This window comes from Rugamonas fusca (assembly GCF_014042365.1).
GTDB lineage: Bacteria > Pseudomonadota > Gammaproteobacteria > Burkholderiales > Burkholderiaceae_D > Rugamonas > Rugamonas fusca.
The window spans coordinates 1-57,671 of sequence record NZ_JACEZS010000015.1 but is presented as its reverse complement, the minus strand read 5'-3'; the positions used below and the strand labels follow the sequence as shown (position 1 = coordinate 57,671).

Sequence of the window (57,671 nt, the reverse complement as noted above, 5' to 3'; positions counted from 1 at the left end):
GCGGGCGTGGTCAGCGCCGACGGCGTGTTCGACCGCGAACAGATCAAGCGTGAAGGCCGCCCCGTCTTCTTCAACAACAACGGCATCCACCCGGGCGAACCGGAAGGCGTGGACGGCTGCATGGCCATGGTGCGCGACCTGTGCTTCGAGCCGGCCAGGCTGGCCGCGCTGGGCAAGACGGTGCTGCTGTTTGTCCCCGTCTACAACGTGGACGGTTGCCTGAACCGCGCCAACACCTCGCGCGTGAACCAGGACGGCCCGGAACAATTCGGCTTTCGTGGCAACAGCCGCCACCTGGACCTGAACCGCGACTTCATCAAGTGCGACACGCTCAACGCGCGCCTGTTCAACGAGCTGCTCACGGCCTGGGACCCGGACGTGATGGTCGATACCCACACCTCCAACGGCGCCGACTATCCGTACACGATGACGCTGATCCACACCCAGGCCGACAAGCTGGGCGGCGAGCTGGGCGCCTTCCTGCGCCACACCATGCTGCCCCACATCTACGCGCAGATGGACGCGCGCGGCTGGCCCACCTGCCCCTATGTCAACCCCGTCAAGGACAGCCCGGACGACGGCATCGCCGAATTCCTGGAAGTGCCGCGCTTCTCGACCGGCTTCGCGGCCCTGCACCACGTGATCGGCTTCATGCCCGAGACGCACATGCTCAAGCCCTACGCCGACCGCTACGAATCGATGCGCGCGCTGGTGGACGTGACGCTGGCCTTCACCGTCGCCCACGGCGAGCAGATCCGCGCACTGCGCGCTGCCGCCCGCGCCAACGACCGCCGCCGCAGCCACTGGCCCGTAAGCTGGAAGATGGACCAGCAAAACCCGTCCACCTTCCGCTTCAAGGGTTACGCGGCCAAGCGCAGCCCCAGCCTGCTGGGCAACTACCAGCGCCTGTGGTACGACCGTGGCCAGCCATGGGAAAAGGACATCGCCTACTTCAACCACTTCCCGGCCGACGTCACCGTGCGCGCGCCCAAGGCCTACATCGTGCCGCAGGCGTGGCGCGAAGCGATCGAGCGCTTGCAGTGGAACGGCGTGCAGATGCGCCGCCTGGAAGCGGCCACCACGTTCGAAGCCCAGTACTATCACATCGTCTCCGTGAGCTCGCGCCCGCATGCCTACGAAGGCCACATGTTCCACGACGAGGTGCAGGTGGAGGCGCGCACGGGCAGCTTCACCGCGCAACCGGGCGACTACTACATTGCGCTCGACCAGGACAACGCCCGCTACGCCGTCGAAACGCTGGAGCCGCAGGCCCACGACAGCTTCTTCCGCTGGGGTTTCTTCAACAGCGTGCTGGAAAAGAAGGAAGCCTATTCCGACTACGTGTTCGAAGACCTGGCCCTGCAGATGCTGGAAACGGAGCCGGCACTGAAGGCCCGATTCGAGACGTGGAAGAGCGCCAATCCGGCGCTGCAGACCGACCAGGCCAAGGTGCTGGACTTCATCTTCGAAAACGGCCAGCGCCACGCGGAGCCGGAATGGCGCCGCTATCCTGTGCTGTCGGTGTTCTGATCCCCAGCCGGCGGCCACGGGTCGCCACCCCAACCAGGTAAGACCCCACACCCGTCCCGCCCGCGCGGGACGCCGCCGCGCCGTCAGCACTGACGACGCGGCATACCACGCCAGCGCCGGCGATCCCGGCGCGCGCGTGACACGTGCGGCGCGCCCACCGGCGCGGCCGCGTAGTTCAACTAGTATCGAATCCAGAGCACTGGACCGCCGTTGCCCACAAGGTCACCGACATGCATTACGCACTGAACCTGCGCACATTTTTCTACAGCCATTACTTCCACCTGGGGCTGCGCTTCGCCGCCGGGCTGGTGGGCGTCACCCTGGTCACGCTGCAATTCGCCGGCATGGCCACCGCCATGACCGTCTGCATCGGCGCCCTGTGCACGGCCCTGATGGACATGCCCAGCCCCCTGCGCCACAAGTTCAACGAGATGTCGGCCTCGGTGCTGCTGTGCAGCGCCGTCACCCTGCTCATCAGCCTGTGCGGCCCCGTGCGCTGGCTGTTGATGACGATGCTGGTCCTGGTCAGCTTCATGGCCTGCATGATGGTGGTGTACGGGAAGAAGTCGATGCCGCTGCAACTGGCCACGCTGTTCATCATGACACTGTCGATGGAACACGACATGACGGCGCGCGAGTCCTTCATCCACACCGGCCTGTTCACGCTGGGCGCCGTGGCTTACCTGGCTTACTCGATGGCCGTGTCCTGGCTGCTGCGCCACCGCATCAAGCAGCAAGTGCTGGCCGAAGCCCTGTTCGAGCTGGCCGCCTACATCGACATCAAGGCCGACTTCTACGACACGCGCTACAACCTCACGGAGCAGTTCAACAAGCTGGTACGCCACCAAAGCCTGCTGGCCGACCGCCAGCAAGCGTCGCGCGACCTGATCCTGCGCAGCCACCAGGACCGCAAGGACGCCATCGTGGTCCAGGTCCACGTCTGCATGCTGGACCTGTATGAGCTGATCCTGTCCACCCACACCGACTATGCCCAGCTGCGCGCCCACCTGGCCGATTCGCCCGTGCTCAAGACCCTGCACGACCTGGCGTGGAAGGCCGCGCGCGACATCGAATCGGCCGCCTACGCCATCACCCGCAAGCGCGCCTCGTACCAGCAGGTGAACTACGACACCGAACTGGCCGCCGTGGAGGACGCGCTGCGCGCCCTGCAGCGCAAGGTGGACGAGGGCAAGCCGGCGCAGGAAGCGCTGGCCGTGCTGCGCGCCCAGCGCAACAAGATCCGCGCCATCCTGCACATGATAGGCCAGCTGCACCTGGCCAGCCAGAAGGCCTACGACAGCACGCCGTTCTGGATCGACGCCGACATGGGCCCGTTCCTGTCGCAGCAGAAGTACGAATTCAAAATGATCCTGTCGCACCTGCGCTGGGACTCGCCCATCTTGCGCTTTTCGCTGCGGGTGGCGATGGCGATCTCGGTGGGCCTCCTGGTGGGCGCGCACCTGCCCTACGCGGCCCACAGCTACTGGATCGTGCTCACCATCGTCATCATCCTCAAGCCCAGCTTTTCCATGACGCGCCAGCGCCGCAGCGACCGCATCGTGGGCACCGTGATCGGCTGCGTGATCACGGCCTTCATCATCCGCTACCTGAACTACCCGGCCGCCATCCTGGCGTTCCTGATCCTGTCCACGGTGGCCACGCCCACCTTCATCTACCTGCGCTACCGCTACGCGGCCATCACCGTCAGCGTGATGATCCTGCTGCAGATGCATTTGCTCGCGCCGGGCAACCACAACCTGATCATGGAACGGCTGGTGGACACCATCATCGGCGCGGCCGTGGCCACCGCGTTCAGTTTCGTGCTGGCCAACTGGGAATACCAAAGCCTGCCGCGCCTGATTCGCCAGGTGCTGGACGCCAACCTGCGCTACATGCAGGCCGCGTTCGACCTGTTGCAGGGCAAGGGCCGGGACGATTTCGCCTACCGCATCGAGCGCAAGCGGCTGATGGACAGCCTGGCCGCGCTCAGCGCCGCGCTGGTGCGCATGCTCGACGAGCCGGCCAGCAAGCAGCGCGCCGTGGAGGACATCAACCTGTTCATCGTGCAGAACTACCTGTTGGTGGCGCACGTGGCGGCGCTACGCGCCATTCTGCGCCGCCACGGCGCGGAACTGCCGGCGGCCGCCGTCAACGTGAAACTGCGCGACAGCCACCGCGAAGTGGTGGCCATCCTGGCCGCCGCGCTGGCCCAGCACGGGCAAGCGGTCGCCGGCGCCAGCATCGACGCGATGCCGGCACCCGGCGGGAGCGGCGACACCGCGCCAGCCGTGCCGTGGTCCGGCTGGCCGCTGGTGCAGCGGCGCATCCGCCTGCTGCAGGCCGATGCCGCCAAGATCATCGTCCACAGCGAGGCGATCGTGCGCGACGTGGCGTGACCAGCGGAACGCCTGGCACCGCAGATCAGCCCAATGGGACTCTGGGGTGATCGAATAGACAATACTATCCGCGTGCACGTGCAGGGCGCCGGCTTCGGCCACCAGCAAGTGATCGGCAACATCAAGCTCGAATTCACCTCCGCGCCGCCGGTGCCGCTGCCCGAACCGGAAACGTATGCGATGTTGCTGGCCGGCCTGGGGCTGGTCGGCTGCGCCCGGCGCCGCAAGGCCAGAGTCCGGGCCTGAAGCGTCTGCTGCCCGGCCAGCGCGGGCCGGGCATGGCGCCGCACGCTTGAATCGAACGCGCGACACCACTATCATGACGGACAGTCTTCATTCAACTGCACTTTGCGATGTCTGAGTCCTGCCAACATTGCGGCGCATGCTGCGCCACGTTTCGCGTGTCGTTCTACTGGGCCGAAACGGATGCCCATCCGGAGGGCACCGTGCCACACGGGCTGACCACCGCCGTGTCCCCCCATCACGCGGCCATGCGCGGCACCGAGCGCATGCCCCCGCGCTGCGTGGCGCTGGAAGGTGAAGTGGGCTGCTCCGTGGCCTGCTCGATCTACGCCCAGCGCTCCTCCACCTGCCGCGAGTTCGACGCCGGCACGTCGCGCTGCAACGACGCGCGCGCCCGGCACGGCCTGCCACCGCTGTAGCGGCCGCGCGCCGCACCAGCGGGCCGGTTGCGGCGCCCTGCCCTGCACGGCGCGCCGATCGCTGCTACCATGGCCCGATGAGTTCATCCAACCATCTTCCCCTGAGCGGCCGCGATCTGCTGGCCGCACTGTGCGTGGTACTGATCTGGGGCACCAACTTCATCGCCATGAAAGTGGGACTGCGCTTCCTCACGCCGTTCCAGCTCGGTGCTGGCCGCTACCTGTTCGCCGTGCTGCCGCTGATCCTGTTCGTCCGCCCGCCCCGCTTGCCGGCACGCTGGGTGGTGCTGTATGGGCTGTGCCAGGGGGTGGGCCAGTTCGGCCTGCTGTTCCTGTCACTCAAGGTCGGCATGTCGGCCGCGCTGGCGTCCGTGCTGCTGCAAACCCAGGTCTTCTTCACCGCCTTCTTCGGCTTCGTGCTGCTGGGCGAGCACGCCAGCCGCGCCCTGCGGGGCGGACTGCTGCTGGCCGCCTTGGGCCTGGCCTGCTTCGGCGCCAACTACCTGGCGCCGGGCCAGGCCGGCGCCACCACGGCCGGCGGCTTCGCCCTGTGCCTGGCGGCGGCGGCCATGTGGGCCGCCTCCAATATCGTCGTGCGGCGCGCCCAGCAAGCCACGCCGCAGTTCGACGTGGTGGCGTTCATGGTGTGGAGCAGCACGGTGCCGGTGCTGCCTTTCGTGGCCCTGTCGCTGGCCTTCGACGATCCGGCCACGCGCTGGCAATGGCAGGCCGCGCCGGCGCAAGTGTGGGCATCGCTGGCCTACCTGGGCTGGATGGCCACCGTGCTGGCCTACGCCATGTGGACCGGCCTGCTCAAGCGCCATCCCGTCAACCGGGTGGCGCCGTTCAGCCTGGGCGTGCCCGTGGTGGGCATCAGCGCCGGCATGCTGGTGCTGGGCGACCGGATCAATGGCTGGCAATGGGCCGGCACGGCCCTGATCGTGGCGGCGCTGGGGTGCGTGATGTTCGGCGGACGCTGGCTGAACCGCGCCGCGCGCGCGTAGGAACGGCCCGCTGGCTCAGGCGAAGCACACCTGATTGCGCCCCGATTCCTTGGCGCGGTACAGCAGCGCATCTGCCTGTTGCAGCATCGCTTCGGCCGTGCCGGCCGCCAGATCGGCGTACACGCCCATGCTCATTGTCACCTTGAGGCCGGGCTGCACCTCGTGCCACGGGAAGCCTTCGATCAGGTGGCGCAGCTTGTCGCACAGGGCCGCCGCTTGCGGCAGCGCCGTCTCCGGCAGCGCGATCACGAATTCCTCGCCGCCGTAGCGCGCCACCAGGTCCGACAGCCGCATGTGGCCGCGCAGGATTTCACCCACCTGGCGCAGCACGGCGTCGCCCGTCGCGTGCGAATACTGGTCGTTGATGCGCTTGAAGAAATCGATGTCGCCGATCACCAGGCTCAATGGCCGCTTGTGGCGCACGGCCTGGTTGAACAGGGTGGTGGCCTGCTCATCGAAGTGGCGCCGGTTGTACAGCTTGGTGAGCGCGTCGCGCACGCTCAGTTCGCGCAACTGGTCGGCCTGCTCCAGGATGGTCTGGTGCGACGCGCTCAGCTCCTTGTGGCTGCGCGCCAGCTGCTCGCTCATGGCATTGAACGCGTTGGCCAGCGCCGCCACCTCATCCTTCCCATGCACGGGCACCCGTTGCAACAGCGAGCCCCCGTGCATGGCGCGCACGGCGTCCGTCAGGCTGCTCAGCGTGCGGCTCAGGCGTTTGCTCAGCAACACGCCGAGTACCAGCGCCAGCACGGCCGCTCCCGTTACGCCGGCCAGCAGCGCTTCGCGCATGGCCGCCAGGTACTGCAATTCTTCCTTGCTGGGGGTGAACACGCCTTCCGGTGAAATATAGGCCGCCACCTGGCCCGCCACCATGACGGGGCGGGCATCCTTGCGGGCGGCCGCCGGCAACGCTTCGCCGGGCCGGTACACGCCCGCACCCAGCAACACCTTGTAATCCTGGTCGGCGACGATGAAATGGAACGGCGGCTCGTTGCCCGGGCGGGGGCCCGGCGGCGGTGGCGGACGCTCGCCCGGCCGCTGGCCGCCCGGCTCCCTGCCGCCGGCATCGGCCGGGCCCGCACCGGGCGGTGGCGGCGGCGGACCGCCCTCCTCGCCCGGCATGGGACGGGGGCGACCACCGGGGCCATCGAAGTCCGGCCTGAACCGGGGCCGGCCATCCGGTTGCGGCGGCATGCCCGGCCCGCCATCGTCGGGTGGCGACAGGCGTCCGCCCGGCGCCGGTCCCGGCTCGCCATCCGCAGCGCGAGGCGCGTCCGACGACGCCGCTTGCGCCCCATTCTGCTGCATCGCAACATCCAGGCGCTCCGCCGCCTGCGTGCGGTGCATGAAACGCTCGAACGGTTCGGCCGCGTTGGCGGCCTGCCAGCCGCCATATTGCGTCAGATATGCGCTCAGGTACTTGTAAAAGTGGTCGGCCACCTGCTGGCGCCGTATCAGGTCCACCTTCTTGTTGATCCCCACGTACGCCAGCCCGCCCACCATTGCCACGGCGGCCAGCCCGCTGAGCAGCAGCGCAAGCATAAATCGTATACGCAAGGACATATATCACCCCGTCTTCGTCATATTGCAAATTGGACAGTAATCATACCCCAGCGCAGTCCCGTTCCCAGAGGGGAAACGCGGTATTTCCCCCACTTTTTCGTTGCTCATGGGAATGAAAGAATTACATTACTAAATCAAAGTTATGCAGTTTCTGTATGGATACCATCACGAATCAAAAGTTTGTTTATTACTGAATCAGTCCTATACTGCACTGCAACAACGGACGAAAAAGGAGCTTCAAATGAGCACTGCACACACCCACCTGAGCTACAACGACTATGCCGCTGGCGGTTACGCCAGCAACGTTGCCCACGCAGCACGCGGCCTGCTGGCCGCCCTGTTCGCGGTCAAGCCGCGCGCGGAAGAACAGGCTTTGGAAGCGCAGCGCTACGAAGAAGCGACCTATCTGTCCCGCATGGCCGACGACTACGAGCACATCGCGCCGAACCTGTCGGCCGAACTGCGCTTCATGGCCTCGCGGGGCTGATCATGCAAGTCCTGACGCCGCTTCCCGCCATCCTGGCAACCGTGGGCCTGGTTCTGCGCCTGTATCTTGGTTCTCAATCGGAGTAAAACTATGCTGACCATCATCGAAAATCTGCCTGCCGCCATCGCCCTGTCGGGCCTCGTACTGCGCCTCTACCTGGGCGCCCAGCCCGAGCAGGACGCGCAATAAGCATCCCTCGAATGAAAAAAGACCCGGCCGCTCACGCTGCCGGGTCTTTTTTTCGTGCGGACGCATCAGCTGCGCGGGGCGCCGTTCAGGTGCGAGTTACGCATGCCGTACAGGAAATAGGTCAGGATCGCGGCCGTCATCCAGATCGTGAAGATGGTGAAGGTGGTGCGCGACAGGTCGCGCATGATGTACAGGCAGGCCAGGATGCTCAGCCCCGGCACCACGTAGGGGCCGAACGGCACGCGGAAGCCGTCCACGCCATTGCCGTTTTCACGGCGCCGCATCACCGGCACGGCCATCGAGACGACGATGAAGGCCGTCAGCGTGCCCATGCTGACCATGTCCCACAGGAAGGTGGCGTCGACGAAGCCCGACACCAGCCCCACCACGCTACACACGATCAGCGTGTTGCTGACCGGCGCGGCCGTGCGCGGGTTGACGGTCTGGAACGCTTTCGAGATCAGACCGTCGCGCGAGATGGCGAACAGGATGCGGGTCTGGCCATAAATCGTCACCAGCGTCACGCTGAACACGGAAATGACGGCGCCGGCCGCCAGCACCAGCGCCGGCCAGGTCTTGCCCGTCACGTTCTGCAGGATCACCGCCAGGCCCGCTTCCTGGCCTTCGAACTTGGCCGCCGGCTGCGCGCCCAGCGCCGCCACTGCCACCAGCATATAAAACACGGTGACGATGGCCAGCGCGGCCAGGATGCCGATCGGCACGTTGCGGCGCGGATCACGCACTTCCTCGCCGGCCGTGGCCACCGTATCGAGGCCGATGAAGGAGAAGAACACGGTGCCGGCGGCCGCCGTCACGCCCTTCATGCCGGCGAAGCCCTTGCTGTTGTCGGTGTTAAAGAACGGGAAGAAGTTGTGCGAATCGAAACCGGCGAACGCGATCACGACGAAGAACACGAGGATGGCCAGCTTGATCATCACCATGATGGCGTTGGTGGTAGCCGATTCCTTGGTGCCGCGCAGCAGCAGGAAGCAGCATAAACACACCAGCATGATGGGCGGCAGGTTGATATGGCCCGGATGGAACTCGATGCCCGCCGGCCCCGACACGATCATGGGCGAGCGCAGCAGCGACGGTATGTGCCAGCCGAACGCGTTGACGAGGAAGTTGTTCAAATAGTCGGACCAGCCGATGGCCGTGGCGCTGGCCGCCAGCCCGTATTCGAGCAGCAGGCAAGCCGCCATGATGAAGGCCAAGAATTCGCCCACGGTGGCATAGGCGAAGGAATACGAGGAACCGGAGGCGGGAATGCGGAACGACAGTTCGGCATAGCACAGCGCCGTCAGGCCGGCCGTGATGGCGGCGATCAGGAATGACAGGATAACGGACGGCCCGGCCTTGGGCACGGCTTCCACCATGGTGAAGAAAATACCGGTGCCGATGGTGGCGCCGACGCCGATCATGGTCAGCGGGAACAGGCCGATCGAGCGGTTCAAGCCGCTGCCGGAGTTGCCTTGCGTATGCTCAGGGGTGACATCGACCGGCTTGGTACGGGTCAGTTTTTGGCCCAGTGTCTGGTTCACAGGCTATCCTTGTATCGGTTGCAACGGCAGCGCGGGTAACGCTCCGGCGAGGGTCGGTCAAAAAAACTAAGCGCGATTATAGGGCTTCTTGCCGCCGGCCCCTACAGTAATTTGTGTGCATGAATTGCAACAGATAGTCTCCGCGCGGCCCGGCTTTTTCCGGCCGCCGTTACACATGCTTACTTTTGATACAGCGCAATGTATAGATTGCAGCGGGCCGGGCCGTTAATCTGGCGTCATGCATTACCCGATGACAACCAGGAGCCCAGACATGGAAAAGATCCCAACCGTAACCCGCCGCATTCACCCCCTGATCGCAGGTGCTGCGATTTCGGTCACCGTTCTGAGCCTGGTGGGCACCGCCGCCATCGCCGGCTGGCTGCCTTCGTCCAAGGCCAAGGGCGACATCAATCCCGCCCCGAACAACGGGCTGACCTCGGACCTGGCGCCCGGCCAGGCCCAGCCGCCACTGCCGCCGGCTGCCGTGCAGCAGGCGCAATATGAGCAGCCTCAGCAAGTGCAACAGCAGCAGCCCGCCGTGCACCACACGCCCCGCGTGCACCACAGCACGCAACTGGCCCAGGCGGACGACTATGACCGCCGCGCCCAGTCCGCGCCACAGCCCGCGCCTGCTCCGGCGCCGGCCAACAGCTCGCCCAACTACGTGGGCATCGGCGCCGGCGCCGTGATCGGCGGCCTGCTGGGTAACCAGGTGGGCGGCGGCCGTGGCCGTACCGCAGCCACCATCGCCGGCGCCATCGGCGGCGGCCTGCTGGGCAACCAGATCCAGGAACAGCAGAAGCAGCAGCAACGCTGATGCGCCGCTGATAGCACAATCAGCACAAGCGCTCACACCAGGGCCGCCGCGCTACATGCCGGCGGCCTTGTTGTTTTCCGGGATCAGGCAGCGCGCACCACCATCAGGCCCGCGCGCAGCCCCACCCGCACATCCGGGTTGGGGAACACGACGTATTCCTGTGCGTGCCGCACGGTGTACACAGTGTCGCCGTCGCGCGCGATTTCCGCGCCCTGCGGCAGCGCCGTAAAGTTCTGGGTGTCGCGCCCGAACGCCATCTTGAACTGGTCACTCAGCTTGATGATCTGTTGGGCCGTGTTGAAGATGTGCGGCGCCCGCCCCGCCGCTGCCGGCGCCACGCCGCGCAGCAGCGCGTCCAGCGCCTGCGCCGCCTCGGCGAACTGGCCGATGTCGTTCTGGCCCAGCGTGCCGATGCGGCCCAGCTCCACCGTGGTGCCGGCCGCGCCGTGGTGCTCGGACGCGTAGTAGCTGTACGTTCCCGCCGACTGCGGGTTCATGATGATGGCGCCGATGCCGGCCGCGCCCAGCCAGTCGATCAACTTGCCGCGCGCACCGGCCTCGATCAGCTCGGGCACGATGGCAAACGTCGGATAGACGGACGGCCGGATCGCCGTGTGCAGGTCCAGGTGCCAGCGCACGGGGCCGGCGCCGTCGAAGAAGGCCGTGGTGGCAGCCATCATCACGTCGGCCCGCGCTGCCTCGGCGGTGCCGGCCAGCGTGCCCCGCTCGGCGCGGAACATGCGGTTCAGGTCCGCGTCGATGAAGCGCTTGCCTTCGCGGATGGCGCCGATATTGCCCACGCACAGCATCAAGTCCACCGCCAGCTTGGTCGCGTCATGCGACAGCGCCTCGAGCAGGTGGGCCACCACTTCGATCGGCCCCGTCTCGTCGCCATGCACGCCGACCGACACCAGCACGCTGGCGCGGTCCGGCGCGCCGGCACGCTTGATGGTCAAGATGCCGTCCGCCGGCTGCGCCACGGTGAAACCGGCGTGGGTAAAGCGCCCGGCCACGGCGCTGAAATCCGCCTCGGCCAGGGCCCGCACGGCCTCTGGCAGCGCGCCAGAGGAAGTCGTTTGCGTCATGCTCATCCGATCAAGCCGCCACGGTTGCGTTGCTGGCCTCGGACAAGGCCCACACGTCCAGCATGGCCTGTTCCAGGTCCGCCGCCGGTGCGTAGCCGGACAGGCCCAGCGTGCACGTGACCAGCTCCACCGCCTCGTTGGCGTCGTGGCCATCCGTGGCACGCTGCAGCACCTGGGTCAGCAAACGATGCTGGGTGCGGCGCAGCGCGTGCTGGGCGTAGCTGCGCAACTGTTCCTGCGACTTGCTGCGGGCCGGCAGTTTCAAGCCTTTCTCCAGCGTGGCGATGCCGGCCTGGGCGCGCAGGTTCAGGCCCACTTGCAGGAAGGCTGGCAAGTCCATGCCGGCCGGCCGGTTGACGGACAGCGCGGCGAATACAAAAGCCGCTACCGTTTCGATCGCGTCCACCGCCTTCCACGCTTGCGCGAACTCGGGGCGCAGGCCGGGCACGGCGTCCGCGTCGGCGCTGCCGTCGGCCGACGTCAGTTGCTTGAGCAGGTCGGGCGTGGCGAACAAGCGGGTCAGCTCGGCCAGGCCGCCGGCCGCGCGCAACTGCTCGGCCGGTACCGACAGCACGCCTTCGATCACGGCCTTCTGCAGGCTGCGGGTGCGGCCATCGACCTTGATCGAGACGGCGCGCGGAATCTGCAGCGCGTCGGCATCGAGCGTGTCGAACACGGACGCCAGGCTCAGGGCCGACCATGCCTGGCCCCAGGCCTGGATCACGTCCGCCTCGTCCACGTTATGCGCGGCCGCCAGGTCGCGCAGCATCAGGGGGCCGCAACGGTTGACGGCTTCGTTGGCCAGCACGGTGGCCAGGATGGCGTTGGCCAGCGGGTGCGCCAGCGCGCTGCGGGTGGACACCAGCAGGGCCGGGAAGTAAGGCTTCAGCACCGACTCGGCCCAGCTGTGATCCGTCAGCGGCAGCGCCGACAGGATGCGCTTGTAGCGGTTCTTGACGTTGGCGATCACCACCGCCAGTTCCGGCGTCGTCAGGCCACGGCCGTCAGCCTTGCGGCGCGCCAGTTCGGCCACCGTGGGCAGTTGTTCGAGATCGCGCGACAGCGCCCCCTCTTCCTCCAGGCTGGCGATCAGGGCCGCGTAGCCGTCCTGCACCGACGCTTCCGACTGCGCCTGCGCCTCGCGCACCAGCAAATGGGTTTGCAGCGTGTTGTCGCGCAGGACCAGGCGTTCGATGTCGGCCGTCATGTCGTTGAGCAGGCGGTTGCGGTCCGCCTCGGCCAGCTGGCCGGCGTTCATCTCCACGTCCAGCCACATCTTGGCGTTCACTTCATGGTCGGAGCAATCCACGCCGGCCGAGTTGTCGATCGCATCGGTGAAGATGCGGCCGCCGGCCAGCGCGAATTCGATACGGCCGGCCTGGGTCGCGCCCAGGTTGCCGCCTTCGGCCACCACCTTGCAGCGCAACTGGTTGCCGTCCACGCGGATATGGTCGTTGGCGCGGTCCTTCACTTGCGCATGGCTCTCGGCCGAGGACTTGATGTAGGTGCCGATGCCGCCGTTGTAGAACAGGTCCACCGGCGCCTGCAGGATGCGGTGCATCAGCTCCTCAGGCGACAGCGCCGTTTCCTCGATGGCCAGCGCGGCGCGGATCTGCGGCGACAGCTCGATGCTGCGCTGCGTGCGCGGATAGACGCCGCCGCCGGCCGAAATCAGTTCCTTGTTGTAGTCATCCCACGACGAGCGTGGCAGCGCGAACATGCGGGCGCGCTCGTTGAACGATGCTTCCATGTCCGGGTTCGGATCGAGGAAGATGTGGCGGTGGTCGAACGCGGCCAGCAGCTTGAGTTTGCGCGACAGCAGCGCGCCGTTGCCGAACACGTCGCCGGACATGTCGCCTACGCCCACCATGGTGGTGGCGGTGGCGTGGATGTCGTGGTCCAGTTCATAGAAGTGGCGCTTGACGGCTTCGAACGCGCCCTTGGCCGTGATGCCCATCTTCTTGTGGTCGTAGCCGTTCGAGCCGCCCGAGGCGAACGCGTCGCCCAGCCAGAAGCCGCGCTGCACGGCGATCGAGTTGGCGATATCGGAGAAGGTGGCCGTACCCTTGTCGGCCGCCACGACCAGGTAGGGGTCGGCGCTGTCGTAGCACACGGTGTCGGCCGGCTGCACGATGTTGCCCAGCACGCGGTTGTCCGTCATCTCCAGCAGGCTGGCGATGAACAGGCGGTACACGGCTTCGCCTTCGGCCGCGATGGTTTCACGCACGGCGTCCTTCGGCATCTGCTTGCACACGAAGCCGCCCTTGGCGCCAGCCGGCACGATCACGGCGTTCTTCACCATCTGCGCCTTGACCAGGCCCAGCACCTCGGTGCGGTAGTCTTCCATGCGGTCGGACCAGCGCAGGCCGCCGCGCGCCACCGGGCCGCCGCGCAGGTGCACACCCTCGAAGCGGCGCGAGAACACGAAGATCTCGCGGAACGGACGCGGCTCCGGCACCAGCGCCAGGTTGGACGTGTCGAACTTGAAGATGATCTTGTCACCCTTCTGCGCGTTCTGGAAGTAGTTGGTGCGCAGCGTGGCCAGCATCAGGTCGATGATGGCGCCCAGGATTTCCTCGCTGTCGGCGTGGTTGACGGCGGGCAGGCCACGCTTGATGTCGTGCATGGCCTGCTGGGCGGCCATGCGGCGCGCCTCGTCCAGCGCCGGGTCGAAGCGCTGCAGGAACGCTTGCACCAGCTCGCGCACCACGGCCGGCTGCTTGCGCAGGCATTCGGCCACGTAGCGCACGGAGAAGCGGCTGCCGGCCTGGCGCCAGTAGCTCATGTAGGCGCGCACCAGCTGCACTTCGCGCATGCTGAGGCCACCTTCGATCACCAGGCCATTCAGGCGGCCATCTTCGGCGTCGTTATTGAACAGGGCCGTGAACAGTTCCTGCGCCACGTTCACCACGTTGGGCTGCGCCAGCTTGGCGGCACTGGCCGCGTCCACCGACAGGCTGCTGACGAAATGGCGCTGGCCACCCACGTTGATCGAGTGGGCGCGTTCGCGATCGATCGCCACGCCCGCATTGTGCAGGGCCGGCAGGATGGTCGACAGGGCCGGCACCTTGTCCACGGAGTACAGGCGGATGGTGGTCGCTTCGTCGGCCGTCTCGATGCGCACGGCCACGCGCGACGGATCTTCCATGCGCAGCAGCGAACCGAGGTCGCGGAAGGCCACGGCCGGCGCGGTCGATGCCACGTACTCGGCCGGCAAGGTGGCGCACAGCTTGCGCAGGCTGGTGCGCATCGGCACGTCGAACACGGCGTCAGCCAGGGCGGCGAACTGGTCGTGCCAGCCATCGAGCACGGCCAGCAGCGGTTGTTGAATATCCGTTTCCAGGTCCAGCGGGTAGCGGGCCGCGTGGGCGATCAGGTACACGCGGGCCAGCGGACCGTCGGCCACCAGCGTCTGGGAGCTGATGTGGGTGGCGCCGGAACTACCCTGCAGCGCCTTGGCCAGGGCCGACGCCACGCTGGCGCTGTAGCGTTCACGCGGCAGGTAGACCAGCACGTTCAGGTGGCGGGCATACACGTCGCGGCGGGCGAACACCTTGGTGCGCGGCTGCTTGTACAGCGAGACGACGGCGCCGCACACTTCGGCCAGCCATTCCGGTTCCGCTTCCAGCGCCTCCGTGCGCGGCAGCGATTCCAGGATCTCCACGAATTTCTCGGCGCGGAAACCTTCCTGGCGCACGCCGGCGATGCTCAGCACCTTGGCGATGCGCCCGCGCGCGAACGGCAGGCGCGCCAGCGGGGTGGCCGTGGCGGCGCGGGTGAACAGGCCCACGAAGCAGTATTCGCCAAGGATGGCGCCCTGCGCGTTCACGTGGCGAACGCCGATGAAGTCGAGCTGCTGGTCGCGGTGCAGCGTGCCTTCCACGTCGGCCTTGACGATGGACAGGGTGTGATTGCGCTTGGACAGTGTGTCGAAGTCGCCGGGGATATTGGCCAGGCAAGTGCCGTAGACAGGGTGGCTGGTGTCCTGCAGCACGCCGATGCGGCTGGGGATGTCGCGTTCCAGTTCACGCTCGCCCGGTTTCACCTGGTAGTAGGCGTAGCCAAACGGCTCGAAGCCTTCCGTGCGGGCCCAGTCCAGGAACGCCGCCACTTCCTGGCCCTCCTCGCCGTTGACGGCGGCCGCTTCGGCCGCCACGGCCTTGAAATGCTCCAGCATGGCGCCATGGTCGCGGTGCACCACGGCCGCGTCGCGCGCCACCATCTCGATGCGGGCCAGCAGCGCGTCCAGTTCCGCCTGCGGCAGTTCCTCGGCCAGCAAGCACATGACGTAGGACTCGGCCTTGTCGCCGGGCTGGCCGACGGCCGTCACCACGCCGTCGGCGCCGCGGCGCACGGACAGCACGGCGTTCAGCACGCCGTTGGCGGCCACGCGCTGGTGGCGCATGGCCATCACGATGGAGTCGACCAGGTAGGGCATGTCGTCGTTCAGGATCAACAGCGCGGTGGCCATGCCGCCGCGGCCGTCCGCGTAGCGCAGCGCGGCGATCTGGCAGCCGGCGGCGGCGCGCCTGGACGCCCGCGTGAAACCATCCCACAACGCCGGCGCCAGGCTGTCGGGCGCGATGCCCGCGAAATCCTCGACGTCCAGGGAACCGAGCCAGGCGCTGATCAGGGCCGCAACCTGGCTGCTGTCGGTAGCAGGCTTGCTGGCGTTGACCAGGTCGAGCGTCTGCTTGCGCAGGTCTTGTGGCATTTGTTTCATCTGTTTTCTCCGTTAGTGTTTTGAGTCCGGCCGCGCGCTCAAACTTGTGGCCTGGCGCCGCAGCCGGATACCGCTAAAAGAACGGGGTTGGCCCGTTCCAATTCTTTTCTAACCTATGCAACGTATTTAACCGCTTTCGCCCGGGGCCGTCCACTTAAACCGGGGACAGACCCTGCGCGCCATGCACCCTGGCCTTGGCCGGCGGCGCTGGTCGCGGGGTCAGTCCCCTCGCTGGCGGCGCTGGTGCATCTGTCCCCTTGCTGGCGGCGCGGGTTCATCGCTTTACAAATCGTACAGGCCGGGCAGGCCCAGGATGCGGGTCAGCTCCTCGAGCGCCGTGTGCACTTCGATGGCCAGCGCCGGATCGGCCAGGTCGGCCGGCTCCAGCCGGTCGCGGTAGTGCTTCTCGACCCAGGCCACCAGCGTGTGGTACAGCTGCTCCGTCATCACCACGCCCTGGTGCATGGCGCGCGCCTCGGCGTCCGTCAGCGCCACGCGCAGGCGCAGGCAGGCGGGCCCGCCGCCGTTGCGCATGCTCTGGCGCAGGTCGAAGTGAATCAGTTCGTCGATCGGACCGCCGCTGGCCACCAGCTCCTGCAGGTAGCTGGCCACGGCCGCGTTCTCCTGGCATTCGTGCGGGATCACCAGCGCCATCTTGCCGCCATCCTTGGACAGCAGCTGGCTGTTGAACAGGTAGCTGGCCACGGCGTCCGCCACTGATACCTTTTTGGTATCAACACGGATGGCGTTCAGCTCCGCGCCCACGCCCTCCATGGCGCGGCGCAGCTGCGCCAGGCCGCCCGCCTCGTCCGCGAACGCCTGCTCGTGGTAGAACAGCACGTTGCCGTTACCGACCGCGATCACGTCGTTGTGGAACACACCCTGGTCGATCACGTCCGGGTTCTGCTGCAGATAGACGGTGCGTTCACTGCTCAAGCCATGCAGGCGGGCCACGGCCTGCGACGCTTCCAGCGTCTGGCGGGCCGGATAGCGCTTGGGCGCGGGGGCCGAAGCGTCGAACTCCACGCGGCCATACACGAACAGCTCCACGCCCTGCTGGCCGTGGCTGGCGCACAAACGCGTGTGGTTGGCCGCGCCCTCGTCGCCGAAGGCCGGGGTGCCGGGCAGCGCGTCATGCACGGCGAAGTGCTTCTCGTCCTTGAAGATGGCGCGCAGGCTGCGGGCCGACTGCGCGTGCTCGAACGCGCGGTGCAGCTTGTTGTTCAAATTGGCGGCCGTGAAATGGGCGCGGCCATCCGCGCTGTCGGCCGACGGGCTGACGGTGGCGGCGTTGGCGGTCCACATGGGCGAGGCCGAATAGGCGCACGCCAGGATCACGGGCGACTCCTTGTAGGCCTTGGCCAGCACTTGCGCGTCCGTACCGGTAAAGCCGATGCTGCGCAGCAGGCGGAAGTTGGGCCGGTCCTGCGGCGGCAGCAGCGCCTGGCCGAAGCCGCGCGCGGCCAGCGCCCGCATCTTGGCCAGGCCCTGCAAGGCCGCCTGCCTGGGATTGGAGGCGCTCTTGACGTTGCTGAACGAAGCCACGTTGCCGAACGAAAGGCCGGCGTAGTTGTGCGATGGCCCGACCAGGCCGTCGAAGTTGAATTCGCGTGCGGAGTTGCCCATGATGGTCCTTAGAAGTGCATGCCCGGCGACAGCTTGGCCGGCATTTCAAGCGCGCTGTTCTCGATCGAAGCGACCGGGTAGGCGCAGTAGTCGGCCGCGTAGTAGGCGCTCGGGCGGTGGTTGCCGGACTGGCCCACGCCGCCGAACGGCGCGCTGCTGGCAGCGCCCGTGGTGGGGCGGTTCCAGTTGACGATGCCGGCGCGGGCGCGCACCTGGTAGGTCTTCCACAGCGCTTCGTCGTTCGAGATCAGGGCCGAGGCCAGGCCGAAGGCGGTGGCGTTGGCGGTCTTGATGGCGGTGTCGAAATCGGCCACGCGGATCACCTGCAGCAATGGGCCGAACCATTCCTCGTCGGGGATGCCCTTGGCGTCGGTGACGTCCACGATGCCGGCCGTGACGAAGCCGGTGTTCTCGTCCAGCTGGCGCATCTGCAGCAGCGTCTTGCCGCCCTTGGCCACCATGTCGGCCTGGGCCTGCACCAGCCGGCGCGCCACGGCGGCCGATACCACGGGGCCCATGAACGGCGCCGGTTCCGCGTCCGGCGCGCCCACGGTCAGTCGGCTGGCCACGTCCACCAGGCGCGCGATGATGGCCTGGCCTTGCGCATTGTCGGGCACGATCAGGCGGCGCGCGCAGGTGCAGCGCTGGCCGGCCGAGATGAAGGCCGACGAAATGGCCATGAACACGGCCGCGTCGATATCCTTCACGTCCCAGATCACGAGCGGGTTGTTGCCGCCCATTTCCAGCGCCAGCATCTTGCCCGGCTGGCCGCCGAACTGCTTGTGCAGCGCGGTGCCGGTCTGGCAGCTGCCCGTGAACAGCACGCCGTCCAGCTGCGCATCCTGGCCCAGCGCGATGCCCGTGTCGCGGCCGCCGTTGACCAGGTTGACCACGCCGGCCGGCAGGCCGGCCTGCTGCCACAGCTGCACCGTGCGCACGGCCGTGCGCGGCGCGAACTCGCTGGGCTTGAAGACGATGGTGTTACCGGCGATCAGGGCCGGCACGATATGGCCGTTGGGCAGGTGGCCGGGGAAGTTGTACGGGCCGAACACGCCGAACACGCCGTGCGGACGGTGGCGCAGCACGGCTTCGCCGTCGGCCACCTTGTTGTGGGTCTCGCCGGTGCGCGCTTCATAGGCCTGCACCGAGATGTCGACCTTGTTGGCCATGGTGGTCACTTCCGTGCGCGACTCCCACAGCGGCTTGCCCACTTCCTCGGAGATCAGTTGCGCCAGTTCCTCGGCGTTGGCCTTGAGCAGGTCGCGGAAACGGGTGCAGACGGCGATCCGTTCCGCCAGCGGGGTCTGCGCCCAGCCTTCGAACGCGGCGCGCGCGGCGGCGCTGGCGCGCGCCACGTCCCGCGCCGTGGACTCGCGGCTGGCCCAGGTCTGGCGGCCGGTGGCCGGATTGACGGTGACCAGTTCGGCGCCGCTGCCGGCCAGCCATTCACCGGCGATGAAGTTGCTTAATGCGTTGCTCAATGGGGTGTTCGCTTCAGACATTTGGGTTCTTCCTCACGTTGAGAGACAGGGTGCGCACGGTGTCGCCGGTATGGCAGTGCAGCAGCTTTTGTTCAGCTTCGGGCAGCGCGATGGCGCCGTTGACGGGGGCCGCATGCGACAGCAGCATGCGGAAGTCGCGCATATTGGTGTTCGAGACCAGCACCGGCTCGGCCGGCGCCGTCTCCGGCGCGCAGGCCGTGTCCCAGTCGCCGGCCGGACCGATCTGGGCCAGCGTGCTGTCGCGCATGGCGCGCAGTTCGGACACGCGCGCCTGCAGCACAGGGCCGGCGTCGAAGATGTCGACATAGCCTTCGAAGTGCATGCCTTCCTGCTCCAGCAGGCGGCGCGCCGGCGCGGTCGATGGATGCACCTTGCCGATCACGTCGCGCGCTTCCTGCGGCAGGTAGGCCACATACAGCGGCTGGCGCGGCATCAGCTCGGCGATGAAGGACTTCTTGCCCAGCGCCGTCAGCTCGTCCACGTGGTTGAAGTCCATCTTGAAGAAGTGGCGGCCCAGGCCCTCGTAGAACGGCGAGCGGCCCGCCTCGGCCTGGTAGCCGCGCATTTCAGCGATCAGCTTTTCCGTGAACAGGTGCGGGAACTGGGCGATGAACAGGAAGCGGCACTTGGACAGCAGCTTGCCGTTGTTGCCGCTGCGGTAGTCCGGATGCAGGAACAGCGAGCACAGTTCCGTGCTGCCCGTCAGGTCGTTCGACAGGTACAGCGTTTCCATGCGCGTGAACACGTCGAGCTCGCGGCTCGAATGCACCAGCGTGCCGATGCGGTAGTTATAAAACGGTTCCGTCAGGCCGACGGCGCTCTTGATGGCGCACACGCCGGCGATGCGGCCCGTGTCGGTGTCCTCCATCACGAACATGTAGTCGCGTTCGTGCGGCGGGATGGTTTCGGCGAACGATGCCACGGCCACCTTGACCCGGTCGCCCAGCATCTTCATGTCCGGCTTGAGCGTGGTCATGCCGCTGCCGACCTGGGTGGCCATGACGTACAAGGCGTCGAGATCGTCGGCCTTAATTGCGCGTACAACTAGCATAGGATTTCCAATGTTTGACTGAGTGCTTACAGACGGACGCAGACCACCGTGTCGCCATCGGTCACCTGCAGCGCGGCCTGCACGGCCGCCGGCAGCGCCACCACGGCCAGCGATTCGAGCGGCGCGCAGGCCATCACGACGGCGCGGAAGTGCTGGTCGGCGCCGGTGGCGATGGCGTAGGTGACGGGCGGCTCGCGGTTGCGGTCCGGCTCGGCCGGGCAGGTGGCCACGCGCCGCTGCAGCGCGCCCGTGAAGGTGCGCAGCGCGTGCTTGTGCGCTTGCAGGATAGGGCCGCCGTCGAAGATGTCGATGTAGTCGTCGGCCTCGAAGCCTTCGGCCGTCAGCAGGTTGAACGCCAGTTCGCCCGACGGGTGGATCTGGCCCATGGCCGCCTGGGCGTCGCCCGGCAGCAGCGGCACGTACACGGGATAGTGGGGCATCAGCTCCACGATCAGGGTGCGGTTGCGGGCGCCGCCGATCACGCGCTCGGCGTCCAGGAAATCCATCTGGAAGAACTTGCGGCCCAGCGCGTCCCAGAACGGCGAACCGCCCTGCGCGTCCGTGATGCCGGCCAGCGGCACGAAGAAGCGCTCGGCGAAACGCTGCGGCGCCAGCACGGCGAACAGCAGCCGCGCGCGCGACAGCAGGGCCGCTTCCGGCGCATCCTGCATGGTGGGATCGACGTAGAAGGTCGACAGCTGGGAGTAGCCCGTCAATTCCGAGCACAGCGTGAGCGCGTGCACGCTGTGGCTGATGTTCAGGTCGCGCGACACTTGCTGGATCACGTCGTTGCGGAACGAGAAATAGGTGCCGTTGGAACCGGCCGCCGCGTAGATCGACGCGGTGCCGAGGATGGTGTGGTCGGCCAGCGATTCGAGCACGAACAGGTAGGATTCCTCGCTGGGCATATCGACGTGGGCGGCGAACGAGGCGATCGAGCGCTCGACCAGCGCCGTGATCTTCTCGCGCGTCTTGGGCAGCGTGTGCACACCCGGCATGGTCACTGCCGCCAGCGCTTCCAGGGCCGCGATATCCGCAATTTCTACCGGACGGACAACATACATGGGAGCTCCTTCAATTTCTAACCAGGCTTGCGGATGCCGGTGGGGTAAAACGCAGCGCTCCCGCGCGAAGGCGGGAGCGGCGGGTTGCGGTGCGGTCGCTTACGCTGCCTTGAGCAGGTCGTCCAGCGCGGCGCGCAGCAGGCGGTCGGCCTGGGCGATCTGGGCGTCCGACACGATCAGGGCCGGGGCCAGGCGCACCACTTCGGTGCCGGCGATCAGCAGCATCAGGCCTTGCGCTTCAGCGGCCTTCTGGATGTCCTTGGAGCGGCCCTTGAAGCCTTCCGCCACGACCATGCCCAGCAGCAGGCCGGAACCGCGCACGGTGGTGAACACCTGCGGGTAGTCGGCCACCACTTTTTGCAGCGTGGCCACCAGGTTCTTGCTCGCTTCCTTGACGCGCGCCAGGAAGGCTGGCTGGTTGATCGTCTCCAGCACGTTCAGGGCCACGGTGGCGGCCATCGGGTTGCCGCCGTAGGTGGTGCCGTGGCTGCCCACGCCCAGGTTCTTGGCCAGTTCGTTGGTGGTCAGCATGGCGCCGATCGGATAGCCGTTGCCCAGCGCCTTGGCCGAGGTCAGGATGTCCGGGGTCACGCCGTAGCCCATGTAGGCGAACAGGTCGCCCGTGCGGCCCATGCCGCACTGGACTTCGTCGAAGATCAGCACGGCGCCAGTCTTGTCGCACAGGGCGCGCAGCTCTTTCAGGAAGTCGGCATCGGCCGGCACCACGCCGCCTTCGCCCTGCACCGGCTCGACCACCACGGCGCACACGTCATCGGTGATGGCCATTTGCGCCGCTTCGATGTCGTTGTACGGAATGTGGTCGATCGATGGTGGCAGCGGCTCGAAGCCTTCCGTGTACTTGGCCTGGCCGCCGACGGAGACGGTGAACAGGGTGCGGCCGTGGAACGAGTGGAAGCACGACACGATGCGCGACTTCTGTGCGCCGAACTTGGTGTGGGCGTGCTTGCGGGCCAGCTTCAGGGCCGCTTCGTTGGCTTCGGCGCCGGAGTTGCAGAAGAAGGCGCGGTCGGCGAAGGTGGCTTCGGTCAGCGCCAGCGCCAGGCGCAGCACGGGTTCGTTGGTGTAGCCGTTACCGAGGTGCCACAGGGTGTTGGCCTGCTTGGTCAGCGCTTCGACCAGCACGGGATGGCAGTGGCCCAGCGAGTTGACCGCGATACCGGACGTGAAGTCCAGGTACTGCTTGCCGTTCTGGTCCCACAGGTCCAGGCCGGCGCCGCGCACCGGCACCATGGCCGACGGGGCGTAGGTCGGCACCAGCACCTCGTCGAAGGTCTGGCGAGTTACAGGACGTGTGGTCACGGTCGAATCAAGCTTGGCGTTCATGGCTATCCCTATCAAAGTGGGGTCGGTGGCGGCACGGGGCCGCGCGGGAGCACCCATTATAAAAAGCGGGATGCTAAAACTCTTTTGAAATCGCGACAAGGATTTTCATTTTTGCCCGGCCGGGATGGCGGACTCAGAACGTGTGCAGCACGCCCAGTTGCACGCCGTCGATGGCGCCGCCCGGTACGGGAGAGCGGATCTGGGCCGCCGGCGTCACCACGGCGGCGCCCACCAGCGCGAAGCTGTTGCGCTGGTCGTACTGGCGCAGCCGGGCCAGCGCTCCGTACAGCGAGGTGCGCACGGACAGCCGGTACTGGGCCTGGGCGCCCAGTTCGGCGGCGTCGCCATGGCCGGCGCCGGCCAGCCGGTCGCGCAGTCCGGCCCAGCCGAACGACAGGGCCAGCGGACCGTCCGCGCGCCAGCGCACGGACAAGGAATACAGCATGCTGCGCTGGCTGCCGTCGCTGCGACGTTCGCTGCCGGCCGCGCCGAACACGGTCCAGCGCGGCGTATAGGTCCAGGACGCGCCAACGCTGGCGCGCCGCGCGCGGTACGGCAGGGCCGCGTTGTCGACCTGCTGGTAATTGGCGCCCAGGTAGAAGCCGGGCCGTTCGTATTCGGCCGCCAGCTGCAGGTTGCGGTTGGCGGCGGTCTCGGCCAGCGGCGCCGCGCCGCCGGTGGCGCCGCGCGCCGCCAGCACCTGCAGCGTCCAGCCGCCCAGGCCGGGCGAAAAATAGCCGATGGCGTTGTCGATGCGCGGCGGCGCGCCGTACATATTGTTCCAGCCAGAAGCCTGGGTGGCGCTGGTGAAAGCGTCAAACTTGCCGTTCATGTAAAACTGCGGCGTGTTCTGGCGGCCCAGCCGCAATTCGCCCACAGGGCCGCCCAGCCCCACCCATGCCTGGCGGTTGCACAGGCGGTTGCCGTCCGCACCGCTGCCATCGTCGCCGTTCAGGCCCGCTTCCAGCACGAAGCTGCTGCGCAAACCGCCGCCCAGTTCCTCGCGGCCCCGCAAGCCCAGGCGGCTGGCCAGCAGGCCGCTCGCATCGACCCGCGTGACGGGCGCCAGGCCATCGGCCGCGATGCGGGTGGCGAAGGTGTCGATCACACCGTAAGCCGTCACGCCGCTGTCGGCCAGCGCGCTGTGGCAGGCTCCCCACAACGCGGCTGCAAGCAGTTTCAGATTTGCCCTGCAGATTGTGTCTTTGCCGCGAAGATTGTTCAACATGTTGTGTATTCCGCAGTCAGAGTGGGCTATGCTGTGAAACATTCGGGGGCGCATCGCAAAAGGCTACTCTCAAAATGCACACAGCACGAGCCGCTCTGGCCACTTTATTTTGCATGCTGCTTGCATGGCCCGCCCTGGTGGCGGCACAGGTTGCGCTCACGCCACAGGAGCAGGCCTGGGTGCGCGCCCATCCCGTGCTGACCATGGCGCTCGACCAGTTCAACCCGCCCATCGCGTTCCGCCGCGCCGACAGCGACGCCTCCTACGCGGGCGCCTGCTATGACTACGCGGAACTGGTGGCCCGCAAGACGGGGCTGACATTCCGCTACGTGGGCTCGACCTGGGACCAGGCCCTGACCAGGGGCATGGCGCACGACGTGGACGGCGTGCTGTGCGCGCGCGAACGGCCCGAGCGCCGGACCCGCCTCAATTTCTCCCAGCCTTACCTGGAACTGCCGATCGCCATGGCGACCCGGCCCGACCATGCGCCCACCCGTGTCCTGGGCGACTACGCGCGCGAGCGGGTGGCCGTGGTACGCAACACGGTGCGGGTACCCGTGCTCAAGGCGCGCTGCCCCGATTGCGTGCTGGTGGAGGTGGACAGTTCGCAGGACGGCATGGCGCGCGTGTTGCACCACGAAGCCGACGCCTTCTTCGACGACTTGCCCGTCGTGCAGCGCGCCATTGGTGAAGCAGGCAATTCCCTCAAGATCGCGCTGCTGTACTACTACTCGGAAGCGGCCACCATCCGGCTGGCGCTGCGCAACGACGCGCCCGAACTGCTGTCCATCGTCGACAAGGGCGTGGCCGCCATCACGGCCGACGAACATGCGCTGATCCGCGCGCGCTGGCTGGTGGCGGCCGAAGGCACGCCGGTGCAGCGCGAACTGACCCTCACGCCGGCGCAGCGCGCCTGGCTGGCGGCCCACCCCGTGCTGCGGGTGGCTGTCGACAGTGGCCGCGCCCCCATCGAGTGGCGCGGCGAGGATGGCGCCTTGCGCGGCATCTCGCTCGACTTCCTGCGCCGCGTGGAGGAACAACTGGGGGTGCGCTTCGAGCGGGTGCCGGTGCGCGACGTGGCCGACGAGATCAGCCGCATCGAGCAGCGCCAGGTGGACCTGGTGTCGGCCATTTCGCACACGCCGGGCCGGGCCGGCTTCATGCTGGTGACGGAGCCCTATTTGAGCACGCCGGTGGTGATCTTCGCCGGCACCACCACCGCGCCCATGGGCGGCCTGGCCGGCCTGAGCGGCCAGCGCGTGGCCGTGGCCGCGCGCACCATGGTGGCCGACGCGCTGCCGCACGACTGGCCCGGCGTCGCCATGGTCCCGGTCAGCAACTTCAAGGCCGGCACCGAGCTGCTACGCAATGGCAAGGTGCGCGCCATCGTTGGCCCGCTGCTGACGGGCACCCACCAGCTGGTGGAACTGGGCGCGACGGACGTGCGGGTGGCCGGCGAGACGGACTACCGCTACCAGATCGGCATCGGCGTGCGCTCGGACTGGCCGGAACTGCTGCCCATCCTGGACGCGGCGCTGGCGGCCATCCCCAAGAGCGAGCGCGAAGCGTTCCGCCAGAACTGGAGCACTGTCCACTACGCGCATGACATCGATTACCGGCCGCTGGGCGCGCTGGCGTTGGCCGTGCTGGTGGCCGTCACCTTCATCGTGCAGTTGCGCGTGATGGTCAAGCGCCGCACGGCCGAGCTGCAACAGGAAGTGGCCGCGCGCCGCGCGCGCGAGGCCGAGATCCAGGAATTGAACGCCGTGCTGGAGCAGCGCGTGACGGCCCGCACGGCCGAACTGCGGCAGGCGAACGACGACTTGCGCGTGGCGGCCGAGCAGTTGCTGCAGACGGAAAAAGTGGCCTCGCTGGGACGTCTCGTGGCCGGCATCGCGCACGAACTGAGCACCCCGCTGGGCAGCGCGCTGACGGCGTCCACCACGCTCAAGGCCCATGTGGACAGCTTCGCCCGGGCGCTGGCGGCCGGCCAGCTCAAGCGCTCGGCGGCCGACTTGTTCGTGGGCCAGTGCCAGCAGGCCACCGAGATCATCGAGCGCAACACCTTCCGCGCGGCCGGACTGATCGACAACTTCAAGGAACTGGCCGTGGACCAGGCCAGCGTGCGGCGCCGCGTGTTCCCGCTGCGGCGCACGGTGGAGGAAGTGATCGCCAGCCACCACAATGCGTGGAAGCACCGCGGCCACCACATCGAACTGGACGTGGCGCCCGATATCGAGCTCGACAGCTTCCCCGGACCGCTGGCCCAGGTGCTGTCCAACCTGCTGGAAAACTCGCTGGTGCACGGTTTCGAGGGGCGCAAGGGTGGCCATGTCCACATCGGCGCCCAGCGCCAGGATGAGCGCGTGCTGCTCACCTACACGGACGACGGCAAGGGCATTCCGGCCGAATACCGCAGCAAGATCTACGACCCGTTCTTCACCACCCGGCTCGGCCAGGGCGGCTCCGGGCTGGGCCTGTACATCGTGCAGACGCTGGTGACGGGCGTGCTGGGCGGCACCATCACGCTGCAGGGCGGACCGGGCGCCGGCACCTTATTCCAGATCAGCCTGCCATTGAAGGCGCCCCAGCTCACCGAGCACAACGCCAGCGGCGCGCATGGCATGGTGGCGCTGCCCACCGCCAGCGGCGCGGCGCCCGTGCAAACTTCCACGTAAGGTGGCTCAGCCGGCCGGCGGCATCAGCTTGCGCTGGCGTTCCTCGCGCGGCGTGTTGCCGAACAGGGCGCCGAACGCGGTCGAGAAATGCGAGCCCGAGGAAAAACCGCACATCAGGCCCACCTGCACGATGGAGTGATTGGTTTCCAGCAGCAACTGGCGGGCGCGCTGCAGGCGCAGCTCCAGGTAGTAGCGCGACGGCAGGCTGTCCAGGTATTGCTTGAACAGCCGTTCCAGCTGGCGCCGCGACAAGCCCACCAGGCCGGCAATATCGTCGGTCGACAGCGGTTCCTCGATATTGGCCTCCATCAGCGTCACCGCTTCGGACAGCTTGGGCTGCAGCGCGCCGAAGCGGGCTTGCAGCGCCACCCGCTGGCGCTCATCGTGCGGGCGCACGCGCTCGATGCACAGGCTTTCCTTGATCGCGGCCTGGACGGTGGCGCCATACAGGGCCGCCACCAGCGTCAGCGCGAAGTCGATGCTGGCCGCGCCGCCGCAGCAACTGAGCATGCGGCCGTCCAGTTCGAACAAATGGGGCGTGAGGATGGCGCGCTGCGTCAGCGCTTCCGTTTCCGCGTACAAGGCCCACGGCAGGGCGATGCGCACGCCGGCCATCAGTCCGGCGTCGGCCAGCCACAGCACGCCGGCGCCGACACCGCCCCAGTAGCGGGCCGAACGGCAACGGTCGAGCACCGTGCGCAGCAGTTCCGGCGGCGGCGGCGTTTGTTGCTCGTCGGCCACCAGCAGGGCCAGGTGCCAGCCCGGCTGGGGCTGGGTCAGCGCCGCCTGCTGGGGACTGAGGATATCGAGCCGCAATTGTTCCGGCCCCACCATCCGGGCCGCCAGCCGCAACGGCTGGACCAGGCCGGCCCAGGTCAGGGCGTCCGGCTCGCCCGCGTTGACCAGCAGCACGCGCAGCGGCTGTTCCTGGGCCAGACGGGAGAGCGGTGAAAATGGCATGCGGCGTTTAAATGGGCTAAGGGCTAAGTCGGTGGGCGGCGTTCACTCGGGCGCCAGCACGGCGGCGGGCCGGCTGCTGCTCCACTGGCTCACTATCATACCGGAGATCAACAAGGCGGCGCCCAGCAAGCCGTTCCAGGCCAGCGTCTCGCCCAGCCAGAAATAGGCGAAAATGGCCGCGCAACCGGGCTCGAACGCGTAGATGACGGCCGCCTCGTTGGCGCTGCTGTGGCGCTGGCCCCACGTTTGCAGCGAGATGATGGCGGCCGTGGCCACCACGCCCAGGTAGACCAGGTTGCGCTTGTAGGCCAGCACCGCGTGGCAGGCGGCCGCCTGCCACGGCCCGGCTTGGGCGCCGGACGGCATGTCGCGCCACAGCAGCCAGCCGGCCGCGCACACGGCCACGGTGACGATCTGGGCCGCCGTCAGCGTCATCAGGCGCTGCACCTTGCGGGTGGCCGCTTCCATCATCTTCACGTACAGGCCGAAGCACACGGCCGCCAGCAGGGCCAGCGTGTCGCCGCGGCCCCAGCTGATGCCGCCATCCCAGCACAGCGCGAACAGGCCGGCCAGCGCCAGCAGCAGCGCCAGCACGATGCGGCGCTCGGGCAGTTTGCCGGACGCCATGCCCAGCAGCGGCACCACCAGGACGTTCAGGCCGGTGAGAAAGGCGTTGCGGTTGGAGCTGGTCAGGCTCAGGCCTTCGATCTGGAACACGTAGCAGAAGAACAACACCACGCCGGCCAGCACGCCCTGCCCCACGTCGCCGGCCCGCGCCCGCCACAGGAATGGCGTCAGCAGCAGGCCGGCCAGCGTGAAGCGCACCAGCACGATCATGCTGGCCGACAGGGCGCCCGTCATGTCCTTCATGGCGGGAAAAGTGGTGCCCCAGACGAGCGTGACGGTCAACAGGGCGGCGATGCCGGGCAGATGCCGGGAGGCGGAAGGCTTCAAACAGGTCTCGATGCAATAACGGCGGCGGCGGGGCGCCGGGGAGGCATAGTGTACCCGGCCATGGCGAAATTGGCGATCTTGTCCCAAAGAAGGGCGGGCCCGGCCAGCTATAATCATGGTCTATGGGTGAACGCTATTTGAAAAGTATCCGGCTGCTGGCCGAATGCATGCAGGGCTTTGAGCGCCTGTCCGGTGAACACGTGCGCGAGTGCGGCCTGACGCACGCCCAGTTCGATATCATCGCCACGCTGGGCAACACGGCCGGCATGTCCTACAAGGAGCTCGGGAAGAAGACCCTGATCACCAAGGGCACGCTGACCGGGGTGATCGAGCGGCTCGAGCACAAGGGCCTGGTGGAGCGCCAGCGCAACGCCAACGACAAGCGCTCGTTCTTCGTGCGCCTGACGGCGGCCGGCGAGGCCACCTTCCGCGACGTGTTTCCGCGCGTCGTGGCCAGGGGCGCCGCCGTGTTCGCTGATTTCACGCAAGATGATTACGCGGCCCTTGAAAAAACCCTGTCCAAGCTCAAAACTGTCATTAACGGCAGCAGTCCGGCCACCCACGACTCAACCAAGGAAAACATTTGAAAACGACTCTGCTCGAAGGCAAAAAGCCTGCCAAATTCGATAAACACATCATCGGCAACCTGTTGCTCAACGTCAGCACCCCGGACGAAGTGCGCCAGGAAAAGCTGTTGATCGGCATCCGCAATGAAGCGGGGGAAATCTATCGCCTGATCGGCGCGACCAAGCACAACAGCTTCATGAACGCGATCGAGGAATTGTTCGACCTGGGCCTGGTCGACGAACTGCAGGACACGGACGCCACCCAGGACGGCTGCGACGCCATCTTCAGCGAAGCCTGATCCGCGCCCGACCCTTGCGGCAGGCTATCGGCAAGCCGCAAGGGATAGAAAAGTATTTTGCGAAAAAGTTCCACACGGCAATATTCCGAGTATAATTTTTTCGATGGACAGACTGGACGCCTTCAAGCAGATCGCAGCTCAAGCGAGCCGGGGAGAGCTGACGTTCCCCACCAATGTGAACGCCTCCTTGCGCCTGCAGCAGGCGCTGGGCGACCCTGATTGCCACCTCGACGCGGCAGCCAAGCTGATCCAGGCCGATCCCCTGCTGGCGGCCCGTACCGTGGCCATCGCCAACGCCGTCGCCTACAACCGTTCCGGTAACGAAATTTCCAGCGTGCGCGCGGCCGTGCAGCGGCTCGGCATGCGCACCCTGCAATCGCAAGTGGCGGCCCTGATCGTGCGCCAGCTGGGCGGCCAGTCCAGCGACCCGGCCGTCAAGGCCAAGGCGGCCCAGCTGTGGGAACACACGGCCCACGTGGCCGCGCTGGCCCAAGTGATCGCGCGCCGCGTGACCCATGTGGACCCGGACACGGCCATGTTCGCCGGCATCGTGCACGAGGTGGGTGGCTTCTACCTGCTGTCGCAGGCGGGCGCCTGGCCCGGCATCCTCGACGGCGACCCGGGCGACTGGATCGAATTCGGCGAGGCCGAGATCGGCCGCGGCGTGCTCAAGAAGCTGGTGGTCCCCGAACCCGTGGCCCAGGCCGTGGAAGCCATGTGGGTGGGCCTGCGGGCGCTGCCGCCGGAAACCCTGGGCGACACCCTGCTGCTGGCCAACGACCTGGCGCCCGTGCCATCGCCACTGCAGGAACGGCCCGGCGCCACCACCTTGCTGGGTGCGCGCACCATCGATTTCCTCGTCGGCGAAGGCACGTTGCACGATATCCTGGCCGAGTCGGCGCACGAAGTGCAAGCGCTGTTCGCCGTCCTGATGCTGTAATCCCCGTCCTTGCCGCGCGACCAGCGGCGGCGCGGCTCATCTCATACGTCCGGGCGGCGCGTTGCGCGCGGCTTGGCCGGCGCCACGCGGCCGACGCGTTCACTCAACTCGAGCTTGTTGCAGACCCCGAGCTTCAGATAACACTCGCGCAGGTAGGTGCGCACGGTCGATGGTGCCAGGCCCAGGTTGCGGGCGATCTCCTTGTACGAAAAGCCGGCCACATATTCGCGCGCCACGCGCTCCTGGCTGGCCGTCAGCCCGTCGCCCACGCGCGCGCGCAAGGTGAGCTGGACGCGTTGGGGCCCGCCGTCCGCCAGTTCGATGTGCACCTGCTTGCCGCTCCAGTGGCGCTGACCGTCGGCGATCGCGCGCGCCAGCGGCAACGGCAAGGGGCCGCCTTGCCATGTTGGCCATTCGCGCAGCAATTGGCGGCAGAATTCGCCGCTGGCGCCGATCAGGCAGGCATCGGCGTTGGCGTGGGCCACCAGCTGGGTCTGCAGGTAGCTGCCCAGCGCGTGCCGCCATGACAGCTCGCCCGCATGCATCAGATGCGGCACCAGCAGCTGCATGCGCTGCCGCTCCGCCTCGTTGAACGGCGCGGCGTCCAGGCGCCGGAACGCGGACAGGAAGGTGCCAAAGCCCGTCTGCGCGTCGCCGTGGCTGGTGGCCAGCGACGGGCCCACGCCATAGTGCCGGTCGAACGCGCGCATGGCTTCACTGAAGCCGCAGTCGTCAACCAGCGCATGCGTCACGCCCGGTTGCGCCTGGACGGCCAGCGCAAAATCATCGTCGGCCGACACCGTCAGCCAGTCCAGCGCGAACTGCTGTGGCAAATGGTACACATAGCTTTCAATGATGCGCGGGTGGCGCGCACCGCGCACGCCCGTGCCCCACCAAGCCGAGTCGAAGGGCAGGTGTACGCGCAGCGCATCGAGGGCGCGCTCCTTGAACAGTTGCGGCGGCGCCTCCTGCGCCAGCGCATTCCAGTGCGTGACGAGGCGCGAGAAATCGTCCAGCTTCAATGTCACTCCCGGGTCGCGTGGTCCGCCGATCATAGCCCAGGCCCGGCGCCGCGTCGATGGCCGCATGCCCCTGCATTTGCGGAGTAGCGCCCCCCTCCCCGTTGCCCCATGCTGGCAAGGCGCATCACACCAACAACGAGGAGACACCATGCGATTGACACTGAGGGCGGGCAGCGCCTGCGCGCTACTGGCGCTGGCCGCCTGCGGCGCGGGCACGCCCGGCGGCACCGCCAACCCATCCACCACGGCCGGCACACTGATGCAGGCGCCGCCGCTGCGGGTGGCATCCCTGAATCGCGACGACCTGGCCGCCCAGCTGGGCGCCAGCAGCGACGGCCGGCAACTGCTGGCCATGGCCGGGGCGCCCGCCTGCGGCGTCGACTTCCACTACTTCCAGTACCGCACCACGGGCGGTGCCGGCGAGCCCACTTCGGCCTCGGGCGCGCTGATGCTGCCCACCGGCGGCGGCGCCTGTTCCGGCCCGCGCCCGGTGCTGCTGTACACCCACGGCACAGCCGTCACCCACGGCTACAACATCGCCGCCATCACCGATCCGGCCAACGAAGGCTGGGCCGAAAGCGCCATCATGGCCGCCTTCTTCGCCGCCCGCGGCTACATTGTGGTGGCCTCCAACTACGCCGGCTACGACAGCTCGCCCCTGCCCTACCATCCCTATACCAACGCCCGGCAGCAATCGCATGAAATGATCGATGCGCTGGCGGCGGCGCGCGCGGCGCTGGCGGCGGGCCTGCCGGCCGGCGTGACCGACAATGGACAACTGTTCATCACCGGCTACTCGGAAGGCGGCCACGTGGCCATGGCCACCCACCGCGCGATGGAAGCGGCGGGCATGCACGTGACGGCGGCCGCGCCCATGTCCGGCCCCTACGCCATGCTGGCCTTCGGCGACGCCGTGTTCGCCCATGGCCAGGTGGGCTTCGGCGGCTCCGTCTACTACCCGCTGGTGATTAACAGCTACCAGCACGCCTACGGCGACCTGTACGCGACGCCGGCCGAGGTGTACGACCCCAACTACGCCAGCGCCGCCACTTCGCTGCTGCCCGGCCCGTACGACGCCAACACGCTGTTCAGCACCGGCAAGCTGCCCATGCTGGCTATCTTCGACAGCGCCACGCCGCGCACCGGCGACGCCGCGCTGGACGCGGCGCTGGCCGTGCCCGACGCCACCGTCAACCCGATCGCCGCACTCGGTTTCGGCCAGCCGGCCCTGTTCCGCAACAGCTTCCGGGCGGCCTACGCGCGCGATGCGCTGGCCGTGCCCGATGGCGCGCTCCAGCCCGGCGGCGACCTGATGCCGCCGTCCGCCGAACCCGCCTCGCCCATGCGCCGCGCGCTGAAGAAGAACGACTTGCGCGGCTGGCAGCCGCGCGCGCCAGTGATGCTGTGCGGCGGCATGAACGACCCGGACGTGAACTACCCCGTCAACACGCTGACCATGAAGGGGCTGTGGGCGGCGCAGGTGACGTCGGACCAGGTCCGCGTGCTGGACGTGGACCCGACCTCGAACGGCGAGCTCACGTCGGCTGGGCAGGTCGCCACCATCGTCGGCGGCATTGTCGCGCAGGTCGTGGCGGCCGCGCCCGATGCGGCCGGCGCGCAGCAAAGCGCCGCCGTGCGGGCCGCCGTGGCCGCGTATTTCCCTGCCACGGCGCCGGGTCCGCAGCGCGCCATGGCGCTGGGCCTGGCCAGCGTGGCGGCGCAGGCCGTCGACTATTTCCGCGCCCGGGGCGTGACCGGCGCCGAGGCGCTGGCCAGCCAGGTCGGCCAAGCCATCATGGCCAATTACCACTACCCGCTGGTGCAGTCGGCGTGCGAAGTGGCGGCGCAATCGTATTTCGCGCGTTTCGTGAACGGAGCTACCCCATGATGAAATTATCGATTTGCGCGCTGGCTTTGCTGGCCGGCGCTGGCCAGGTCCACGCCACCGACGCCGCCGATGCCGCCGACACCGGCCTGGCGCCAGCGAACCAGTTGCGCGCCGGTTTCTACGCGGTCAGCTACGACAGCCGGGCCGACGATGTGACCGGGCCGTTCACGCCGGCCGGCATCAACCTGTCGCTGCGTTCCGTGCGCACGCCGTATTTCGCCTATGCGCGGCGGCTGTCGGCGCACTGGGAGCTGGAGCTGGCCGCCGGGGTGCCGCCGACCACGCACACGGTGGGCAAGGGGCCGGCCAGACTCGGCTCCATCCCGTTCGACGGCCAGGTGGTGGCGACGGCGCGCTGGTTCTCGCCCACGCTGCTACTCAATTACCGCCTGGGCCGCGAAGGCGATGCGCTGCGGCCCTATGCGGGCCTCGGCGTGAACTACACCGCCTTTTTCGAGCGGGATTCGACGCCGGCCGGCGACGCCGTCAACGGCGGCCCCACGCGCATCAGCCTGTCGCGCTCGATCGGCCCGGCGGCCACGGCCGGCTTGTCCTACCGGCTCACGCCGGCCGTCAGCATGATCGCCAGCTATTCCAGGGTGCGCGTCAACAGCCATTACCAGTCCGACACGGCCGGCATCGTGCGCACGACCAACATCCGTTTCAACCCGGCAGCCTGGGTGCTAGCCGTGGGTTACGCGTTCTGAAAAAAAAAGCCCGCCGGGGGGCGGGCAAAGTCCAAAACTAGGGATCTCCCGAAAGAGATGAACGCAGCTTACGCGCCGCGCCACCCGCTTTCCGTGCGGCAGCGCACATAGCGGCCCATTTCCCGATCCGGCGCCGTGCGTCTCCACCGTTTGCGGCGGAGGTGGCCGGGCCAGGCCATCCGCCTGGCGCCACGACGGCGCGGCGCGCCACCAGCGCGCCGCGCCCTTTTTTCGTCAGGAGTCTTCGCGCAAGCCCTGTTCGCTGCGCCACGTCTTGAGCAGGTCGTGGCGCCGGGCTGGATAGCGTTCCCCGGTCGATACGGCCGCCGCGATGCGGTCGATGCGGAAATGGCGGTAAGCGCCGCGCAATTCGCACCAGGCCGCCAGCAGGCGCTTGCCTTCGAGGAAAGCCAGCGCGAACGGCCACACGTAGCGTTCCGATTCGGCGCCCTGCTCGTCGCGGTACCGGATGCGCAGCCGGTGCTGGTAGCGGATGGCCTCGCGCACGGGACGCACGAAGGCATCACTGGCGTCGGGCTGGCTCACACCCAGCGGCACCCACAGGCTGGTCTCGGCCATGTCGTCGCGCAAATCCTTGGGGGTGGCGGCGGCGATCTTGGCCAGCGCGCTGGTGGCCGCCTGGGCCAGCGCCTCGTCGCCCTGGCGCCGCACCCAGCGCGCGCCCAGCACCAGCGCCTCGAGCTCGTCGGCGCCGAACATCAGCGGCGGCAGGAAGAAGCCGGCCCGCAGCATGTAGCCGACCCCGGCCTCGCCTTCGAGCGGCGCACCCAGGCCGCTCAGGGTCTGGATGTCGCGGTAGATGGTGCGCTCGGACACGCCCAGCTGCTCGGCCAGCCGGGCCGCCGTGACAGGCCGGCGGTAGCCGCGCATGGCATCCATCAGCAAGAATAATCGGCCGGTACGGCTCATCGTTTTTCCATCCGCGCAACAGTTTGACCATCCGGCCGGTACGGCATTATGACAAATTTGTGGCTATCATCCTGCATCCTGGATTATCCTATTGCCCATTGTTATTTCCATTCACCAACACTCTGCGCCGGCTGGTCCCCCGCCCCGCCCGGCTGGCGCCAGGACATTGCATGTTAAACAAAACCGCTTCGGCGTTGCTGCTGAGCGTGGCACTGATGCTGCCGCTGGCCGGTTCCGCGGCCGATGCCGAACCCGATGATGCCGCCCTGAGCGCGCTGCTGGTCGGCACCTGGATCAACCCGCCCGACAGTCCCGACTTCGAGCGCATCCCGTCACGCGAAACCTTCCTGGCCGACGGCACTTACACCTATTTCGAGTACAAGGACATGGCCTGCCGCAAACTCGTCGAGCGCATCACGGTGCGCTGGACGCTGCGCGACGGCATCCTGACCTCCATCCTGTCGGACGGCGCCATCCTCAAGGACAAGATCGTCAGCCTGACGCAGGAAAAGATCGTGTTGCGCTCACTTGACGACGGCCGCAGCTACTTCCGCGTCCGCTCCACGGCCTGCCCCACAGCCCTAAATCGGGGACGTAACACGGTTTCTCCACCAAGCCACTAAAGTTCCCCCTACGAAAAATGGTGTTACGTCCCCGATATTGCGCCAAGAACAAATCGGGGACGTAACACAGTTTTCCCACCCGGCCATTTACGTTTCCACCTCGGAAAATGGTGTTACGTCCCCGATTTTGCAGTGCTGCAAAAAAAATCCCTCCTGGCGTTGCCGCGAGGAGGGTGCTTCAGGACGAGGTGAGTTAGACGACGGCGCCGTCCGTCTCGTCCTTTTCCTTGATCGGCTTGATCAGGTCTTCGCGCTTCACGCCCAGCCACATGGCCACGGCCGCCGCCACGAACACGGACGAGTAGATACCGAAGCAGATACCGATCGTCAGCGCCACGGCGAAGTAGTGCAGCGTGGGGCCGCCCAGGAACAGCATCGACAGCACCATCATCTGGGTGCAGCCGTGGGTGATGATGGTACGCGAGATGGTGCTGGTGATGGCGTTGTCGATCACCTCATGCACCGACATCTTGCGCTGCTTGCGGAAGTTCTCGCGGATACGGTCGAAGATCACCACCGATTCGTTGACCGAATAGCCGAGCACGGCCAGCACGGCGGCCAGCACCGTCAGCGAGAATTCCCACTGGAAGAAGGCGAAGAAGCCCAGGATGATGACCACGTCGTGCAAGTTGGCGATGATGGCCGCCACCGCGAACTTCCACTCGAAGCGGATGGCCAGGTAGATCATCACGCCGATCACCACCATCGCCAGCGCGTTCATGCCGTTCTGGGCCAGCTCATCACCGACCTGCGGACCGACGAATTCCACCTTCTGCAGCGACACGGCTTCCGTGCCGGCGCCGTCCACGCAGGCCGTCTTGGTCACTTGCTCGCCCTTGGGGCTGACGCTGTCGATCTGCTTGAGCGTGCCCTGCTCGGCCGCGCACAGGCCATTGAACACCAGTTGCGAGGCGGCGTTGCCGGTCACGGTCTTGATCACGGGCAGGCGCAGCATGACGTCGTGCGCGGTGCCGAAGCTGGTCACTTCCGGCTGTTCATAGCCGACCTTTTCCAGCGTGTGGCGGATGCTTTCCAGGTTGGCCGGCTTGGCGTACTTCAGCTCCATCACGGTACCGCCCGTGAACTCGACCGAGAAGTGCAGGCCCTTGTGGAACAGGAAGAACACGGCAGCCACGAAGGTCAAGGCCGAGATGGCGTTGAACACCAGCGCATGGCGCATGAACGGTATGTCTTTTTTGATGCGGAAAAATTCCATGAAATCCTCTGAGGTGTTAGCCCGTCCCGCCACGGCGGGACGGTGAACTTATTTCGACAGGCCCGGCACCCACACGGTGCCGATGGCGATCGATTGCAGTTTCTTCTTGCGGCCATACCACAGGTTGACCACGCCGCGCGACATGAACACGGCCGAGAACATGGACGTCAAAATGCCCAGGCAGTGCACCACGGCGAAGCCGCGGATGGCGCCCGAACCGAACACCCACAGGGCCAGGCCGACGATCAGCGTGGTCACGTTGGAGTCCAGGATGGTGGCCCAGGCGCGGTCGAAGCCGACGGAAATGGCTTGCTGCGGCGAGGCGCCGCCGCGCAGCTCCTCGCGGATACGTTCGTTGATCAGCACGTTGGCGTCAATCGCCATGCCGAGCGCCAGCGCGATAGCGGCGATGCCGGGCAGGGTCAGCGTGGCCTGCATCAGCGACAGCAGCGCGATCAGGAGCAGCAGGTTGCAGCCCAGCGCCAGCACGCTGAAGAAGCCGAACATCATGTAGTAGGCCATCATGAACACGGCGATGGCGGCGAAGCCGTACATGGTCGAATGCAGGCCCTTGCTGATGTTTTCCGCGCCCAGTTGCGGGCCGATGGTGCGTTCCTCGATCACGTCCATGGGCGCGTACAGCGCGCCCGAGCGCAGCAGCAGCGCCAGCTCGGCCGAGTTTTCCGCGTTGCCCATGCCGGTGATCTGGAAGCGGCTACCGAGTTCGCTCTGGATGGTGGCCACCGACAGCACTTCCGGCTTGCCCTTCTCGAACAGCACGATGGCCATGCGCTTGCCCACGCGCTCGCGGGTGGCGTCGCGCATCTTGCGGCCGCCGTCGCCGTTCAGGTCGATGCCCACGGCCGGTTGCTGGTTCTGGTCGAAGCTGGCGGTGGCGCTGGAGATGTAGTCGCCGGTCAGCACCACGTCCTTGCTCAGCACCACGGGCACGCCTTTGCCGACCGTGAACAGCTCGGAGTTGAACGGAATGGCGGCCGACAGTTCGGTGCCGGGGGTGATGGTGTCGTCCACCATGCGCACTTCCAGCGTGGCCGTGCGACCGATCACGGCCTTGGCGCGGGCCACGTCCTGCACGCCGGGCAGCTGCACCACGATGCGGTCCGGGCCCTGCTGCTGGATGATGGGTTCGGCCACGCCCAGCTCGTTGACGCGCTTGGACAGCGTGGAGATATTCTGCTTGACGCCTTCCTCGATGGTCTGCTTGAGCGCGGCCGGCTTGAGGCTGACGATCAGCTTCAGGTCGGGGGCAGCACCGGCGTCCACCAGCGACAGGTCGCCCATGGACGACGACAGCACGTCGCGCGCCTTGGCGCGGGTATCCTCGTCGCGGAATTTGATCTCGATGGTGTCGCCCACGCGGTCGATGCCGGCGTGGCGCACGTTCTTGTCACGCAGCAGGCTGCGGGCCGAGGCCTGGATGCCTTGCACGCGCTTGGTCAGGGCCGCCTTCACGTCCACCTGCATCAGGAAGTGCACACCGCCGCGCAAGTCCAGGCCCAGGTACATGGGCAGGGCGCGCAGGCTTTGCATCCATTTCGGGGTGTTCGGTTGCAGGTTCAGCGCCACCAGGTAGGTCGGATCGGCCGGATCGGCGTTCAGGTCCTTTTCCAGCACGGCCTTGGCCTTGAACTGGGTGTCGGTGTCGGCGAAGCGGGCACGCACGGACGCGTAGGTGCCGGTGCCGTCGAAGCTCACGCCCTCCACCGCCAGGTTTTCCTTGCGCAGCACGGCTTCCACCTGGGCGGCCATCTCGCCCGTCATCTTGACGGTGGACTTGCCGCTGGTGACTTGCACGGCCGGCGATTCGCCGAAGTAGTTAGGCGCCGTGTACAGCGCGCCCAACAGAATGGCGATGCCGATGACGATGTATTTCCAGACAGGATAGCGATTCATATTATTCAGCGATCAATGTTAGGCGTCGGATGCGACCCAAGGTCGAGCCAGATACGCGAGCCAAATGCGGGACGGCGGCGCGCTTCTGGCACGGCGCCGCCCAAGGCCAGGGCCAGTGTTACAGCGCCTTCAGCGTGCCCTTCGGCAGCAGCATGGTGACGGACTGCTTCTGCACCACGATCTCGGTGCCGCTGGACACTTCCAGCGTCACGTAGGCTTCCGACACCTTGGCCACCTTGCCCAGCAGACCGCCAGCCGTGACCACTTCGTCGCCCTTGGCCAGCGCGTCCATCATGGCCTTCTGTTCCTTGGCCCGCTTTTGCTGGGGGCGGATCATCAGGAAATACATGGCCACGAACATCAGGATCAGCGGCAGGAAGCTGGTCAGGTTGCCACCGAGGCCGAGCGCGTCGCCGGCCGATTGTGCGTAAGCGTTGGAAATGAACACTGCGTACTCCGTATATAAGTTTGAAAAAATAGCGCTGTATTCTAGCACTGGCAGGAAGGCGTCAGCCTCCCCGGCATATGGGTGGCGTGCATCTTTTTACAAGATTGCAACAGACCACCCCTGTTTTACACCCCGCGCGCCCGGTCGGCGTGAAATTGCAGCGTCCACGCGTGGAACCGGTCCTCGTCGAGCGCATCGCGCATCTGCTGCATGATGTCGAGGTAGTAATGCAGGTTGTGGATGGTGTTCAGGCGCGCACCGAGGATTTCCTGCGAACGGTGCAGGTGGTGCAGGTAGGCGCGCGAGAAGTTGCGGCAGGCGTAGCAGCCGCAGGTCTCGTCCAGCGGCGCCTTGTCATCCTTGTAACGGGCGTTCTTGATCTTGATGTCGCCGAAGCGGGTGAAGATCCAGCCGTTGCGGGCGTTCCGGGTCGGCATCACGCAGTCGAACATGTCGACCCCGTTCGAGACGCCGGCCACCAGGTCTTCCGGCGTGCCCACCCCCATCAGGTAGTGCGGCTTGTTGGCCGGCAGGCGCGGGCCCACGTGGGCCAGCACGCGCATCATGTCTTCCTTCGGCTCGCCCACGGACAGGCCGCCGATGGCCAGGCCGGGGAAGTCGATTTCCTCCAGCTTGGCCAGCGATTCGTCGCGCAGCGTCTCGAACATGCCGCCCTGGACGATGCCGAACAGCGCGTTCGGATTGCCGCCGCGATGGAATTCGTCGTGCGAGCGCTGGGCCCAGCGCAGCGACATGCGCATCGACTTGGCCGCCTCGTCCAGCGTGGCGGGCCGGCCGGCGATTTCATAGGGCGTGCATTCGTCGAACTGCATCACGATGTCGGAATTGAGCACGCGCTGGATCTGCATCGACACTTCGGGCGACAGGAACAGCTTGTCGCCGTTGATGGGCGAATTGAAGTGCACGCCCTCCTCCGTGATCTTGCGCATCTCGCCCAGCGAGAACACCTGGAAGCCACCCGAGTCGGTCAGGATGGGCTTGTCCCAGCCCATGAAGTCGTGCAGGCCGCCGAACTTGGCCATCACGTCGTTACCGGGGCGCAGCCACAGGTGGAAGGTGTTGCCGAGGATGATCTGGGCGCCGATTTCCTTCAGCTCCAGCGGCGACATGGCCTTGACGGAGCCGTAGGTACCGACCGGCATGAAGATCGGGGTCTGCACTTCGCCGTGGTTCAGTTTCACGGTGCCGCGGCGGGCCTTGGTCAGGCCGCTGCTGTCGGTCTTGATGAGTTTAAATTCCAGCATGGAGGGGTTCTTTCAGTTAAATCCGGGGCGCGCGCGCCTGGGTCGTCAGCAGCATGGCGTCGCCATAGCTGAAGAAGCGGTATTCGCTGGCGATGGCGTGGGCGTAGGCTGCGCGTATCTCGTCGAAACCGGCGAAGGCCGACACCAGCATCAGCAGCGTCGACTTGGGCAGGTGGAAATTGGTGATCAGGCGGGTGACGGTCTGGAACTGGTAGCCGGGCGTGATGAACAGGGCCGTGTCGGCGCTGCCCGCTTCCAGCGTGCCGCTCTGCGAGGCCGATTCCAGCGCGCGCAGGCTGGTGGTGCCCACGGCCACGACGTCGCGCCCGGCGGCGCGGGTGGCACGCACGGCGTCCACCGTCGCTTGCGGCATGGTGTACCACTCGGTGTGCATCTTGTGCTCGGACAGCACTTCCGTGCGCACCGGCTGGAAGGTGCCGGCGCCCACGTGCAGCGTGACGTAGGCGAAGTTGACGCCCTTGGCCTTCAGTTTATCGAGCAGCGCTTCATCGAAGTGCAGGCCGGCCGTGGGCGCGGCCACGGCGCCGGGCACCTTGTTGAACACGGTCTGGTAGCGCGTCTCGTCGAACGCGTCTGCCGCGTGCTCGATGTAGGGCGGCAGCGGCAGGCGGCCGTGGGCCTCGATCAGCTCGAACACGTCGGCATCGAAATGCAGGGTGTAGAACTCGCCGGCGCGCTCGCCGACAGTCACATCGAAGGCATCGGCCAGGCGGATTTTCACGCCGGGGCCGGGCGACTTGGACGCGCGTACCTGGGCCAGCACGGTGCGGTTGTCGAGCACGCGCTCGACCAGCGCCTCGACCTTGCCGCCGCTGTCCTTGACGCCGAAAAAGCGCGCCTTGAGCACGCGGGTATCGTTCATCACCAGCAGGTCGCCCGGCTGCAGCAGGTCGATGATGTCGGCGAACTGGCGGTCCACCAGCCGCGCGCCGTCCACGTGCAGCAGGCGGGACGCGCTGCGGTCGGGCAGCGGGAATTGGGCGATGCGCTCGGGCGGCAAGTTAAAATCGAAATCGGAAAGCGAATACATGAGCAAAACTTCTACTGTTATGAAATGGGGGGTCAGGTCCGGCATTCGGACACGGACTGGCCCGTAAAGCCGCTTAGTGCCGAGTTCGTGTCCGAATGCCGGACCTGACCCCAGGTTTTCTGCGCAAGCCTTACAATACGGCGTTGCTGTGCGACGGCCAACCCTCTATTTTACGCTAGTACGCCCTGAAGTACCTGAATATGCCTGTTTCCAAGCCCAAGACCGCCAAGAAGACCGTCAGCCCGCAAGCCCGGCTGGCCAAGCTGGGCCTGCACACGGACATGGACCTGGTGCTGCACCTGCCCATGCGCTACGAGGACGAAACCCAGATCGTGACGATACGCGAAGCCTGCCTGCATGGCGGCGAGTCGTCCCAGGTCGAGGGCGTGGTGGTCAAGAATGAAATCGCCTACAAGCCGCGGCGCCAGCTGCTGGTCCATATCGCCGACGAGACGGGCGACCTGCAACTGCGCTTCATGAATTTCTACGGCAGCCAGGTCAAGCAACTGGCCGAGGGCACGCGGGTGCGCGCGCGCGGGGAACTCAAACACGGCTTCTTCGGCGCCGAGATGGTGCACCCCACGTACAAGGTGGTCAACGAGGGCGCGCCGTTGCCCACCTCGCTCACGCCCGTCTACCCGGCCGGCGAAGGCTTGTCCCAGCCCGTGCTGCGCCGGGCGATCGGCGACGCCATGAAGCGCGTGGACTGGACCGATACGCTGCCCGCTGAACTGATCGACAGCATGCGGCTCACCAATTTCGAACCAGCCGTCAAGCTGCTCCACTCCCCCCCCCAGCAGGTGGACGAGCACGCGCTGGCCGACCGCTCGCATCCGGCCTGGGTGCGCATGAAGTTCGATGAGCTGCTGGCCCAGCAACTGTCGCTGAAACGGGCCCAGCGCGCGCGCCGTGCCAAGGGTGCCGCCGCGCTCAAGGTCGTAGGCGACCTGTCGGCCCGCTTCGAGGCGGCGCTGCCGTTCAAGCTGACGGGCGCCCAGCAGCGCGTGCTGAACGAAATCCGCGCCGACCTGCGCCACCCCTACCCCATGCAGCGCCTGCTGCAGGGCGACGTGGGCAGCGGCAAGACGGTGGTGTCGGCGCTGGCTGCCACCCAGGCCATCGACAGCGGCTTCCAGGCGGCCCTGATGGCGCCCACGGAAATCCTGGCCGACCAGCACTTCCGCAAGATCGCGGCCTGGCTGGAACCGCTGGGCGTGAAGGTGGCGTGGCTGACGGGCAGCCTGAAAAAGAAGGACAAGCTGGCCGCCACCGCCCTGATCGAATCGGGCGAAGCGCAACTGGTGATCGGCACCCATGCCTTGATCCAGGACGGCGTGAACTTCGCCAACCTGGGCCTGGTGATCGTGGACGAACAGCACCGCTTCGGCGTGGGCCAGCGCCTGACCTTGCGCAACAAGGGCAACGAGGGCGCCATCCCGCACCAGCTGATGATGTCGGCCACGCCGATTCCGCGCACGCTGGCCATGACCTACTACGCCGACCTGGAAGTGTCGGTGATCGACGAACTGCCGCCCGGCCGCAGCCCCATCGTCACGCGGGCCGTGGACCAGAACCGGCGCGACGAGGTGATCGCGCGCGTGCACGCGGCCGCGCTGGAAGGCCGGCAGATTTATTGGGTCTGCCCGCTGATCGAGGAATCGGAGGCGCTGCAACTGCAAACGGCCACCGACACCCACGCCCTGCTGGCCGAAGCGCTGCCCGACCTGAACGTGGGCCTGGTGCACGGCCGTTTAAAGCCGGCCGAGAAACAGGAAGTGATGGACGCCTTCAGCGCCGGCCAGATGCACGTGCTGGTGGCCACCACCGTGATCGAAGTGGGCGTGGACGTGCCCAATGCGTCGCTGATGGTGATCGAACATGCGGAGCGTTTCGGCCTGTCGCAGCTGCACCAGTTGCGCGGACGGGTGGGACGCGGCTCAGCGGCCAGCGTGTGCCTGCTGCTGTACCAAAGCCCGCTGGGCGGGGTGGCGCGCCAGCGCCTGATGACGATGCGCGAGACGACGGACGGGTTCGAAATCGCCCGGCGCGACCTGGAGATACGCGGCCCCGGCGAATTCCTCGGCGCGCGCCAGTCCGGCCAGGCCATGCTGCGCTTCGCCGACCTGGAAACGGATGGCTGGCTGGTGGATCAGGCGCGCGACGTGGCGCACGAGCTGCTGCACACGCCGGAGAAAGCCGCGACGGTGGAAGCCCACCTGGCCCGCTGGCTGGGCGGGCGCGAGGAATTCCTCAAGGTCTGATCAGAAGCAGGCATACAACCGCGTGGCCATATCAAGCATGAACTCCGGCTTGAGATAGGCCGCGAACACCAGCGCCAGCACCACGGCCAGCGCCAGCCTGATCAACCACGGCTTCAGCCACCTCGTCATGCCGGCTGCCACTGCGCCCGCACCAGCGGACGCTCATTGATGGGCAGGTTGACCAGCGCCGCCATCACGCCCAGTGCGATGGCGATGCCCCACACCACGTCATAGCTGCCCTGGCGCGCGAACAGGTAACCGCCCAGCCACACGCCGAGGAAGCTGCCCACCTGGTGCGAGAAGAACACCACGCCCGCCAGCATGGACATGTGCTTGACACCGAAGATGCCGGCGATGATGCCATTGGTGAGCGGCACGGTCGACAGCCAGATCAAGCCCATGGCCGCCGCGAACACATACACCGACCATTGCGACAACGGCGCCAGCAGGAACAGGCTGATGAACACGGAGCGCGAGAAGTAGATCGCCGCCAGCAGCATGCGCTTGGGCAGGCGTCCACCGAGCTTGCCCGCGTAGTAGGAACCGAAGATGTTGAACAGGCCGATCAGCGCCAGCGCCATCACGGCCACCTTGGGATCGGCTATGCCCTTGTCCTTCAGGTACACGGGCAGGTGCACGCCGATGAACACCACCTGGAAACCGCACACGAAATAGCCGGCCAACAGGAACAGGAAGGAGCGGTTGGCCAGCGCCTCGCCCATCGCCTCGCGGATGCTCTGCTGCGGGCCGTGGCTGTGCACCACTTCCGGCTCGCGCAGGAAGAAGGCCATCGGAATCATGGCCACGATCACCAGCCCGGCCAGCAGGTAGAAGGCATTCTGCCAGCCGGCCGCCGAGATCAGCTGCTGCTCGACAGGCATCATCAGGAACTGCCCGAACGAGCTGCAGGCGCCGGAAATGCCGAACGCCCACGAGCGCTTCTCCACCGGCGCCACACGGCCGATGATGCCGCTGACGGCACCGAACGCCGTGCATGACAAAGCCAGGCCGATGAACACGCCCGAACCGAGCACGAACAGCGTGGGATCGTTCGCCAGCGCCATCCACACCAGTCCCGCCATGTAAGCGATGGCGCCCACCAGCACCACGCGCATGGTGCCGAAGCGGTCGGCCGCCATGCCGGCGAACGGGCCGAAAGCGCCCCACATCAGGTTCTGCAGGGCCAGCGCCAGCGAATAGGTTTCACGGGTCCAGCCGTGGGCTTGCGAGATGGGTTGCATCCAGAAGCCGAAGCCGTGGCGCACGCCCATCGCGAGGGTGAGCACGACGCCGCTCGCCAGCAGCACGGTTTTAAGCGACGGGGCGCGGGAGGTGGTGGTCATGTCTGACATCTTTTTGCTGTTGTGTTGTGCGCTATTGGTCGGCGCTGTAACGCAGGCCGATCTGTTCGCGGATCGTGTCGAGCACGCCCATGATGGCCAGCGTTTCCTCGTGCGGCATGACAGGGCTCTCGATCAGGCCAAGGCGCATGCAGCGCACCACTTCCTGCGCCTCGTGCGTGTAGCCGTTGCCGCTGTGGGGGATGGTGAGCGTACGCTCGCTGCGCACCTGGCCATCCAGCAGCGTGACGGTGATTTTCTCGGTCTTGTAGAAGCGCTCGTGCAGGCGCACGAAGCCCTTGTCGCCGGAGATGGTCAGTTCGGTCGGCGTGCACGCGCGCAGGCTGCAACTGCACGAGGACATGCCGCCGCCTTCGTGGCGCAGCGTGAACATGGTCTGCAGGTCGATGCCGCTAGTTGCCATCTGGGCTTGCGCCTGCACGGCCGTCACTTCGCCCAGGAAGAACGAGGCCATCGACAGCGGGTAGATGCCGATGTCGAGCAGCGCGCCTCCTCCGAGCCCCGGATCGACCAGCCGGTGCTGCGGGCCGACCGTGGCGGTGAAGCCGAAATCGCCGCTCACATGGGTCGGGGTGCCGATCTCGCCGCTGTCGATAATGCGCTTGGCCTCGACCACGGCCGGCATGAAGCGGGTCCACATCGCTTCCATCACGAACAGGCGCTTGCGGCGCGCCAGCGCGATGATGTCCTCGGCCTGCCTGCGGTTCATGGTGAACGATTTTTCGACCAGCACGCCCTTGCCGCCGTGCAGGGACATCATGGCATTCTCGTGGTGCATGGGGTGCGGCGTGCCGATGTAGACCACGTCCACCTGGTCGTCGTCGGCCAGCGCCTGGTAGGAACCGTGGCAGCGCGCCACGCCGAAGCGGGCGCCGAAGGCGGCGGCGCCGTCGGCGCTGCGCGAGGCAACGGCCACCAGCTTGGCGCCCGGTGTGTCCTGCAAGGCGGTGGCGAACGCCGTCGAGATTTTGCCCGTACCCAGGATGCCCCAGCGGATGACCTGCCCCATGTTCGCTTCGCTTTCCGCCGCCGTGCGGCCTAGTTGGCCACTGTCCCCCGTTTCGGCCGGAACACCGTGGCGTCTGCATAAAAAGTCTCGTCCTGCCCTGGCCACCAGTCCGGTACGCCGAGCACCGGCAGCGGTGTGAAGCAGGCCGTCGTCAAGCCTTGCTGCGCCAGCTCCTGCGCCACGCGCTCGTCCAGCCAGGCGCGCCGGCCCGCATGGTCCAGCGCGAAGTAATCGTCGCCGGCGACGACCACGCGGGTGTGCGCGGTGATCGCCTTGTAAGGTACTACCAGTTTTTCCATCAGCGCGTGGCCAAACAGCCAGACCTGCGCCTCCGGCCCCCAACTGGCGCGCTGCTCGACGAACGCGGCGCGCCACTGGTGCTGACGCAGCGCGTCGGCCAGCGCGTGGCCGGCGGCGCTGTCGCGCACCACCAGCAAGGCGGCGTTCTCGTCGAACAGCGTGGCCGCGTCACGGGCCGGACCGCGCGACTTGCCGACACCGTCGCGCGCGATCTGCGCCGCCTGCAGCGCGTTCAACTGGCGCTTGATGCGCGGGAAGCTGAGCCACACAAGGGCGTTGAAGAAATCGTGCAAGTTGTCGCGCGTGGGCACGCAGCCGGTGGCGCCGATGAATTCCTCGTACGCCGTCCCTTCGGGCAGCGCGCTTTGCGGCACGAACCGCAGCGGCAGTCCCCGATGATTACATAAATCGAGCGCGGCTGCTCGCGCGTTGAATTTTTCGATCTCGCTGCCGGCGCCGGGCGCCAGCAGGGCCGCCGCCGCCCCTACCGTCTCATACCAGGGGCGCGGCCAGTCGATGGCGCCGAACACGCCTCAGACCATTTTCCAGTTGATGGTTTCGCCGGCGTTGAGCGGCACCACCTGCTGGTCGGCCAGCGGCAGCGTGGCCGGCAGCTCCCATGCTTCGCGCTTGAGGGTGATGGTGCCCGTGTTGCGCGGCAGGCCGTAGAAGGCCGGGCCGTTGAAGCTGGCGAAGGCTTCCAGCTTGTCGAGCGCGCCGGCCCGTTCGAACGCTTCCGCGTACAGTTCCATCGCGTGCAGGGCCGTGTAGCAGCCGGCGCAGCCGCAGGCCGCTTCCTTGGCGCCCTGCGCGTGCGGCGCCGAGTCGGTCCCCAGGAAGAAGCGCTCGTCGCCACTGGTGGCGGCCGTCATCAGCGCCAGGCGGTGTTCCTCGCGCTTGAGCACGGGCAGGCAGTAGTAGTGCGGGCGGATGCCGCCCTTGAAGATCTCGTTGCGGTTGTACAGCAGATGGTGGGCCGTGATGGTGGCGGCGATCGGGCCGTCCGCTTCGGCCACGTACTGGGCCGCATCCTTGGTGGTGATGTGCTCGAATACGACGTTCAGGGCCGGGAAATCACGGCGCAGCGGGCGCATCACGCGCTCGATGAACACGGCTTCACGGTCGAACAGGTCGATGTCGGGGTCGGTCACTTCGCCGTGGACCAGGAAGGGCATGCCCACTTCCTGCATCATTTCCAGCGTCTTGTAGCAGTTGCGCAGGTCGGTCACGCCGGCATCGGAATTGGTGGTGGCGCCGGCCGGGTACAGCTTGACGGCGTGGATAAAGCCACTTTCCTGGGCCCGCACGATCTCGTCGGGCGGGGTGTTATTGGTCAGGTAGAGCGTCATCAGCGGCTCGAATTCCATCCCCTGCGGCAGCGCGGCCAGGATGCGCTCGCGGTAGGCCAGCGCCATGGCGGTGGTGGTGACGGGCGGCTTCAGGTTGGGCATGACGATGGCGCGGCCGAACTGGCGCGCGCTGTGCGGCAGCACGCTGGCCAGGGTGGCGCCGTCGCGCAGGTGCAAGTGCCAATCGTCTGGGCGGGTGATGGTCAGGCTCTGGGGGATGTGTTCGAAATCGGACATGGCGGCGGACTCTCAAATTGCGGATTCCGACATTTTAACTGGTCGCGGCGATGGCGGCGCGGTTGCCCGGTCATGGATGTCATGCCCAGGAAACAATATTCTTTTAGCCATTCCGTCCGGTTTGGACATCCCGGTTGACTATCACCGCGAGCGAAGCGCGCGAGCGCCTCTATCATTTGATCGATGAGACCGCCGCCAGCCACGTCCCCGTGACCATCACGGGCAAGCGCAACGACGCGGTCCTGGTATCGGCCGAGGATTGGGCTGCCATCCAGGAGACGCTGTACTTGCTATCGGTGCCCGGCATGCGCGAGTCCATCCGCACGGCGATGGCCGAGCCACTGGAAACGAGCACCCAGGAATTGGACTGGTGAGCTGGCATCTGGTCTACGGCAAGCAGGCCATCAAGGACGCCCGTAAGCTGGCCGCGGCGGGATTGAAAAAGCAGGCCCAGACCTTGCTCGACGTACTGGCGGCAGATCCGTTTGGCCGCCCACCGCCATTCGAAAAATTGGTCGGCGACTTGGCTGGCTCCTACCCGCGCCGGATCAACATTCAACACCGGCTCGTGTATGAAGTGTTCCCCGATGAGAAGACCCTGCGCGTGCTGCGCATGTGGACCCACGACGAATAAGCGCCGCAATACTACCGGATAATCGCCACCCGCCGCTGCAGCCGGCGCGCGGCCCACGACAGCAGCGTGCACAGCACGAAGTACACCACCGCCACGAAGGTGTACATTTCCACCAGCCGCCCGTCGCGCTGGGCCACCTTGCTGGCCGCGCCGACGAAATCGGGCACCGACAGCACGTACACCAGCGACACGTCCTGGAACAGCACGATGGTCTGGGTCAGCAGCACCGGCAGCATGTTGCGGAACGCCTGCGGCAGCACGATGTGCCACATGGTGCGTCCGTAGCCCAGCCCCAGCGCCTGCGCCGCCAGCACCTGCCCGCGCGGTATCGCCTGTATCCCGCCGCGCATGATCTCGCAGTAGTAGGCCGCCTGGAACAGCGTGAACGTGATCAGCGCCGACCAGAACGTGCCCACCTTGACCGGCTCCTGCGCCCCGATCAGCCACGCGGCCACATACGGCACCAGGAAGTAGAACCAGAAGATCACCAGCACCAGCGGCACGGCCCGCACCAGGTTGACGTAGCCGGCCGCCGCCAGCGCCAGCGGCCGGTGGCGCGACATGCGCCCCAGCGCCAGCAGCGTGCCCAGCGCCACGCCGCCCAGCATGGCCAGCACCGTCAGCTCCAGCGTGAACGCCATCCCCACCTGGAACAGGTAGACCCAGGAACGGGCGATGACGTCGAAGTCGAACTGGGCGAACATGGTCAGTGCCGTCCCAAGGTGCCCGGCAGCGCCAGCCGCCGTTCCAGCCAGTGCATGGCGGCGATCACCACCAGGTTGGCCAGCACGTAGATGGCGGTGGCGGCGGAAAACGCTTCAAACACCTGGAACGAGAATTCCTGGATGGCGCGCGCGCTGGCCGTCAGCTCCATCAGGCCAATGGTGAGCGCCACCGAACTGTTCTTGATGATGTTGAGGAATTCACTCGTCAGCGGTGGCAGCACGACGCGCAGCGCCAGCGGAAGCAGCACGTAGCGGTAGGCTTGTGGCAGGCGCAGGCCCAGCGCCAGCGCGGCCAGCCGCTGTCCGCCAGCCAGCGCTTCGATGCCGGCCGTGACCTGCACCGCCACCCGCGCCGACGTAAAAAAGCCCAGGCACACGACGGCCGTGAGGAACGGCGCATTGGGCAGTGCCTTGAGCCAGTCGCCCGCCGCCTGCGGCAGCAGTTCTGGCATCACGAAGAACCACAGGAACATCTGCACCAGCAGCGGCACGTTGCGGAACAGTTCCACGTAGGCCGTACCCAGCCGGCGCAGCCACGGCGAAGGCAGCGTGCGCACGGTGCCCACGGCCAGCCCCAGCGCCAGCGCCATCAGCCAGCCGCACAGGGACGTGGCCAGCGTCCAGCCCAGGCCCGACAGCAGCGTGTCCCAGTAGGTGTGGACGCCGTCGGGCGAGAGCTCGCCGAAGATGGCCCAGTTCCAGTGGTAGTGCATGTCACTTCCTGCGGCTGGCCGCCTTCTGCGCGGCCGGCACCTCGGCATAGGCGGCCGGATCGGGCGAGTCGGTCGGCTTGGCGATCACCGCCTTGAGCTGCGGCGGCATGGGGAAGTTCAGGTTGATGTTCTTGGGCGGGATGGGGCTCTGGAACCACTTCGCGTACAGCTTGGGGTAATCGTCGGACTGGTAGAACCGCGTGAGCGCCGCGTCCACCACCTGCTTGAAGGCCGGATCGTCACGGCGCAGCATGATGCCGTACGGTTCCACCGACAGCGCCTCCTTCGTGATCTCGTACTCGCCCGGATTGCGCGACGTGGCCACCTGGCTGGCCAGCAGGATGTCGTCGTTGGCCTCGGCCACGGCCCGTCCCGTCTCCAGCATCAGGAACGATTCGGGATGGTCCTTGCCCACCACGATGTTCATGCCCAGCTGCTGCTCGTTGTTCAGGATCGTCATCTGCTTGAGCGTGGTGGTGCCGGCCGTGGCGACCAGCGTCTTGCCCTTCATGTCGGCCAGGCTGCGGATGTGCGACGATTTCTTGGCCAGCAGCCGGTTGGCGATCACGAACATGGTGGGCGCGAACGCCACCTGTTTCTGGCGCTCGGCGTTGTTGGTGGTGGAGCCGCATTCGAGGTCGATGGTACCGTTGGCCATCAGCGGGATGCGGTTGGCGGCTGTCACGGGGTTCATCTGCACCTTCAGCCCCGTCAGGCCCAATTGCTTTTGCACCGCCACCACCACCTTCATGCACAGGTCGACGGAATAGCCCTGGTACTGCTGCTTGTCGTCCAGGTAGGAGAACGGGATGGAGCCATCGCGCACGCCCAGCGTGATGGTGCCGGTGCGCTTGATCTTGGCCAGTGTGCCGCCGGCCTCCTCGGCGCCGGCCGGCGCCGCCAACTGCAGGCCCGCCATGCAGGCCAGGGCAATGAACACGGATTGTCGTACGCTACTCGAACCAGCCATGATTCCTCCTTCATCAGAAAAAATCCAACCCATTACGAACCGTACTGCGCGCCACACCGCTAGTGGATCTCAGTGAATAATACGCGCCAGGAAGTCGCGCGCCCGCTCGGAGCGGGGCGCGCCAAAGAATTCGTCCTTGCCGCAGTCTTCCAGAATGCGGCCATGGTCCATGAACACCACGCGGTTCGCCACCCGTTTGGCGAACCCCATCTCGTGGGTGACGACCATCATCGTCATGCCATCCTGCGCCAGGCCCACCATCACGTCCAGCACTTCATTGATCATTTCCGGGTCCAGCGCCGACGTGGGTTCGTCAAACAGCATCGCGATCGGGTCCATGGACAGGGCGCGGGCGATGGCCACGCGCTGCTGCTGGCCACCCGAGAGCTGGTTCGGATACTTGTCCTGCTGCGCCAGCAGGCCAACCCGGTCCAGGTACTTGAGGCCGCGCGCCGTGGCTTCATCGAGGCTGCGGCCCAGCACCTTGGTCTGGCCCAGCGTCAGGTTGTCGCGCACCGACAAATGGGGGAACAGCTCGAAATTCTGGAACACCATGCCGATCCGCGCCCGCAGCGCCGGCAGGTCGGTGCCGGGCGCGCCGACGGAGATGCCATCGACCGTCACCGTCCCCTGCTGGAACGGCTCCAGCCCGTTGACGGTCTTGATCAGGGTCGATTTGCCGGAACCGGACGGCCCGCAAATCACCATCACATCGCCCTTGGCCACGCTGGTGCTGCAATCGGTGAGCACCTGGAACTGGCCGTACCACTTGCTGAGGTTTTCGATCGCTATCATGTTTTCCCGTCGCCAGATTGGCCCTGGCGCTGGCCCGAACGGGCGCCGGCGCGCGCTTGACAGCACCCTTGGCCACAAGGATACTGCGGGACTTGCTCATAGTTTCATCAGTTTACAAGGCTGGATCGCTCGATCTAAACCTGATCGCGGCGGCCATTTGACGCTATTGTGCACGAGATCGCGCGGCGACAGCGACCCTGTTGCAACGCCGGCCACGCCAGAGAGACACTACCACAGGAACTCAAAAAATATGAAAAAACAAAGCCGATTGACCACCTACATCCTCGTCGGACTGGTGCTGGGCATTTTCGCCGGCTACCTCGCCAACCTCAATCTGTCCGATCCGGCCGGATTCGCCGACATCATGTCGCTGGTAACGACCCTGTTCCTGCGCCTGATCAAGATGATCATCGCGCCGCTGGTCTTTTCCACCCTGGTGGTGGGCATCGCCCGCATGGGTGACGCCAGCGAAGTGGGTCGCATCGGTATCAAGACGCTGGGCTGGTTCTTCATCGCCTCGCTCATTTCGCTGACCCTGGGCCTGGTGCTGGTCAATATGTTCCGCCCCGGCGACGCCCTGCTGGGCAACCTGCCTGCCACCACGGCCGCCAGCGGCATCACCGCCTCCGGCCTGACGCTGAAGGAATTCGTCACCCACCTGGTGCCCGCCTCCATCATCGAAGGCATGAGCAAGAACGAGATCCTGCAGATCGTGATCTTCTCGCTGTTCTTCGGTTCGGCCGCCGCCGCCGTGGGCGAAAAGTCGGCGCCCATGGTCGACGCGCTGGACGGCGTGGCGCACGTGATGCTGAAGGTGACGGGCTACGTGATGAAGTTCGCTCCCTTCGCCGTGTTCGCGGCCGTGGCCGGCGTGATCGCCAAGAGCGGCCTGGCCGTGCTCAAGACCTATGGCGTGTTCATGTCCGAGTTCTATTTCGGTATCGCGCTGCTGTGGGCGCTGCTGATCGCCATCGGCTTCCTGTTCCTCGGCAAACGCATCGGCGGCCTGATGGCCGAAATGCGCGGCCCGGCCCTGCTGGCCTTCTCCACCGCGTCGAGCGAAGCGGCCTATCCGAAAACGCTGGAAGGCCTGGAGCGCTTCGGCGTGCGTAACCGCATCGCCGCCTTCGTGCTGCCGATCGGCTACTCGTTCAACCTGGACGGCTCGATGATGTACTGCACCTTCGCCACCGTGTTCATCGCCCAGGCTTACGGTATCGAGATGTCGCTGGGCCAGCAGATGACGATGATGATGGTGCTGATGCTGACCTCCAAGGGCATGGCCGGCGTGCCGCGCGCTTCGCTGGTGGTGATCGCCGCCACGCTGGGCCAGTTCAACATTCCGGAAGCGGGCCTGGTGCTGCTGCTTGGTATCGACCACTTCCTGGACATGGCCCGTTCCGCCACCAACGTGATCGGCAACAGCATCGCCACGGCCGTCGTGGCCAAGTGGGAAGGCGAATTGGTCGACCCGATCCGCCGCGACCTGGCCGACGCGCCGCTGCCATAAGCTGCCGTCATCGCCCAAACAAAAAGGCTTCCCTCGGGAAGCCTTTTTTCATGGCCGCTGCAAACGGATCAGGACTGCTCGGCCACCATCCGCCCCTGCTCCGGGCTGGCCGGCGACGCCAGCTCCTCGTCGGCGCGGGCCTGCTGGCGCAGCCACATCTGCGCGTACAGGCCATCGGCCGCCAGCAGCGAGTGGTGGGTGCCGCGTTCCACGATACGGCCATGGTCCAGCACCAGGATCTGCTCGGCGTCGGCCACCGTGGACAGGCGGTGCGCGATCACCAGCGTGGTGCGGCTGCGCGCGATCTCCTTCAACTGGGCCTGGATCGCCTGCTCGGCCTTGGAGTCCAGCGCCGACGTGGCTTCGTCGAAGATCAGGATGGCCGGGTTCTTGAGCAGCGTACGGGCGATGGCCACGCGCTGCTTTTCACCGCCCGACAGCTTGAGCCCCCGCTCGCCCACCATCGAGCCATAACCATCGGGCAGGCTTTCGATGAAATCGTGGATGGACGCCGCCTTGGCCGCAGCCACGATCTGCTCCTTGGTGGCGCCGGGCTTGCCGTAGGCGATGTTGTATTCGATGGTATCGTTGAACAGCACCGTATCCTGCGGCACGATGCCGATCGCGTGGCGCAGCGAGTCCTGCGTCACGGCGCGCACGTCCTGGCCATCGATGGTGATGCTGCCGCCGTTGACTTCATAAAAACGGAACAGCAACCGCGACAGGGTGGACTTGCCCGAACCGCTGTGCCCCACCACGGCCGTGGTGGTGCCGGGCGCGATGGTGAAATCGACATCGAACAGGATCTTGCGCTTGGATTCGTAGCTGAAATCGACGTGCTGGAACCGTACTTCGGCGCCGTGCGTGCGCAGCGGCTGGGCATCGGGCGCATCGGCCACTTCGCGGTGTTCGTCCAGCAGCGAGAACAGGCGCTCCATGTCGGCCAGGCTTTGCTTGATCTCGCGATAGATCACACCGAGGAAGTTGAGCGGAATGTAGAGCTGGATCATGAACGAGTTGACCAGCACCAGGTCACCCAGCGTCATGGTGCCGGCGATCACGCCGGCCGTGGCGCGCCACAGGATCAGCGTGACGGCGCTGGCGATGATCAGCGACTGCCCCGTGTTGAGCAGCGACAGCGAGGTCTGCGACTTGACGGCGGCCGACTCGAAGCGCTGCAAGCCCTCGTCATAGCGGCGCGCCTCATAGTCCTCGTTGCCGAAGTATTTGACCGTCTCGTAGTTGATCAGTGAATCGATGGCCTTGGTGTTGGCCTTCGAATCGAGATCGTTCATGGTGCGGCGGAAGTGGGTGCGCCAGTCCGTCACGGACACGGTGAAGGCGATGTAGAGCACCAGCGCGCAGAAGGTGATGACGGAGAACCAGATGTCGTAATGCGTGACCAGGTAGCCCAGCACCAGCGTGATCTCCACCAGCGTGGGCAGGATGTTGAACAGCGTGTACGAGATCAGCGAACCGACGCCGCGCGTGCCCCGTTCGATGTCGCGCGTCATGCCGCCCGTCTGGCGGTTCAGGTGGAAGCGCAGCGACAGCGAATGCAGGTGGCGGAACACTTTCAGCGCGATGGTGCGCACGGCCCGCTGCGTGACGCGCGCGAACAGGAATTCGCGCAGCTCCGTAAACAGCGTGGTCGACACCCGCAGCACGCCATACGCCAGCAGCGCGCCCAGCGGCAGCACCAGCAGCGCCTGCGGATGATTGGGGTTGACGCTGAGCGAATCGATCAGCCGCTTCATCACCAGCGGCACGCCGACGTTGGCCAGCTTGGCGCCCACCAGGCACAGCAGCGCCAGCAGCACGCGCCATTTGTAGACCCACAGGTAGGGGAACAGGGTTTTCAGGGTAGCCAGGTCGCTGCGGGTGGCGGCACGGGCATCCGGCGCGGGACCGGAGGATGAGGGGGGATGGCGTCGCATGGCAAAGGTCTGCTTTTTATGGTTCAATCTAAACCATTGTAGCCCTTCACGAGATTTTGCGATGACCACCCCAGAAAACACGACACCCTGCCCTGAACACCGCGGCCTGCCCGCCGGCCGCATGCCGGAACTGCGCATGATGCCGGCGCCGTCCGATGCCAACGTGTATGGCGACGTGTTCGGCGGCTGGATCATGTCCCAGGTAGACATCGCCGGCTCGCTGCCGGCCACGCGCCGCGCCAATGGCCGCGTGGCCACCATCTCCGTCAATTCCTTCGTATTCAAGAACCCCGTGTTCGTGGGCGACCTGCTGTCGTTCTACGCTGACATCGTCAAGGTCGGCAACACCTCGATCACCGTCAACGTGGAAGTCTATGCCGAGCGCAATCGCCTGCAGGCCTGCACCGTCAAGGTGACGGAAGCGACGCTGACCTACGTGGCCACCGACTCGGACCGCAAGCCGCGCAAGGTACCGCCACTGGAAACCCTGCTGGCATAAGGCGCGCCGGCGCATGGAAGCAGCGCGCCGCCACTTCCTCGCCCAGGCCGCGCGCCTGGCGGCGCTGGCCGCCACGGGCGCCGTCGGTTCGGTCCGCGCCACCGCCGACCAGCCCAACGCAGCCTATCCGTTCACGCTAGGCGTCGCGTCCGGCTCGCCGCTGCCAGACGCGGTGGTGATCTGGACCCGTATCCTGTTCGATCCCCTGAACGCGGCCGCCATGCCGCCGCTGGCTTACGCCGTGCGGTGGGAAATGGCGGAGGACGAAGGCTTTCGCCGCATCGTCGCGCGTGGCACGGCCAGCGCCGTTCCCGCGCTGGCGCACAGCGTGCACGTGGACGTAACGGGACTGGCGCCGGACCGCTGGTACTGGTACCGCTTCCTGCTCGGTGAGGCCGTCAGCGCCGTGGGCCGCACCCGCACGGCGCCCGCGCCGGACACCATGCCGGGACGCCTCAAGCTGGCCGTAGCGTCCTGCCAGCATTGGGAATTCGGCAGCTACGCGGCGCATCGCCACATCGCGGCCGCCGCGCCCGACCTGGTGGCCTTCCTGGGCGACTACATCTACGAATGGGGTCCGTACCAGTTGCACCACCCGCTGGCGGCCATGCGCACGGCCGAGAGCTTCACGCTGGCCGAGTACCGCGCCCGCTACGCCCAGTACAAGACCGATCCCGACCTGCAGGCGGCGCACGTGGCCGCGCCATGGATCGTCACCTGGGACGACCACGAGGTGGCCAACGACTACGCCAACGACCATGATGAGCGCCTCGATCCGCATTTCGCCGAACGGCGCGCGGCCCCCTACCAGGCGTTCTACGAGCACATGCCGCTGCGCTTGCCGGCGCCGCCAACCGCGCCTCCGGGCGGCTTTGGCCAGCTGCGCATGTACCAGCGCTACGACTGGGGGCGGCTGGCCCGCTTCCACGTGCTGGACGACCGCCAGTACCGCGCCTATCCGGCCTGCTTGCCGCCGGGCCGGGGCGGTTCCAGCTCCGTCTACCTGCGCGACTGTCCGGCCCTGCGCGACCCGTCGCGCACCATGCTGGGCGCGCAGCAGCAGGCATGGCTGGAGCAGGGTTTGCAATCGTCGCGCGCGCGCTGGAACGTGCTGGCCCAGCAGACGCTGATGGCGCAGAACAGCCAGGTGCCGCTGCACACGGAGCAGGATGGCCGTTTCTGGACCGATGGCTGGGATGGTTATCCGATGGCGCGCCAGCGCCTGTATGACGCGCTGCGCGCCAGCCACGCCGCCAATCCGGTGGTGCTGTCGGGTGATGTGCACAGCTTCTTCGCGGCCGAGTTGCGGCGCCATCCGCTGCGGCCCGTGTCGGCCGCCAATCCCATACTCGCGACAGAGTTCTGCGGCACCTCCGTCACCTCGCCCTCGCGCCCGCAGGCGCGCACGGCGCAGTACGTGGCCATGAACCCGGAACTGAAATTCGGCCGCAGCGACAAGCGCGGATACATGCTGCTCACGCTCACGCCGGACGACTGCACGGTGCTGTTCCAGGCGCTCGACGATGTGCACGACCCGGCGTCCGGCGTGGCCACGCTGGCCCGCTTCCGGGTAGCGAATGGCAAGCCAGGATTGACGCCTGGTTAGCCTTGCATCACCGGGACCGCGGCCTATACTGGGTTTAGCTATCCCCCAGGAGGCCAGTCATGTTGAAGGTGAAGGAAGATGAAGTCGCGCGGGAACTCGACACCTGGCTGCAGCGCGCGCTCACGCAACCGCTCGTGATCGAGCCAGCCGGGCGCGACGCCGTGGTCATGCTGTCGCTGGCGGAGTTTGAGCGCTTGCAGGACGTCGACGATGAACACTGGGCCGCCTGCGCCCGCCGCGCCAACACGGCAGGTTATCTCGACCACGACCACGAAGTGCGCCAGCGCCTGGCCGAAGCCATGCGCGAGCGCTGCCTGAGCCGCATCAGGGAGCAAAGCGGCGCCTGAGCCGGCCGCAAAAAAAAAGGCTATGTCCCCGTTAAGTATTGAACTTCTTGCGGTAAAGGCCCTCCAAGACTGAGTAAATTCATGCTTGGAGGGGCCATGAGAAGCGCAGACTTTGGGCAATTGCTGGCACAACTTAAGGATCTGT

Annotated in this window: 49 protein-coding genes and 1 pseudogene (1 of these 50 running past the window's edge); 21 read left to right on the top strand and 29 right to left on the bottom strand. The window is 66.7% G+C overall.

The genetic code is table 11. The features are described 5' to 3' along the window. The 5 genes and pseudogenes from H3H36_RS17390 to H3H36_RS17370 form a co-directional block, all read left to right on the top strand. Positions 1-1,530: the 3' portion of a M14 family zinc carboxypeptidase gene (locus H3H36_RS17390; protein ID WP_182219364.1), read on the top strand. The gene continues 159 nt to the left of window position 1, outside the view; only the last 1,530 of its 1,689 coding nucleotides appear in the window; its start codon lies beyond the left edge, outside the window; its stop codon occupies positions 1,528-1,530. 230 nt (positions 1,531-1,760) lie between these two features. After that, a complete protein-coding gene (locus H3H36_RS17385) occupies positions 1,761-3,926 on the top strand; it encodes an FUSC family protein (RefSeq protein WP_182219363.1) in 2,166 nt (721 codons plus the stop codon). Between the two features lie 156 nt (positions 3,927-4,082). Next, a pseudogene (locus H3H36_RS27740) lies at positions 4,083-4,172 on the top strand (PEPxxWA-CTERM sorting domain-containing protein); the annotation flags it as partial. Positions 4,173-4,279: 107 nt separating this feature from the next. Beyond that, entirely contained in the window at positions 4,280-4,588 is a 309-nt protein-coding gene (locus H3H36_RS17375) for a YkgJ family cysteine cluster protein (RefSeq protein ID WP_182219362.1), read from the top strand. A gap of 77 nt (positions 4,589-4,665) precedes the next feature. Continuing rightward, positions 4,666-5,592, top strand: a complete 927-nt coding sequence (locus tag H3H36_RS17370) for an EamA family transporter (protein ID WP_182219361.1) — start codon at positions 4,666-4,668, stop codon at positions 5,590-5,592. A 15-nt stretch (positions 5,593-5,607) separates the two neighbouring features. On the opposite strand, the gene H3H36_RS17365 is transcribed toward H3H36_RS17370, so the two are convergent. Next, positions 5,608-7,134 (bottom strand): GGDEF domain-containing protein, encoded by a 1,527-nt coding sequence (locus H3H36_RS17365; RefSeq protein ID WP_229219959.1) that lies wholly within the window; start codon positions 7,132-7,134, stop codon positions 5,608-5,610. A 262-nt stretch (positions 7,135-7,396) separates the two neighbouring features. Here H3H36_RS17365 and H3H36_RS17360 point away from each other — a divergent pair, with 262 nt between their 5' ends. Then, positions 7,397-7,642 (top strand): hypothetical protein, encoded by a 246-nt coding sequence (locus H3H36_RS17360; protein ID WP_182219360.1) that lies wholly within the window; start codon positions 7,397-7,399, stop codon positions 7,640-7,642. 254 nt (positions 7,643-7,896) lie between these two features. Here the strand turns inward: H3H36_RS17360 and H3H36_RS17355 are convergent, their stop codons facing one another. Continuing rightward, positions 7,897-9,372, bottom strand: a complete 1,476-nt coding sequence (locus H3H36_RS17355) for an APC family permease (protein WP_182219359.1) — start codon at positions 9,370-9,372, stop codon at positions 7,897-7,899. A gap of 271 nt (positions 9,373-9,643) precedes the next feature. On the opposite strand from H3H36_RS17355, the gene H3H36_RS17350 reads away from it, so the two are divergent. Next, a complete protein-coding gene (locus H3H36_RS17350) occupies positions 9,644-10,189 on the top strand; it encodes a glycine zipper 2TM domain-containing protein (protein ID WP_182219358.1) in 546 nt (181 codons plus the stop codon). A gap of 83 nt (positions 10,190-10,272) precedes the next feature. Here H3H36_RS17350 and H3H36_RS17345 read toward each other — a convergent pair whose 3' ends face one another. The 8 genes from H3H36_RS17345 to H3H36_RS17310 all read right to left on the bottom strand — a co-directional run bounded on the left by H3H36_RS17345 (position 10,273) and on the right by H3H36_RS17310 (position 23,746). After that, complete coding sequence (locus H3H36_RS17345; RefSeq protein WP_182219357.1) at positions 10,273-11,274, bottom strand: succinylglutamate desuccinylase; 1,002 nt, start codon at positions 11,272-11,274, stop codon at positions 10,273-10,275. Between the two features lie 10 nt (positions 11,275-11,284). Next, positions 11,285-15,997 carry an NAD-glutamate dehydrogenase domain-containing protein gene (locus H3H36_RS17340; RefSeq protein ID WP_182219356.1) on the bottom strand — a complete coding sequence of 1,571 codons (4,713 nt, stop codon included), beginning with the start codon at positions 15,995-15,997 and terminating at the stop codon, positions 11,285-11,287. 282 nt (positions 15,998-16,279) lie between these two features. Beyond that, positions 16,280-17,623 carry an N-succinylarginine dihydrolase gene (gene astB, locus H3H36_RS17335; RefSeq protein ID WP_182219355.1) on the bottom strand — a complete coding sequence of 448 codons (1,344 nt, stop codon included), beginning with the start codon at positions 17,621-17,623 and terminating at the stop codon, positions 16,280-16,282. A gap of 8 nt (positions 17,624-17,631) precedes the next feature. Next, positions 17,632-19,125, bottom strand: coding sequence for a succinylglutamate-semialdehyde dehydrogenase (gene astD / locus H3H36_RS17330; protein WP_182219354.1), 1,494 nt, complete (start codon positions 19,123-19,125; stop codon positions 17,632-17,634). Continuing rightward, positions 19,118-20,176 (bottom strand): arginine N-succinyltransferase, encoded by a 1,059-nt coding sequence (gene astA / locus H3H36_RS17325; RefSeq protein ID WP_182219353.1) that lies wholly within the window; start codon positions 20,174-20,176, stop codon positions 19,118-19,120. Before astA (H3H36_RS17325) ends, astD begins: the two co-directional genes overlap by 8 nt. Before the next feature lie 26 nt (positions 20,177-20,202). Then, entirely contained in the window at positions 20,203-21,240 is a 1,038-nt protein-coding gene (astA, locus tag H3H36_RS17320; RefSeq protein WP_182219352.1) for an arginine N-succinyltransferase, read from the bottom strand. 99 nt (positions 21,241-21,339) lie between these two features. After that, a complete protein-coding gene (gene astC, locus H3H36_RS17315; RefSeq protein WP_182219351.1) occupies positions 21,340-22,584 on the bottom strand; it encodes an acetylornithine/succinylornithine family transaminase in 1,245 nt (414 codons plus the stop codon). 133 nt (positions 22,585-22,717) lie between these two features. Continuing rightward, positions 22,718-23,746: a porin gene (locus tag H3H36_RS17310; RefSeq protein WP_182219350.1), complete on the bottom strand. Its 1,029-nt coding sequence runs from the start codon at positions 23,744-23,746 to the stop codon at positions 22,718-22,720. A gap of 179 nt (positions 23,747-23,925) precedes the next feature. On the opposite strand from H3H36_RS17310, the gene H3H36_RS17305 reads away from it, so the two are divergent. After that, complete coding sequence (locus H3H36_RS17305) at positions 23,926-26,490, top strand: transporter substrate-binding domain-containing protein (RefSeq protein ID WP_182219349.1); 2,565 nt, start codon at positions 23,926-23,928, stop codon at positions 26,488-26,490. A 6-nt stretch (positions 26,491-26,496) separates the two neighbouring features. On the opposite strand, the gene H3H36_RS17300 is transcribed toward H3H36_RS17305, so the two are convergent. Together H3H36_RS17300 and H3H36_RS17295 are read right to left on the bottom strand one after the other, a co-directional pair. After that, entirely contained in the window at positions 26,497-27,450 is a 954-nt protein-coding gene (locus H3H36_RS17300; protein WP_182219348.1) for a GlxA family transcriptional regulator, read from the bottom strand. 42 nt (positions 27,451-27,492) lie between these two features. Further along, entirely contained in the window at positions 27,493-28,404 is a 912-nt protein-coding gene (locus tag H3H36_RS17295) for a DMT family transporter (RefSeq protein WP_229219958.1), read from the bottom strand. Between the two features lie 122 nt (positions 28,405-28,526). Between H3H36_RS17295 and H3H36_RS17290 the strand changes: the two genes are divergently transcribed. The 3 genes from H3H36_RS17290 to H3H36_RS17280 all read left to right on the top strand — a co-directional run bounded on the left by H3H36_RS17290 (position 28,527) and on the right by H3H36_RS17280 (position 30,209). After that, complete coding sequence (locus H3H36_RS17290; protein WP_182219346.1) at positions 28,527-28,991, top strand: MarR family winged helix-turn-helix transcriptional regulator; 465 nt, start codon at positions 28,527-28,529, stop codon at positions 28,989-28,991. Next, a complete protein-coding gene (locus tag H3H36_RS17285) occupies positions 28,988-29,269 on the top strand; it encodes a hypothetical protein (protein ID WP_182157007.1) in 282 nt (93 codons plus the stop codon). The genes H3H36_RS17290 and H3H36_RS17285 overlap by 4 nt, the downstream gene beginning before the upstream one ends. A 103-nt stretch (positions 29,270-29,372) precedes the next feature. Continuing rightward, positions 29,373-30,209, top strand: a complete 837-nt coding sequence (locus H3H36_RS17280) for an HDOD domain-containing protein (RefSeq protein ID WP_182219345.1) — start codon at positions 29,373-29,375, stop codon at positions 30,207-30,209. 41 nt (positions 30,210-30,250) lie between these two features. Here the strand turns inward: H3H36_RS17280 and H3H36_RS17275 are convergent, their stop codons facing one another. Continuing rightward, on the bottom strand, positions 30,251-31,237 hold the full coding sequence (locus H3H36_RS17275; RefSeq protein ID WP_182219344.1) for a helix-turn-helix transcriptional regulator: 987 nt from the start codon (positions 31,235-31,237) through the stop codon (positions 30,251-30,253). 142 nt (positions 31,238-31,379) lie between these two features. Between H3H36_RS17275 and H3H36_RS17270 the strand changes: the two genes are divergently transcribed. Next, entirely contained in the window at positions 31,380-33,119 is a 1,740-nt protein-coding gene (locus H3H36_RS17270) for an alpha/beta hydrolase family protein (RefSeq protein WP_182219343.1), read from the top strand. Beyond that, a complete protein-coding gene (locus H3H36_RS17265; RefSeq protein ID WP_182219342.1) occupies positions 33,116-33,826 on the top strand; it encodes an OmpW/AlkL family protein in 711 nt (236 codons plus the stop codon). The genes H3H36_RS17270 and H3H36_RS17265 overlap by 4 nt, the downstream gene beginning before the upstream one ends. A gap of 234 nt (positions 33,827-34,060) precedes the next feature. Here H3H36_RS17265 and H3H36_RS17260 read toward each other — a convergent pair whose 3' ends face one another. Further along, a complete protein-coding gene (locus tag H3H36_RS17260) occupies positions 34,061-34,756 on the bottom strand; it encodes a helix-turn-helix transcriptional regulator (RefSeq protein ID WP_182219341.1) in 696 nt (231 codons plus the stop codon). 170 nt (positions 34,757-34,926) lie between these two features. Here H3H36_RS17260 and H3H36_RS17255 point away from each other — a divergent pair, with 170 nt between their 5' ends. Then, complete coding sequence (locus tag H3H36_RS17255; protein WP_182219340.1) at positions 34,927-35,379, top strand: lipocalin-like domain-containing protein; 453 nt, start codon at positions 34,927-34,929, stop codon at positions 35,377-35,379. A 193-nt stretch (positions 35,380-35,572) separates the two neighbouring features. On the opposite strand, the gene secF is transcribed toward H3H36_RS17255, so the two are convergent. From secF to queA, 5 genes are all read right to left on the bottom strand, one after another. Then, on the bottom strand, positions 35,573-36,595 hold the full coding sequence (secF, locus tag H3H36_RS17250) for a protein translocase subunit SecF (RefSeq protein WP_182219339.1): 1,023 nt from the start codon (positions 36,593-36,595) through the stop codon (positions 35,573-35,575). 48 nt (positions 36,596-36,643) lie between these two features. Further along, positions 36,644-38,509 (bottom strand): protein translocase subunit SecD, encoded by a 1,866-nt coding sequence (gene secD, locus H3H36_RS17245; RefSeq protein ID WP_182219338.1) that lies wholly within the window; start codon positions 38,507-38,509, stop codon positions 36,644-36,646. Between the two features lie 118 nt (positions 38,510-38,627). Beyond that, a complete protein-coding gene (yajC, locus tag H3H36_RS17240) occupies positions 38,628-38,957 on the bottom strand; it encodes a preprotein translocase subunit YajC (protein WP_182219337.1) in 330 nt (109 codons plus the stop codon). A 125-nt stretch (positions 38,958-39,082) separates the two neighbouring features. Beyond that, positions 39,083-40,222 (bottom strand): tRNA guanosine(34) transglycosylase Tgt, encoded by a 1,140-nt coding sequence (gene tgt, locus H3H36_RS17235; protein ID WP_182219336.1) that lies wholly within the window; start codon positions 40,220-40,222, stop codon positions 39,083-39,085. A 16-nt stretch (positions 40,223-40,238) separates the two neighbouring features. Continuing rightward, the gene (gene queA, locus H3H36_RS17230) at positions 40,239-41,273 is read right to left on the bottom strand and encodes a tRNA preQ1(34) S-adenosylmethionine ribosyltransferase-isomerase QueA (RefSeq protein WP_182219335.1); all 1,035 of its coding nucleotides are present in this window, start codon (positions 41,271-41,273) and stop codon (positions 40,239-40,241) included. Between the two features lie 200 nt (positions 41,274-41,473). On the opposite strand from queA, the gene recG reads away from it, so the two are divergent. After that, a complete protein-coding gene (gene recG, locus H3H36_RS17225; RefSeq protein WP_182219334.1) occupies positions 41,474-43,534 on the top strand; it encodes an ATP-dependent DNA helicase RecG in 2,061 nt (686 codons plus the stop codon). Here the strand turns inward: recG and H3H36_RS27365 are convergent, their stop codons facing one another. Genes H3H36_RS27365 through pyrC form a run of 5 tightly spaced genes read right to left on the bottom strand, consistent with a single transcriptional unit; the run spans position 43,535 to position 47,790 of the window. Continuing rightward, entirely contained in the window at positions 43,535-43,663 is a 129-nt protein-coding gene (locus H3H36_RS27365; RefSeq protein WP_255461878.1) for a hypothetical protein, read from the bottom strand. It lies immediately after the preceding gene. Continuing rightward, entirely contained in the window at positions 43,660-44,877 is a 1,218-nt protein-coding gene (locus H3H36_RS17220) for an MFS transporter (protein ID WP_182219333.1), read from the bottom strand. Before H3H36_RS17220 ends, H3H36_RS27365 begins: the two co-directional genes overlap by 4 nt. Before the next feature lie 31 nt (positions 44,878-44,908). Then, positions 44,909-45,904 (bottom strand): Gfo/Idh/MocA family protein, encoded by a 996-nt coding sequence (locus tag H3H36_RS17215; RefSeq protein WP_182219332.1) that lies wholly within the window; start codon positions 45,902-45,904, stop codon positions 44,909-44,911. A gap of 29 nt (positions 45,905-45,933) precedes the next feature. Further along, complete coding sequence (locus H3H36_RS17210) at positions 45,934-46,734, bottom strand: DUF3025 domain-containing protein (protein ID WP_182219331.1); 801 nt, start codon at positions 46,732-46,734, stop codon at positions 45,934-45,936. 3 nt (positions 46,735-46,737) lie between these two features. Next, positions 46,738-47,790, bottom strand: coding sequence for a dihydroorotase (gene pyrC, locus H3H36_RS17205; RefSeq protein WP_182165496.1), 1,053 nt, complete (start codon positions 47,788-47,790; stop codon positions 46,738-46,740). Between the two features lie 134 nt (positions 47,791-47,924). Here pyrC and H3H36_RS17200 point away from each other — a divergent pair, with 134 nt between their 5' ends. Both H3H36_RS17200 and H3H36_RS17195 read left to right on the top strand, forming a co-directional pair. Next, on the top strand, positions 47,925-48,164 hold the full coding sequence (locus H3H36_RS17200; protein ID WP_182219330.1) for a type II toxin-antitoxin system Phd/YefM family antitoxin: 240 nt from the start codon (positions 47,925-47,927) through the stop codon (positions 48,162-48,164). Then, a complete protein-coding gene (locus H3H36_RS17195; protein ID WP_182219329.1) occupies positions 48,161-48,424 on the top strand; it encodes a Txe/YoeB family addiction module toxin in 264 nt (87 codons plus the stop codon). The genes H3H36_RS17200 and H3H36_RS17195 overlap by 4 nt, the downstream gene beginning before the upstream one ends. Before the next feature lie 11 nt (positions 48,425-48,435). Here the strand turns inward: H3H36_RS17195 and H3H36_RS17190 are convergent, their stop codons facing one another. From H3H36_RS17190 to H3H36_RS17175, 4 genes are all read right to left on the bottom strand, one after another. Continuing rightward, positions 48,436-49,128, bottom strand: a complete 693-nt coding sequence (locus H3H36_RS17190; protein ID WP_182219328.1) for an amino acid ABC transporter permease — start codon at positions 49,126-49,128, stop codon at positions 48,436-48,438. A gap of 2 nt (positions 49,129-49,130) precedes the next feature. Next, the gene (locus tag H3H36_RS17185; RefSeq protein WP_182219327.1) at positions 49,131-49,862 is read right to left on the bottom strand and encodes an amino acid ABC transporter permease; all 732 of its coding nucleotides are present in this window, start codon (positions 49,860-49,862) and stop codon (positions 49,131-49,133) included. 1 nt (position 49,863) lies between these two features. Further along, positions 49,864-50,781: an amino acid ABC transporter substrate-binding protein gene (locus H3H36_RS17180; protein ID WP_182219444.1), complete on the bottom strand. Its 918-nt coding sequence runs from the start codon at positions 50,779-50,781 to the stop codon at positions 49,864-49,866. 120 nt (positions 50,782-50,901) lie between these two features. Next, positions 50,902-51,627, bottom strand: coding sequence for an amino acid ABC transporter ATP-binding protein (locus H3H36_RS17175; RefSeq protein WP_182219326.1), 726 nt, complete (start codon positions 51,625-51,627; stop codon positions 50,902-50,904). A gap of 250 nt (positions 51,628-51,877) precedes the next feature. Between H3H36_RS17175 and H3H36_RS17170 the strand changes: the two genes are divergently transcribed. Continuing rightward, complete coding sequence (locus H3H36_RS17170; protein ID WP_182219325.1) at positions 51,878-53,137, top strand: dicarboxylate/amino acid:cation symporter; 1,260 nt, start codon at positions 51,878-51,880, stop codon at positions 53,135-53,137. A 68-nt stretch (positions 53,138-53,205) separates the two neighbouring features. On the opposite strand, the gene H3H36_RS17165 is transcribed toward H3H36_RS17170, so the two are convergent. Next, positions 53,206-55,074 carry an ABCB family ABC transporter ATP-binding protein/permease gene (locus H3H36_RS17165; RefSeq protein ID WP_182219324.1) on the bottom strand — a complete coding sequence of 623 codons (1,869 nt, stop codon included), beginning with the start codon at positions 55,072-55,074 and terminating at the stop codon, positions 53,206-53,208. A 61-nt stretch (positions 55,075-55,135) separates the two neighbouring features. On the opposite strand from H3H36_RS17165, the gene H3H36_RS17160 reads away from it, so the two are divergent. From H3H36_RS17160 to H3H36_RS17150, 3 genes are read left to right on the top strand one after another with little or no spacing between them, the layout of a single operon-like run. Then, positions 55,136-55,573 (top strand): acyl-CoA thioesterase, encoded by a 438-nt coding sequence (locus tag H3H36_RS17160; RefSeq protein ID WP_182219323.1) that lies wholly within the window; start codon positions 55,136-55,138, stop codon positions 55,571-55,573. A gap of 13 nt (positions 55,574-55,586) precedes the next feature. Further along, positions 55,587-57,179 carry an alkaline phosphatase D family protein gene (locus H3H36_RS17155; protein WP_182219322.1) on the top strand — a complete coding sequence of 531 codons (1,593 nt, stop codon included), beginning with the start codon at positions 55,587-55,589 and terminating at the stop codon, positions 57,177-57,179. Positions 57,180-57,238: 59 nt separating this feature from the next. Continuing rightward, positions 57,239-57,526: a hypothetical protein gene (locus tag H3H36_RS17150; RefSeq protein ID WP_182219321.1), complete on the top strand. Its 288-nt coding sequence runs from the start codon at positions 57,239-57,241 to the stop codon at positions 57,524-57,526. Positions 57,527-57,671: the final 145 nt, after the last annotated feature.

Bases quoted from the DNA above. Each gene is read 5' to 3' on its own strand.
- H3H36_RS17385 (WP_182219363.1), top strand. From the start codon at position 1,761: ATGCATTACGCACTGAACCTGCGCACATTTTTCTACAGCCATTACTTC.
- H3H36_RS17375 (WP_182219362.1), top strand. From the start codon at position 4,280: ATGTCTGAGTCCTGCCAACATTGCGGCGCATGCTGCGCCACGTTTCGC.
- H3H36_RS17370 (WP_182219361.1), top strand. From the start codon at position 4,666: ATGAGTTCATCCAACCATCTTCCCCTGAGCGGCCGCGATCTGCTGGCC.
- H3H36_RS17365 (WP_229219959.1), bottom strand. From the start codon at position 7,134: ATGCTTGCGCTGCTGCTCAGCGGGCTGGCCGCCGTGGCAATGGTGGGC.
- H3H36_RS17360 (WP_182219360.1), top strand. From the start codon at position 7,397: ATGAGCACTGCACACACCCACCTGAGCTACAACGACTATGCCGCTGGC.
- H3H36_RS17350 (WP_182219358.1), top strand. From the start codon at position 9,644: ATGGAAAAGATCCCAACCGTAACCCGCCGCATTCACCCCCTGATCGCA.
- H3H36_RS17345 (WP_182219357.1), bottom strand. From the start codon at position 11,274: ATGACGCAAACGACTTCCTCTGGCGCGCTGCCAGAGGCCGTGCGGGCC.
- H3H36_RS17340 (WP_182219356.1), bottom strand. From the start codon at position 15,997: ATGAAACAAATGCCACAAGACCTGCGCAAGCAGACGCTCGACCTGGTC.
- astB (WP_182219355.1), bottom strand. From the start codon at position 17,623: ATGGGCAACTCCGCACGCGAATTCAACTTCGACGGCCTGGTCGGGCCA.
- astD (WP_182219354.1), bottom strand. From the start codon at position 19,125: ATGTCTGAAGCGAACACCCCATTGAGCAACGCATTAAGCAACTTCATC.
- astA (WP_182219353.1), bottom strand. From the start codon at position 20,176: ATGCTAGTTGTACGCGCAATTAAGGCCGACGATCTCGACGCCTTGTAC.
- astA (WP_182219352.1), bottom strand. From the start codon at position 21,240: ATGTATGTTGTCCGTCCGGTAGAAATTGCGGATATCGCGGCCCTGGAA.
- astC (WP_182219351.1), bottom strand. From the start codon at position 22,584: ATGAACGCCAAGCTTGATTCGACCGTGACCACACGTCCTGTAACTCGC.
- H3H36_RS17305 (WP_182219349.1), top strand. From the start codon at position 23,926: ATGCTGCTTGCATGGCCCGCCCTGGTGGCGGCACAGGTTGCGCTCACG.
- H3H36_RS17300 (WP_182219348.1), bottom strand. From the start codon at position 27,450: ATGCCATTTTCACCGCTCTCCCGTCTGGCCCAGGAACAGCCGCTGCGC.
- H3H36_RS17290 (WP_182219346.1), top strand. From the start codon at position 28,527: ATGGGTGAACGCTATTTGAAAAGTATCCGGCTGCTGGCCGAATGCATG.
- H3H36_RS17280 (WP_182219345.1), top strand. From the start codon at position 29,373: ATGGACAGACTGGACGCCTTCAAGCAGATCGCAGCTCAAGCGAGCCGG.
- H3H36_RS17270 (WP_182219343.1), top strand. From the start codon at position 31,380: ATGCGATTGACACTGAGGGCGGGCAGCGCCTGCGCGCTACTGGCGCTG.
- H3H36_RS17265 (WP_182219342.1), top strand. From the start codon at position 33,116: ATGATGAAATTATCGATTTGCGCGCTGGCTTTGCTGGCCGGCGCTGGC.
- H3H36_RS17260 (WP_182219341.1), bottom strand. From the start codon at position 34,756: ATGAGCCGTACCGGCCGATTATTCTTGCTGATGGATGCCATGCGCGGC.
- H3H36_RS17255 (WP_182219340.1), top strand. From the start codon at position 34,927: ATGTTAAACAAAACCGCTTCGGCGTTGCTGCTGAGCGTGGCACTGATG.
- secF (WP_182219339.1), bottom strand. From the start codon at position 36,595: ATGGAATTTTTCCGCATCAAAAAAGACATACCGTTCATGCGCCATGCG.
- secD (WP_182219338.1), bottom strand. From the start codon at position 38,509: ATGAATCGCTATCCTGTCTGGAAATACATCGTCATCGGCATCGCCATT.
- tgt (WP_182219336.1), bottom strand. From the start codon at position 40,222: ATGCTGGAATTTAAACTCATCAAGACCGACAGCAGCGGCCTGACCAAG.
- queA (WP_182219335.1), bottom strand. From the start codon at position 41,273: ATGTATTCGCTTTCCGATTTCGATTTTAACTTGCCGCCCGAGCGCATC.
- recG (WP_182219334.1), top strand. From the start codon at position 41,474: ATGCCTGTTTCCAAGCCCAAGACCGCCAAGAAGACCGTCAGCCCGCAA.
- H3H36_RS27365 (WP_255461878.1), bottom strand. From the start codon at position 43,663: ATGACGAGGTGGCTGAAGCCGTGGTTGATCAGGCTGGCGCTGGCCGTG.
- H3H36_RS17220 (WP_182219333.1), bottom strand. From the start codon at position 44,877: ATGACCACCACCTCCCGCGCCCCGTCGCTTAAAACCGTGCTGCTGGCG.
- H3H36_RS17215 (WP_182219332.1), bottom strand. From the start codon at position 45,904: ATGGGGCAGGTCATCCGCTGGGGCATCCTGGGTACGGGCAAAATCTCG.
- pyrC (WP_182165496.1), bottom strand. From the start codon at position 47,790: ATGTCCGATTTCGAACACATCCCCCAGAGCCTGACCATCACCCGCCCA.
- H3H36_RS17190 (WP_182219328.1), bottom strand. From the start codon at position 49,128: ATGTTCGCCCAGTTCGACTTCGACGTCATCGCCCGTTCCTGGGTCTAC.
- H3H36_RS17185 (WP_182219327.1), bottom strand. From the start codon at position 49,862: ATGCACTACCACTGGAACTGGGCCATCTTCGGCGAGCTCTCGCCCGAC.
- H3H36_RS17180 (WP_182219444.1), bottom strand. From the start codon at position 50,781: ATGGCGGGCCTGCAGTTGGCGGCGCCGGCCGGCGCCGAGGAGGCCGGC.
- H3H36_RS17175 (WP_182219326.1), bottom strand. From the start codon at position 51,627: ATGATAGCGATCGAAAACCTCAGCAAGTGGTACGGCCAGTTCCAGGTG.
- H3H36_RS17170 (WP_182219325.1), top strand. From the start codon at position 51,878: ATGAAAAAACAAAGCCGATTGACCACCTACATCCTCGTCGGACTGGTG.
- H3H36_RS17165 (WP_182219324.1), bottom strand. From the start codon at position 55,074: ATGCGACGCCATCCCCCCTCATCCTCCGGTCCCGCGCCGGATGCCCGT.
- H3H36_RS17160 (WP_182219323.1), top strand. From the start codon at position 55,136: ATGACCACCCCAGAAAACACGACACCCTGCCCTGAACACCGCGGCCTG.
- H3H36_RS17155 (WP_182219322.1), top strand. From the start codon at position 55,587: ATGGAAGCAGCGCGCCGCCACTTCCTCGCCCAGGCCGCGCGCCTGGCG.
- H3H36_RS17150 (WP_182219321.1), top strand. From the start codon at position 57,239: ATGTTGAAGGTGAAGGAAGATGAAGTCGCGCGGGAACTCGACACCTGG.